The sequence below is a fragment of the Streptomyces djakartensis genome (assembly GCF_014651075.1).
Classification (GTDB): domain Bacteria; phylum Actinomycetota; class Actinomycetes; order Streptomycetales; family Streptomycetaceae; genus Streptomyces; species Streptomyces djakartensis.
In genome coordinates, this window is sequence record NZ_BMWE01000033.1 from 1 (window position 1) to 55,105 (window position 55,105).

General features: G+C 71.3%; 44 protein-coding genes and 2 pseudogenes. 16 read left to right on the top strand and 30 right to left on the bottom strand.

Annotation, left to right across the window (positions count from 1 at the left end; all coding sequences use genetic code 11):
• The 4 genes from IE212_RS32695 to rimP all read right to left on the bottom strand — a co-directional run.
• A partial coding sequence (locus tag IE212_RS32695) for a translation initiation factor IF-2 N-terminal domain-containing protein (protein WP_190201615.1) occupies positions 1-362 on the bottom strand: 362 nt, incomplete at its 3' end.
• A gap of 144 nt (positions 363-506) precedes the next feature.
• On the bottom strand, positions 507-803 hold the full coding sequence (locus IE212_RS32700) for a YlxR family protein (RefSeq protein WP_190201616.1): 297 nt from the start codon (positions 801-803) through the stop codon (positions 507-509).
• Positions 804-905: 102 nt separating this feature from the next.
• Positions 906-1,916, bottom strand: a complete 1,011-nt coding sequence (gene nusA, locus IE212_RS32705) for a transcription termination factor NusA (protein ID WP_190201617.1) — start codon at positions 1,914-1,916, stop codon at positions 906-908.
• 2 nt (positions 1,917-1,918) lie between these two features.
• Positions 1,919-2,428, bottom strand: coding sequence for a ribosome maturation factor RimP (rimP, locus tag IE212_RS32710; protein ID WP_190201618.1), 510 nt, complete (start codon positions 2,426-2,428; stop codon positions 1,919-1,921).
• A gap of 211 nt (positions 2,429-2,639) precedes the next feature.
• Here rimP and IE212_RS32715 point away from each other — a divergent pair, with 211 nt between their 5' ends.
• Genes IE212_RS32715 through IE212_RS32725 form a run of 3 tightly spaced genes read left to right on the top strand, consistent with a single transcriptional unit; the run spans position 2,640 to position 4,621 of the window.
• Positions 2,640-3,209, top strand: a complete 570-nt coding sequence (locus IE212_RS32715; protein ID WP_190201619.1) for a hypothetical protein — start codon at positions 2,640-2,642, stop codon at positions 3,207-3,209.
• Entirely contained in the window at positions 3,206-3,670 is a 465-nt protein-coding gene (locus IE212_RS32720; protein WP_190201620.1) for a ferritin-like domain-containing protein, read from the top strand. The genes IE212_RS32715 and IE212_RS32720 overlap by 4 nt, the downstream gene beginning before the upstream one ends.
• A gap of 51 nt (positions 3,671-3,721) precedes the next feature.
• Positions 3,722-4,621, top strand: coding sequence for an aminoglycoside phosphotransferase family protein (locus IE212_RS32725; protein ID WP_190201621.1), 900 nt, complete (start codon positions 3,722-3,724; stop codon positions 4,619-4,621).
• A 379-nt stretch (positions 4,622-5,000) separates the two neighbouring features.
• Here the strand turns inward: IE212_RS32725 and IE212_RS32730 are convergent, their stop codons facing one another.
• From IE212_RS32730 to IE212_RS32760, 7 genes are all read right to left on the bottom strand, one after another.
• Complete coding sequence (locus tag IE212_RS32730) at positions 5,001-6,701, bottom strand: proline--tRNA ligase (RefSeq protein WP_190201622.1); 1,701 nt, start codon at positions 6,699-6,701, stop codon at positions 5,001-5,003.
• A 73-nt stretch (positions 6,702-6,774) separates the two neighbouring features.
• The gene (locus tag IE212_RS32735; protein ID WP_190201623.1) at positions 6,775-7,305 is read right to left on the bottom strand and encodes a GNAT family N-acetyltransferase; all 531 of its coding nucleotides are present in this window, start codon (positions 7,303-7,305) and stop codon (positions 6,775-6,777) included.
• 91 nt (positions 7,306-7,396) lie between these two features.
• Positions 7,397-8,245, bottom strand: a complete 849-nt coding sequence (locus IE212_RS32740; protein WP_190201624.1) for a GNAT family N-acetyltransferase — start codon at positions 8,243-8,245, stop codon at positions 7,397-7,399.
• A gap of 176 nt (positions 8,246-8,421) precedes the next feature.
• Positions 8,422-9,579: a flavodoxin-dependent (E)-4-hydroxy-3-methylbut-2-enyl-diphosphate synthase gene (gene ispG, locus IE212_RS32745; RefSeq protein WP_190201625.1), complete on the bottom strand. Its 1,158-nt coding sequence runs from the start codon at positions 9,577-9,579 to the stop codon at positions 8,422-8,424.
• A 169-nt stretch (positions 9,580-9,748) separates the two neighbouring features.
• Positions 9,749-11,053 (bottom strand): M50 family metallopeptidase, encoded by a 1,305-nt coding sequence (locus IE212_RS32750; protein ID WP_506005139.1) that lies wholly within the window; start codon positions 11,051-11,053, stop codon positions 9,749-9,751.
• Positions 11,050-12,306 carry a 1-deoxy-D-xylulose-5-phosphate reductoisomerase gene (gene dxr, locus IE212_RS32755; protein WP_190201626.1) on the bottom strand — a complete coding sequence of 419 codons (1,257 nt, stop codon included), beginning with the start codon at positions 12,304-12,306 and terminating at the stop codon, positions 11,050-11,052. The genes IE212_RS32750 and dxr overlap by 4 nt, the downstream gene beginning before the upstream one ends.
• Positions 12,307-12,397: 91 nt before the next feature.
• A complete protein-coding gene (locus IE212_RS32760) occupies positions 12,398-14,335 on the bottom strand; it encodes an acyl-CoA dehydrogenase family protein (RefSeq protein ID WP_190201627.1) in 1,938 nt (645 codons plus the stop codon).
• A gap of 260 nt (positions 14,336-14,595) precedes the next feature.
• Here IE212_RS32760 and IE212_RS32765 point away from each other — a divergent pair, with 260 nt between their 5' ends.
• On the top strand, positions 14,596-15,609 hold the full coding sequence (locus IE212_RS32765) for a LacI family DNA-binding transcriptional regulator (protein WP_190201628.1): 1,014 nt from the start codon (positions 14,596-14,598) through the stop codon (positions 15,607-15,609).
• A 76-nt stretch (positions 15,610-15,685) separates the two neighbouring features.
• A complete protein-coding gene (locus tag IE212_RS32770) occupies positions 15,686-17,728 on the top strand; it encodes a glycoside hydrolase family 31 protein (protein WP_190201629.1) in 2,043 nt (680 codons plus the stop codon).
• Positions 17,729-17,793: 65 nt separating this feature from the next.
• Here IE212_RS32770 and IE212_RS32775 read toward each other — a convergent pair whose 3' ends face one another.
• The 6 genes from IE212_RS32775 to IE212_RS32800 all read right to left on the bottom strand — a co-directional run bounded on the left by IE212_RS32775 (position 17,794) and on the right by IE212_RS32800 (position 26,579).
• Positions 17,794-18,507 carry a glycoside hydrolase family 12 protein gene (locus IE212_RS32775; protein ID WP_190201630.1) on the bottom strand — a complete coding sequence of 238 codons (714 nt, stop codon included), beginning with the start codon at positions 18,505-18,507 and terminating at the stop codon, positions 17,794-17,796.
• Between the two features lie 123 nt (positions 18,508-18,630).
• Positions 18,631-20,598: a beta-galactosidase gene (locus IE212_RS32780; RefSeq protein WP_190201631.1), complete on the bottom strand. Its 1,968-nt coding sequence runs from the start codon at positions 20,596-20,598 to the stop codon at positions 18,631-18,633.
• Positions 20,598-22,787 (bottom strand): sialidase family protein, encoded by a 2,190-nt coding sequence (locus tag IE212_RS32785; RefSeq protein ID WP_190201632.1) that lies wholly within the window; start codon positions 22,785-22,787, stop codon positions 20,598-20,600. The genes IE212_RS32780 and IE212_RS32785 overlap by 1 nt, the downstream gene beginning before the upstream one ends.
• Before the next feature lie 112 nt (positions 22,788-22,899).
• Entirely contained in the window at positions 22,900-23,835 is a 936-nt protein-coding gene (locus IE212_RS32790) for a carbohydrate ABC transporter permease (RefSeq protein ID WP_190201633.1), read from the bottom strand.
• Positions 23,832-24,866, bottom strand: coding sequence for an ABC transporter permease (locus tag IE212_RS32795; protein ID WP_190201634.1), 1,035 nt, complete (start codon positions 24,864-24,866; stop codon positions 23,832-23,834). The genes IE212_RS32790 and IE212_RS32795 overlap by 4 nt, the downstream gene beginning before the upstream one ends.
• 27 nt (positions 24,867-24,893) lie before the next feature.
• Positions 24,894-26,579 carry an extracellular solute-binding protein gene (locus IE212_RS32800; RefSeq protein WP_190201635.1) on the bottom strand — a complete coding sequence of 562 codons (1,686 nt, stop codon included), beginning with the start codon at positions 26,577-26,579 and terminating at the stop codon, positions 24,894-24,896.
• 339 nt (positions 26,580-26,918) lie between these two features.
• Here IE212_RS32800 and IE212_RS32805 point away from each other — a divergent pair, with 339 nt between their 5' ends.
• A complete protein-coding gene (locus tag IE212_RS32805) occupies positions 26,919-29,756 on the top strand; it encodes a glycoside hydrolase family 3 C-terminal domain-containing protein (RefSeq protein ID WP_190201636.1) in 2,838 nt (945 codons plus the stop codon).
• Between the two features lie 98 nt (positions 29,757-29,854).
• Here IE212_RS32805 and IE212_RS32810 read toward each other — a convergent pair whose 3' ends face one another.
• The 3 genes from IE212_RS32810 to IE212_RS32820 all read right to left on the bottom strand — a co-directional run bounded on the left by IE212_RS32810 (position 29,855) and on the right by IE212_RS32820 (position 35,370).
• The gene (locus IE212_RS32810; protein WP_190201637.1) at positions 29,855-31,300 is read right to left on the bottom strand and encodes an aldehyde dehydrogenase family protein; all 1,446 of its coding nucleotides are present in this window, start codon (positions 31,298-31,300) and stop codon (positions 29,855-29,857) included.
• 122 nt (positions 31,301-31,422) lie between these two features.
• Positions 31,423-33,096: a PucR family transcriptional regulator gene (locus IE212_RS32815; protein WP_190201638.1), complete on the bottom strand. Its 1,674-nt coding sequence runs from the start codon at positions 33,094-33,096 to the stop codon at positions 31,423-31,425.
• 144 nt (positions 33,097-33,240) lie between these two features.
• Complete coding sequence (locus IE212_RS32820) at positions 33,241-35,370, bottom strand: ATP-binding protein (protein ID WP_190201639.1); 2,130 nt, start codon at positions 35,368-35,370, stop codon at positions 33,241-33,243.
• A 254-nt stretch (positions 35,371-35,624) separates the two neighbouring features.
• Between IE212_RS32820 and gabT the strand changes: the two genes are divergently transcribed.
• The 3 genes and pseudogenes from gabT (at position 35,625) to IE212_RS32830 (ending at position 38,079) form a co-directional block, all read left to right on the top strand.
• The gene (gene gabT / locus IE212_RS32825; protein WP_190201640.1) at positions 35,625-36,959 is read left to right on the top strand and encodes a 4-aminobutyrate--2-oxoglutarate transaminase; all 1,335 of its coding nucleotides are present in this window, start codon (positions 35,625-35,627) and stop codon (positions 36,957-36,959) included.
• A gap of 110 nt (positions 36,960-37,069) precedes the next feature.
• Positions 37,070-37,292 (top strand): annotated as a pseudogene (locus tag IE212_RS35705) (phosphatase PAP2 family protein); the annotation flags it as partial.
• Between the two features lie 91 nt (positions 37,293-37,383).
• Positions 37,384-38,079, top strand: coding sequence for a phosphatase PAP2 family protein (locus IE212_RS32830; RefSeq protein WP_190201641.1), 696 nt, complete (start codon positions 37,384-37,386; stop codon positions 38,077-38,079).
• A 65-nt stretch (positions 38,080-38,144) separates the two neighbouring features.
• Here IE212_RS32830 and IE212_RS32835 read toward each other — a convergent pair whose 3' ends face one another.
• The 7 genes from IE212_RS32835 to IE212_RS32865 form a co-directional block, all read right to left on the bottom strand.
• Positions 38,145-38,597: a bifunctional DNA primase/polymerase gene (locus tag IE212_RS32835; RefSeq protein WP_190201642.1), complete on the bottom strand. Its 453-nt coding sequence runs from the start codon at positions 38,595-38,597 to the stop codon at positions 38,145-38,147.
• Positions 38,598-38,719: 122 nt separating this feature from the next.
• On the bottom strand, positions 38,720-40,138 hold the full coding sequence (locus IE212_RS32840; RefSeq protein WP_190201643.1) for an NAD(P)/FAD-dependent oxidoreductase: 1,419 nt from the start codon (positions 40,136-40,138) through the stop codon (positions 38,720-38,722).
• 19 nt (positions 40,139-40,157) lie between these two features.
• Positions 40,158-40,958, bottom strand: a complete 801-nt coding sequence (locus IE212_RS32845; protein ID WP_190201644.1) for an ABC transporter permease — start codon at positions 40,956-40,958, stop codon at positions 40,158-40,160.
• Positions 40,959-41,888: an ABC transporter permease gene (locus IE212_RS32850; RefSeq protein WP_190201645.1), complete on the bottom strand. Its 930-nt coding sequence runs from the start codon at positions 41,886-41,888 to the stop codon at positions 40,959-40,961.
• Complete coding sequence (locus IE212_RS32855; RefSeq protein ID WP_190201646.1) at positions 41,888-43,033, bottom strand: ABC transporter ATP-binding protein; 1,146 nt, start codon at positions 43,031-43,033, stop codon at positions 41,888-41,890. Before IE212_RS32855 ends, IE212_RS32850 begins: the two co-directional genes overlap by 1 nt.
• Before the next feature lie 5 nt (positions 43,034-43,038).
• Positions 43,039-44,286: a polyamine ABC transporter substrate-binding protein gene (locus tag IE212_RS32860; RefSeq protein WP_190201647.1), complete on the bottom strand. Its 1,248-nt coding sequence runs from the start codon at positions 44,284-44,286 to the stop codon at positions 43,039-43,041.
• A 55-nt stretch (positions 44,287-44,341) separates the two neighbouring features.
• Entirely contained in the window at positions 44,342-45,877 is a 1,536-nt protein-coding gene (locus IE212_RS32865) for a gamma-aminobutyraldehyde dehydrogenase (RefSeq protein WP_190201648.1), read from the bottom strand.
• A 200-nt stretch (positions 45,878-46,077) separates the two neighbouring features.
• Here IE212_RS32865 and ybiA point away from each other — a divergent pair, with 200 nt between their 5' ends.
• Positions 46,078-46,647: a riboflavin biosynthesis intermediates N-glycosidase gene (gene ybiA, locus IE212_RS32870; RefSeq protein ID WP_190201649.1), complete on the top strand. Its 570-nt coding sequence runs from the start codon at positions 46,078-46,080 to the stop codon at positions 46,645-46,647.
• A 45-nt stretch (positions 46,648-46,692) separates the two neighbouring features.
• Here the strand turns inward: ybiA and IE212_RS32875 are convergent, their stop codons facing one another.
• Positions 46,693-47,157 (bottom strand): DUF4190 domain-containing protein, encoded by a 465-nt coding sequence (locus IE212_RS32875; protein ID WP_190201650.1) that lies wholly within the window; start codon positions 47,155-47,157, stop codon positions 46,693-46,695.
• 68 nt (positions 47,158-47,225) lie between these two features.
• Entirely contained in the window at positions 47,226-47,831 is a 606-nt protein-coding gene (locus IE212_RS32880; RefSeq protein WP_190201651.1) for a DUF4190 domain-containing protein, read from the bottom strand.
• A 241-nt stretch (positions 47,832-48,072) separates the two neighbouring features.
• Between IE212_RS32880 and IE212_RS32885 the strand changes: the two genes are divergently transcribed.
• Together IE212_RS32885 and IE212_RS32890 are read left to right on the top strand one after the other, a co-directional pair.
• Positions 48,073-49,134, top strand: a complete 1,062-nt coding sequence (locus tag IE212_RS32885) for an adenosine deaminase (protein ID WP_190201652.1) — start codon at positions 48,073-48,075, stop codon at positions 49,132-49,134.
• Positions 49,135-49,139: 5 nt separating this feature from the next.
• The gene (locus tag IE212_RS32890; RefSeq protein WP_373301469.1) at positions 49,140-49,856 is read left to right on the top strand and encodes a glycerophosphodiester phosphodiesterase; all 717 of its coding nucleotides are present in this window, start codon (positions 49,140-49,142) and stop codon (positions 49,854-49,856) included.
• 60 nt (positions 49,857-49,916) lie between these two features.
• Here IE212_RS32890 and IE212_RS32895 read toward each other — a convergent pair whose 3' ends face one another.
• Positions 49,917-51,356, bottom strand: a complete 1,440-nt coding sequence (locus IE212_RS32895; RefSeq protein ID WP_190201653.1) for a gamma-aminobutyraldehyde dehydrogenase — start codon at positions 51,354-51,356, stop codon at positions 49,917-49,919.
• Positions 51,357-51,520: 164 nt separating this feature from the next.
• Here IE212_RS32895 and IE212_RS32900 point away from each other — a divergent pair, with 164 nt between their 5' ends.
• From IE212_RS32900 to IE212_RS32915, 4 genes and pseudogenes are all read left to right on the top strand, one after another.
• Entirely contained in the window at positions 51,521-52,036 is a 516-nt protein-coding gene (locus IE212_RS32900; RefSeq protein ID WP_190201654.1) for an Lrp/AsnC family transcriptional regulator, read from the top strand.
• Positions 52,037-52,055: 19 nt separating this feature from the next.
• Positions 52,056-53,417: an aspartate aminotransferase family protein gene (locus tag IE212_RS32905; protein WP_268250810.1), complete on the top strand. Its 1,362-nt coding sequence runs from the start codon at positions 52,056-52,058 to the stop codon at positions 53,415-53,417.
• A gap of 225 nt (positions 53,418-53,642) precedes the next feature.
• The gene (locus IE212_RS32910) at positions 53,643-54,392 is read left to right on the top strand and encodes an ABC transporter ATP-binding protein (protein WP_190201655.1); all 750 of its coding nucleotides are present in this window, start codon (positions 53,643-53,645) and stop codon (positions 54,390-54,392) included.
• Positions 54,374-55,105, top strand: a pseudogene (locus IE212_RS32915) (hypothetical protein); the annotation flags it as partial. The gene IE212_RS32910 and the pseudogene IE212_RS32915, both read left to right, overlap by 19 nt.

The following is a 55,105-nucleotide window of genomic DNA, read 5'->3' on the forward strand; positions in this document are numbered from 1 at the left end:
GGCTTGGGGCCCGGCGTCGGACGCGGACCCGGGGTCGGCGCCGGAGCCGAGGGAGCCGACGGCTCCTGGGCCGCCGGGGGCTTGGGGGCGGCCGGCGGCTTCGGGGCAGCCGGACGCGCCGCCTGCGCCGGAGAGGGCGCGGCGGGACGGGGGGCGGCCTTCTTGGGGGCTGCGGGCTTCGCGGCGGACTTGCCGTTGCCACCGCCCTGCTGGAAGGCGTCGGTCAGCTTGCGTACTACGGGCGCTTCGATGGTCGAAGACGCCGAACGGACGAATTCACCGAGCTCCTGGAGCTTGGCCATGACGACCTTGCTCTCGACACCGAACTCCTTGGCGAGTTCGTAGACCCGGACCTTAGCCACTTCGCTCCTTTGAGGTCCGGGTGAAGCCGGACCGTCGCTAGTTCATGGGCGTACTCATCGCGTACTCATCGAGTGCTCATCGCAATCTCGACCTGCTTTCGACTCGCGAGGTACCTAGCCGCACGGGGTTCCGTACGGCACGTCTTACGGTGTTGCCTGCTCGGCAACTGTTGTCTGCTCGACGTATCGGCGCAACGCCTTTGTGTCGAGCGTTCCTGGGGCGCGCAGTGCCCTGGTGAACGCCCGGCGGCGAACCGCCTGGTCGAGACAGACCACGGCGGGGTGTACGTACGCACCCCGGCCGGGCAGCGTACCGCGAGGATCAGGGACGCACGCGTCCTCGATCGCCACGATCCGCAACAGATCGGCCTTGGCCGCTCGCTCCCGACACCCCACGCAGGTGCGCTCAGGGCATGCGCGGGCGTGCGTCCGGCCAGACACAGCTAAGTCTACCTCCCCGTACGCTCCTCACCCCTTTGGGGCAGGATTCGAACAGTTGCCGCGCACGAACCTGTCGTGATCTGAACGGCCTGCGGCTGGGATCTATTCCCCGGGCTGGTTGCCGGCCTGGTCTCCGGCCGGTTCCGTGTCCGGGCGGATGTCGATCCGCCAGCCGGTCAGCCGGGCGGCGAGCCGGGCGTTCTGCCCTTCCTTGCCGATGGCCAGGGACAGCTGGTAGTCGGGCACCGTGACGCGGGCCGACCGGGTCGCCAGGTCCACGACCTCCACCTTGGAGACGCGGGCCGGGGACAGCGCGTTCGCCACCATCTCGGCCGGCTCGTCCGACCAGTCGACGATGTCGATCTTCTCGCCGTTCAGCTCGCCCATCACGTTGCGCACCCGGCCGCCCATGGGGCCGATGCAGGCTCCCTTGGCGTTCAGACCGGACCGGGTGGAGCGGACGGCGATCTTCGTACGGTGACCGGCCTCACGGGCGATCGCGGCGATCTCCACGGACCCGTCGGCGATCTCCGGCACCTCCAGGGCGAAGAGCTTCTTCACCAGGTTGGGGTGCGTACGGGAGAGCGTCACGGAGGGCCCGCGGACGCCCTTGGCCACCCGGACGACGTACGACCGCAGCCGCGTGCCGTGCGGGTAGGTCTCGCCCGGCACCTGCTCCTGCACCGGCAGGATGGCCTCGAGCTTGCCGATGTCCACGAGCACGTTCTTGGGGTCGCGGCCCTGCTGGACCACCCCGGTGACGATGTCGCCCTCGCGGCCGGCGTACTCGCCGAGCGTCGCGTCGTCCTCGGCGTCGCGCAGGCGCTGCAGGATGACCTGCTTGGCCGTGGTGGCGGCGATACGGCCGAAGCCGGACGGGGTGTCGTCGAACTCGCGGGGCTCCTGCCCCTCCTCGAGGTCGTCGGGTTCCTCCTTCGCCCACACGGTCACATGGCCGGTCTCCCGGTTGAGCTCCACGCGCGCGTGACGGCGGCTTCCCTCGGTGCGGTGGTAGGCGATGAGGAGGGCCGACTCGATCGCCTCGACCAGCAGGTCGAAGGAGATCTCCTTCTCCCGAACCAAGCCCCGCAGGGCACTCATGTCGATGTCCACGGCTACGCCTCCTCTTCCTTCTTGTTGTCCTTGTTGTCCTTGCGGCCGAACTCGACCTGGACGCGCGCCCGGACGATGTCGCCGAAGGCGAGTCTGCGCGCCGTGGGCTTGCGGCCCTTCACCCCGGGCACCTCGGTGTCGACGCCCTCGTCGTCGACCTTCAGGATCCTGGCGACCAGCTCGCCGCCCTCGGCCAGCTGGAACTTCACCAGCCGGTCCGTGGCGCGGACGTAGTGCCGGTGTTCCGTGAGGAGGCGCTCGGCGCCGGGGGTGCCGACCTCGAGGGTGTACTCCCCCTCGCCCATCGCGTCGGTCTCGTCGAGCTTCGCCGAGAGCGCGCGGCTCACATCGGCGATCTGGTCCAGGTCCGCGCCCGTGTCCGAGTCGACGACGACGCTCAGCACACGCTTGCGCCCGACGGAGTCCACCGCGATCTCTTCGAGATCCAGGCCCTGGGAGTTGACGAGCGGCTCCAGCAGCTCTCGCAGCCTCTCGCTCTGGGTGGTGCTCATCCGGGTGACTCCTCGGCCGCGTGTGCTGTTGTGGGATGGGTCGCGTGTCTGGTCAAAGGGTATCCGGTCGCGGGGGGTGTTGCCGTCCACCCGGTGACGAACGGTGCCGCTGAGTGGTCCTGGGCCGGGGCCCGGGTACCGTGATCACGGGCGTGCAGCCCTGACCGAGAGTCGCTTCTTTCTCCGTACGAGCCCCCCGAGGACGTCTGACGTGCCGTTCCCCTCATCGCCGCGCGCCCGTTCGGGGCCGCGCAGAAGGAGCCTGCTCGCCGTCGGCTCGACGGCCCTCGTCCTGGCGGGCTGCTCCGCCGGCGCCGAGGACCCCGGTGACCGGCGCGACGGCCGGTCGGACGCCGAACGCCGGGCACGCGCGCGTGCGGCGCGGGACAGCGAGGGGCTGGTGGAGCGGTACGACGCGGTGATCGCCGCACATCCGGCGCTGACGGAGCGGCTGCGGCCGTTGCGGGAGGAAACCGCACGGCACGTCCGCGCCTTAGGAGCGGGCGGCCGGAAGGCGTCCGCCTCTCCGGCACCTTCTCCGTCACGGCCCTCCTCGGCTGCCCCGTCCGCCTCTCCCGCCTCCGCCGCTTCCCCCTCGGCCGTCGCCGTGCCGGGGAACGACAAGGACGCGCTCGCCGCGCTGGCGGCGGCCGAGCGGGAGCTGGCCGACCGGCGGGCGAAGGCGCTGCTCGACGTGCCGGGCGAGCTGGCGCGGCTGCTGGCGTCGGTGTCGGCGGCCGGGGCGGCGCATGTGTATCTGCTGACGGAAGGTGGCGCGTGAGCGACGCGAAGGACCAGGAGCTGCGGGCCCTCCAGGCGGCGCTGGCGGCCGAGCACGCGGCGGTGTACGGGTACGGCGTCGTCGGCGGGCGGATCGGCGAGGGGCGGCGCGCCGAGGCACGGAGGGCCTACGACGCGCACCGGGCACGCCGGGACGCGCTGGTGCGTGAGGTGAAGGACCTGGGGGGCAGGCCCGTGGCCGCGGCCGCCGGGTACGCGCTGCCGTTCCCGGTGCCGGACGCGGCGGCGGCCGTGCGGCTCGCCGCCGAGCTGGAGGACCGGTTGGCCGGGGTGTACTCGGACCTGGTGCGCGCGGCGGACGGCGTGCGGCGGGCGCTGGCCGCCGAGGCGCTGCGGGAGGCGGCGGTGCGGGCGGTGCGCTGGCGCGGCGAGAGCGTAGCCTTCCCTGGGCTCGCCGAGCGGGCGGACGCGGCTCCGCCCTCGGCGGCGCCCACGGCGTGACGCGCAGGGGCGGGCACGCACCGCGGACAGCACGAAGGGAACGACTCGCGCATGGTTTTCGAACCGCCGAAGCGTCTGGTCAGGGCGCTCGGTGAGACGGCACAGGACGGTGACGCCTGGCTGGAGAAGCTGCCCGAGGCGGCACAGCAGGCCGTGGCACTACGCGAGTTGACCGTGGAACGGGTGCAGGTGCCTGGTGGGCGCAGCAGCCTGGTGGCGCTGGTCCGCAGGGCCGACGGGACGCCCGCCGTGCTCAAACTGGCGCCGGCCCGGGCCCGCCCGGAGGCGGAGCGGGCCGCGCTCGCGCACTGGGCCGGGCGGGGTGCCGTTCAGCTGCTCGAGCCCTTCGTCACCGAGGGTGTGCTGCTGTTGGAGCGGCTGCATCCGGATGTGTCGGTGCGGTCGCTGCCGGAGGCGAAGGCGCTGCTGGAGGCTGCCGGGACGCTGCGGCGGCTGTGGGTGGAGCCGCCCGCCGGCTTCCCCTTCGAGACCGTGGCCGAGCGGACCGGGCGGCAGGCCGAGGCCATGCGGGCGAGCGCGCGGACCGACCCCGACGTGGCGCCGCTGGTCGACCTGGCGCTCGGGGCGCGTGCGGAGCTGCTGGCCGCGCCGCCCGACCACCGGCTGCTGCACGGCACGTTCCGGCAGAGCAAGGTGCTCTCCGGGGAGCGGATGCCGTGGCTGGCCGTGGGCCCCGATCCGGTGGTCGGCGAGTGCGCTTTCGATCTGGCCCGGCTGGTGCGCGACCGGGTGGAGGACCTGATCGCCCAGCCGTCCGGTGCGGGCACCACCCGGCGCCGGGTGAAGCGGCTCGCGGAGTCGCTCGACGTCGACCAGGAACGGCTGCGGGGGTGGACGCTGTTCCGGGCCGTCGAGTCGGGTGTGCGGGCACTGCGGGTCGGGCGGCCGCGGGACGCGGAGAACCTGCTGGAGTTCGCCGGCTGGCTGTGAGCGTGCGCCCGGTCGGCGACCGGGCGCACGCTCAGGGCAGGCCCGGGTTCCGGGCGGGCCATCGCGGTCGGCGGCACGGGGTGTGCGCGCCTGAAGCGGGGGGCCGGGCCCGTCGCACCCAAGACGCCCGCGACAGCACGGGGCGAGCCGGACCGCACCGCGCGGCAACCGCGGCGCGGGGACGGACGGGCCCCCCGGCCCCCGCGGCACTACGCCGTGAGCCGGGCGAACCACTGCGGCACCCGTCCCGCGGTGCAGGAGAGGGCCGGAGAGGCCCTTACGGCCTCACGGCGCAAGCACGGACAGAACCCACCCACGGCAACCCGCCCCGCGACCTCACCGGACGCGGCGGACGAGCCCCTGCGGCAGCCCCGCGGGGTCAGGCCGTGAGTCGGGCGATGGCCTCCTCGACCGTGAGTTCCTCGCGTTCGCCGGTGCGGCGGTCCTTCAGTTCCACCACGCCCTCGGCGGCGCGCCGGCCGGCCACCAGGATCTGCGGGACGCCGATCAGCTCGGAGTCGGTGAACTTGACTCCCGGCGAGACGCCGGCACGGTCGTCGACCAGGACGCGGACACCGGCCTCGGCCAGCTTCCCGGAGATGTCGAGGGCCAGTTCCGTCTGGAGGGCCTTTCCGGCGGCGACCACGTGGACGTCGGCCGGCGCGACCTCCTTGGGCCAGCACAGGCCCTTGTCGTCGGCGCTCTGCTCGGCGAGAGCGGCGACCGCTCGGGAGACGCCGATGCCGTAGGAGCCCATGGTGACGCGGACCGGCTTGCCGTTCTGGCCGAGGACGTCGAGCTTGAGGGCGTCGGCGTACTTGCGGCCCAGCTGGAAGATGTGGCCGATCTCGATGGCGCGGTCGAGGACGAGTCCGGTACCGCACTTGGGGCAGGGGTCGCCCTCCTGGACGACCACGACGTCGACGTACTCGCCGACCTCGAAGTCGCGGCCCGCGACGACGTTCTTCGTGTGGGTGCCGGTCTTGTTGGCGCCGGTGATCCAGGCCGTGCCCGGGGCGACGCGCGGGTCGGCGATGTACGTGACCTTGTCCAGGCCCTGCGGTCCCACGTAGCCGCGGACCAGGTCGGGGCGGGCCGCGAAGTCCGCCTCGGTGACCAGCTCGACGACGGCCGGGGCGAAGTGCGCCTCGACCTTGTCCATGTCGACCTCGCGGTCCCCGGGGACGCCGACGGCGACGATCTCGCCGTCGACCTTCACGAGGAGGTTCTTCAGCGTGGCCGAGGCCGGGACGCCGAGGTGGGCGGCGAGGGTCTCGATGGTCGGGGTGTCGGGGGTGGGGATGTCCTCTGCGGCGGGCACGTCCGAGCCGTCGACGGGCTTCAGCTCGTACGTGATCGCCTCGGTGTTGGCCGCGAAGTCGCAGTTCGGGCAGTCGGCGAAGGTGTCCTCGCCGGCCTCGGCCGGGGCGAGGAACTCCTCGGACTTGGAGCCGCCCATCGCGCCGGCCGTGGCGGCGCAGATGCGGTAGTCGAGGCCGAGGCGCGCGAAGATCCTCTGGTAGGCCTCGCGGTGCAGGGCGTAGGACTTGGCGAGGCCCTCGTCCTCGGTGTCGAAGGAGTAGGAGTCCTTCATCAGGAACTCGCGGCCGCGCAGGATGCCCGCGCGGGGCCGGGCCTCGTCACGGTACTTGTTCTGGATCTGGTAGAGGATCACCGGCAGGTCCTTGTAGGAGGACGCCTGGTCCTTCACCAGCAGCGTGAAGATCTCCTCGTGGGTCGGGCCGAGGAGGTAGTCGCCGCCCTTGCGGTCCTGGAGGCGGAACAGCTCGGGGCCGTACTCGTCCCAGCGTCCGGTGGCGTCGTAGGGCTCACGGGGCAGGATGGCGGGGAGCAGCACCTCCTGGGCGCCGATGGCGTCCATCTCCTCGCGGACGACGCGCTCCACGTTGGCCAGGACCCGCTTGCCGAGGGGAAGCCAGCTCCAGATGCCGGCGGCGGTACGGCGCACGTACCCGGCGCGCACGAGGAGCTTGTGGCTGAGGACCTCGGCGTCCGCCGGGTCGTCGCGCAAGGTCTTCGCCATCAACTGGGACATGCGCTGGACCGGTACGTTCGCCATGGCTCTTCTGCTCCTGCTGCCGAGTAGGTGATGGCAGGAGGTTATCCGGGGGGTGCGCGGGGGTGGAAATCGGTTAACGGCGGAGGAGCGGGAGCGGGGCTCCCATCACCGCGTACGGCTTCGGGGCGCTCGGGAAGAGGACCTGGCGGGCGAGGTCCTGGTAGCCGAGGGAGCGGTAGAGGGCGCGTGCGGGGCTCTCGGTGTCGATGGCGGAGAGGATCGAGCGGGGTTCGGTGGCGCCGTCGGTGATCGTGGTGATCAGGGAGCGGCCGATGCCGCGGTTCTGGAAGTCGGGGTGGACGTGCAGTTCCGTGATCACGAAGGAGTCGTCGAGCCAGTGGTCGTTGCGGCCCGCTCTGAGGTACGGCTCCACGACGGTGGACCACCAGTGGGTACGGTCGTTGGGCATGCCGTAGACGAAGCCGACCAGTGCGCCGTCGGCTGTCGCGCCGAGGGCGCGGGCGCCGCGGTAGGTCATGTGGCGCAGGACGATCTGGCGGCGCACGGCGACTTCGTCGGGGCCGAGGCCGAAGGCCACGGCCTGGACGGCCAGGGCCTCGTCCACGTGGGCGGAGAGGTCGAGTGGGCCGATCACGAGGTCCATGGCGGGGAGCCTACAGGGGAGTTCGCGCTCATCGCCGGGCGATGGTCCGCACGGGGCTGCCGGCTCGGTTCCCCCCGCACCCCGGGGCGTGTCAGAACAGGACGCTCATGAAAGCGCCCACCTCCTGGAAGCCCACCCTCTGGTACGCCCTGCGGGCCGCCGTGTTGAAGTCGTTGACGTAGAGGCTGGCGACCGGGGCGACGTCGGCCAGGGCATAGCGGAGGACCGCCGCCATGCCGGGTGCGGCCAGGCCGGTGCCCCGGTACTCGGGGGCCACCCAAACGCCCTGGATCTGGCAGGCGCGGTCCGTCGCGGCTCCGATCTCGGCCTTGAAGACGACCTTGCCGTCCGCGTCGAAACGGGCGAAGGCACGGCCCGAGCCGACGAGTTCGGCGACCCGGGCCTGGTAGAGGAGGCCGCCGTCGCCGGAGAGCGGGGAGACGCCGACCTCCTCGGTGAACATCGCCACGCAGGCCGGCATGATCTTCTCCATCTCGTCCTTGCGGACGCGACGGACGTAGGGATCCGGGGCTGTGCCGTCCGGCAGGCGGTCGGTGACCATGAGGGGCTGGTGGCGGCGGACCTCGCGGGCCGGGCCCCACTGGGGTTCCAGCAGCCGCCACAGGTCGGACGTGGGTCCGGCGGGGCCGACTATGGAGGAACACCGGCGGCCGGCCCGGCGGGCGCGGTCGGCGAAGGCGCGGACGGCGCGCGGGCCGGCGCAGATCGGGACCAGGTTCGCGCCCGCATAGCACAGGGACGTCAGGATGCCGTCCTCGTACCAGCCCCACATCTCTCCGCCGAGCCGCCACGGGTCGAGGCCGGCGATCTGTACCCGTGACGCCACGAAGGCGTTCGCGACCGGCTCACGGTCGAGTACGGCGAGCGCGGCGTCCAGGTCGCTCGGTTCGAGGACCCGGGAGGTCGTCTGCGTCAACACGTGCGGGGCCTCACACACTGGGGTCGGCTGATCCCCGCACTATAGCTGCGCTGCTTGGGCGGGGCGCCTTGGAGCTCGGGAGTGACGGTTCGCCGGCGGGTGCGGGTGGGTCGTGGCTTGTCGCGCAGTTCCCCGCGCCCCCAAGAAGGGCGCGGGGCCAACCGGCGTCAAGAAAGTCAGCCCGCGACCGCCACCGAAGGCTCGCCCGAGGCGACGCCGTCCTTCTCCATCTGTTCGGCCAGCTTCATGGCCTCTTCGATGAGGGTTTCCACGATCTTGGACTCGGGGACGGTCTTGATGACCTCGCCCTTGACGAAGATCTGGCCCTTGCCGTTTCCGGAGGCGACGCCGAGGTCGGCCTCGCGGGCCTCGCCGGGACCGTTGACGACACAGCCCATGACGGCGACGCGGAGCGGGACGTCCATGCCGGTGAGGCCGGCCGTGACCTCTTCGGCCAGCTTGTAGACGTCGACCTGGGCGCGGCCGCAGGAGGGGCAGGAGACGATCTCGAGGCCGCGCTGGCGCAGGTTCAGCGACTCCAGGATCTGGATGCCGACCTTGACCTCCTCGGCCGGGGGCGCGCTCAGCGACACCCGGATCGTGTCGCCGATGCCCTGGCTGAGCAGTGCGCCGAAGGCGACCGCCGACTTGATGGTGCCCTGGAAGGCCGGGCCCGCCTCCGTGACGCCGAGGTGCAGCGGGTAGTCGCACTGCGCGGCGAGCTGCTTGTACGCCTCGATCATGATGACCGGGTCGTTGTGCTTGACGGAGATCTTGATGTCCCGGAAGTCGTGCTCCTCGAAGAGGGACGCCTCCCACAGGGCCGACTCGACCAGGGCCTCGGGGGTCGCCTTGCCGTACTTCTGGAGGAGGCGCCTGTCGAGGGAGCCGGCGTTGACGCCGATGCGGATCGGGGTGCCGTGGTCGCGGGCCGCCTTGGCGATCTCCTTGACCTTGTCGTCGAACTGCTTGATGTTGCCGGGGTTGACGCGGACCGCCGCGCAGCCGGCCTCGATCGCGGCGAAGACGTACTTGGGCTGGAAGTGGATGTCGGCGATGACCGGGATCTGCGACTTGCGGGCGATGGTGGCGAGGGCGTCGGCGTCGTCCTGGGTGGGGCAGGCGACGCGGACGATCTGGCAGCCGGAGGCGGTGAGTTCGGCGATCTGCTGCAGGGTCGCGCCGATGTCGGACGTGCGTGTGGTCGTCATCGACTGCACCGAGACGGGGGCGTCTCCGCCGACCGCCACGGGTCCGACCTGGATCTGCCGGCTCTTCCGGCGCTCGGCGAGCTTGGTCGGAACGGACGGCATGCCGAGAGAAATCGCAGTCATCTGCTGTGCAACCCCAAGTCGTGGATCAAGGTCCGGTCCCGTGAGCAGCGGGCTCCGAGCTTCGAGATTACGGCACGGGCTGTGGCCCGGGCACATCCCGCCCCGCATTGCCACTCAATGGGAGGCGGCCCGGCACGAACCGTACCGGGCCGCCGTGAACCGCGTATGACTAGGAGATTCGTACCGGGTTCACCACGTCCGCGATCAGGACCAGGATCGTGAAGCAGATGAAGATCCCGGCGACGACGTAGGCGACCGGCATGAGCTTCGCCACGTCGAAGGGGCCGGGGTCCGGCCGGCGCAGCACCTTGGCGATGTTGCGGCGCAGCGACTCCCACAGGGCGCCCGCGATGTGGCCGCCGTCGAGCGGCAGCAGCGGGAGCATGTTGAACAGGAACAGGGAGAGGTTGAAGCCGGCGACCAGCATGAGGGCCATGGCCAGCTGCTGGGTGGGCGGGATGTCGAGGGTGAAGATCTCGCCGCCGACGCGGGCCGCGCCGACCACGCCCATCGGGGAGTCGGCCTCGCGCTCGGCGCCGTCGAAGGCCGCGTTCCACAGGGCCGGGATCTTGCCGGGCAGGGCGGCCAGGGAGTCGACGGCGTCGACGACCCGGTCGCCCATCCAGGTCACGGAGTCGCCGAAGTCCTGCTTGACCACGCCGGTGGCGGCGCTGAAGCCGAGGAAACCGGCCTGGACGTACTGCCCCTCGACGATCTGCCCGCCGGAGTCCTTCTTGGCGACCTGGTTGGTGGCGATCTTCGCCCGCAGGGTGATGTCCTGGCCCTTGCGCTCGACGACGATCGGCACCTCCTTGCCGGGGGTGGCGCGGATCAGGTCGGACAGCTTGTTCCAGTCGTCGGTCTTCACTCCGTCGAAGGAGACGATCTTGTCGCCCGCCTTGAGACCGGCCGCGGCGGCGGGGCTCGCCGGGTCGCCCTTCTGGCACTTGTCGCGGTTCTCGCTCTGGGCGATGACGCACTGGGAGACCGAGCTGACCGTGTTGGTCTGCTGGGTGATGCCGAAGCCCATCAGGACGGTGAGGAACAGCGCCACCGCCAGGACCAGGTTCATGAAGGGGCCCGCGAACATCACGATCACGCGCTTCCAGGGGGCGCGCGTGTAGAACAGGCGTTTCTCGTCGCCCGGCTTGAGTTCCTCGAAGGCGGCGCTGCGGGCGTCCTCGATCATGCCGCGCCACGGGGAGGTGGAGCGGGCCTCCAGGCGGCCGTCGGGGCCGGGCGGGAACATGCCGATCATGCGGATGTAGCCGCCGAACGGGATGGCCTTGACGCCGTACTCGGTCTCGCCCCTGTGCCGCGACCAGAGCGTCGGGCCGAAGCCGACCATGTACTGCGGCACGCGGATGCCGAACAGCTTGGCGAACGACAGATGCCCCAGCTCGTGCCACGCGATCGAGAAGAGCAGGCCGATCACGAAGAGACCTATGCCGAGGATGAACATCAGGGTCGTCATGCACGGGCCTCCGCCGTCTGTGCCGCCAGTTGCCGGGCCCGGGCCCGCGCCCAGGTCTCCGCTTCGAGGACGTCCGACACGGTGAGTGAGGTTCCCGTACGCGGGGTGCCGTGTTCCTCGACGACCCGGGTGACGGTGTCCATGATCCCGTTGAAGGGCAGTGCGCCCTGGCGGAACGCCTCCACGCACTCCTCGTTGGCCGCATTGAACACCGCCGGCGCGGTGCCCGCGAGCTCGCCGACGTGCCGGGCGAGGTTCACCGAGGGGAAGGCCTCGTTGTCGAGCGGGAAGAACTCCCAGGTCGAGGCCTTGCTCCAGTCGAAGGTGGGCGCCGCGTCGGGGACGCGTTCGGGCCAGCCGAGACCGATGGCGATGGGCCCGCGCATGTCGGGCGGGGTCGCCTGGGCCAGTGTCGATCCATCCGTGAACTCAACCATCGAGTGGACATACGACTGGGGATGCACGACGACCTCAATGCGGTCGAAGGGAATGTCGTAGAGGAGGTGTGCCTCGATGACCTCCAGGCCCTTGTTGACGAGGGTCGCGCTGTTGATCGTGATGACCGGGCCCATGGCCCAGGTGGGGTGGGCGAGGGCGTCCTCGACGGTCACGCTCGCCAGCTCGGCCTTCGTACGGCCGCGGAAGGGGCCGCCGGAGGCGGTGACGACCAGCTTGCGGACGTCGGCGCGGGTGCCGGCCGCGAGGGCCTGGAAGAGGGCGGCATGCTCGGAGTCGACCGGGATGATCTGCCCGGGCTTGGCGAGGGCCTTGACCAGCGGGCCGCCGACGATGAGCGACTCCTTGTTGGCGAGCGCGAGGGTGCGGCCCGCTTCCAGGGCCGCGAGGGTCGGGGCGAGGCCGATGGAGCCGGTGATGCCGTTCAGCACGGTGTGGCAGTCGGACGCCGCGAGCCGGGTGGCCGCGTCCGGGCCGGCGAGGATCTCGGGGAGCGGCTCGCCCGTGCCGTACCGCGCGGTGAGCGCCTCGCGCAGGGCCGGGACGACGTCCTCGCGTGCGACGGCGACGGTGCGCACCCGCAGCAGGTGCGCCTGCTCGGCGAGGAGGGCGACCCGGCCGCCGTTCGCGGACAGGCCGGTGACCCGGAACCGGTCGGGGTTGCGCAGCACGAGGTCGATGGCCTGCGTGCCGATGGACCCGGTGGAGCCGAGGAGCACCACGTCCTTGGGGCCGTCGCCCGCTACGGGATCGTGGACGAGGTGCGGGTCGGCGAGGGGGGCTGGACTGTCGCTCATTCCTCCATTGTTGCCGTAAGCGTCGCGCGGGAGGACAGCGCGTCCCCTTCGTGGGGGGCGCGCGCCACAACGGCCCGCGCCCCGTGAAGGTTCACCGGATCGGCCGGTGCACGTTCTCCCTCCCGGACGGCCCCGGGGTCGCGTCCGCGATCCACGGCCCGTCGGTCGACGGGTCGATGATGCCCTGCTCCAGCCACTCGTAGGTGCCGGAGAGGACGCCCTTGACGACCTTGCGGTCGAGGTCGTCGGTGTTGGTCCACAGGCGGTTGAAGAGTTCCTCGATCCGGATCCGGGACTGGCGGCAGAAGACGTCGGCGAGCTGGTAGGCCTCGCGGCCGTGGTCGCCCTGGCTGCGCAGGAGTTCGGCGCGGACGCAGGCCGCGCTCATGGCGAACAGTTCGGCGCCGATGTCGACGATCCGGCCCAGGAAGCCCTGCTTGGATTCCATCCGGCCCTGCCAGCGGGACATGGCGTAGAAGGTGGAGCGGGCCAGTTTCCGGGCGGTGCGTTCGACGTAGCGCAGGTGCCCGGAGAGGTCCACGGCGTGCTTGAACTCGCCGTAGGAGGTGGGGAGCTGACCCGGCCCCGCGACCAGTTTGGGAAGCCACTTGGCGTAGAAGGCGCCCGCGTTCGCGCCCGCCTTCGCCTTGTCGCCGAGGGACTTCTCGGGGTCGATGAGGTCACCGGCGACCGTCAGGTGGGCGTCGACGGCCTCGCGTGCGATCAGCAGGTGCATGATCTCGGTGGAGCCCTCGAAGATGCGGTTGATGCGCAGGTCGCGCAGGAGCTGTTCGGCTGGGACGCCGCGCTCGCCGCGGGCCCGCAGGGACTCGGCCGTCTCGAAGCCCCGGCCGCCGCGGATCTGGACCAGCTCGTCGGCCATCGTCCAGGCCATCTCGGAGGCGTACAGCTTGGCGAGGGCGCCTTCGATGCGGATGTCGTTGCGGTCCTCGTCGGCCATCTGGGACGCCAGGTCCGTCACGGCCTCCAGGGCGAAGGTGGTGGCCGCGATGAAGGAGATCTTGGAGCCGACCGCCTCGTGGTGCGCGACGGGCTTGCCCCACTGCTCGCGTGCCGCCGACCACTCCCGGGCGATCTTCAGGCACCACTTGCCGGCCGCCACGCAGGAGGCGGGCAGCGACAGCCGGCCGGTGTTCAGCGTGGTCAGGGCGATCTTCAGGCCCTGGCCCTCCTCGCCCACGCGGTTGGCGGCGGGGACGCGGACCTGGTGGAAGCGGGTGACGCCGTTCTCGATGCCCCGCAGGCCCATGAAGGCGTTGCGGTTCTCGACGGTGACGCCGGGCGAGTTGGTCTCCACCACGAAGGCGGTGATCCCGCCGCGGTGGCCCTCGCTCTTCGGCACCCGGGCCATCACGACCAGCAGGTCGGCGACGACGCCGTTGGTGGTCCACAGCTTCACGCCGTCGAGGACGTAGTCGTCCCCGTCGGGCACGGCCGTGGTGGCCAGGCGGGCCGGGTCGGAGCCGACGTCGGGCTCGGTGAGCAGGAAGGCGCTGATGTCCGTGCGGGCGCAGCGGGGCAGGAAGCGCTCCCGCTGCTCGTCGGTGCCGAACAGCTTCAGCGGCTGGGGCACGCCGATCGACTGGTGCGCGGAGAGCAGCACGCCGATCGCGGGGCTGGCGGAGCCGACCAGGGCGAGGGCCTTGTTGTAGTACACCTGTGTCAGGCCCAGACCGCCGTACTTGGTGGCGATCTTCATGCCGAAGGCACCGAGTTCCTTCAGCCCGTCGATCACCTCGTCGGGGATCCGGGCCTCGCGCTCGATGAGGGCGCCGTCGACCTTCGTCTCGACGAAGTCGCGGAGCTTGGCGAGGAACTCCTCGCCGCGCTGGGCCGCCTCGTCGGCCGGAAGGGGGTGGGGGTGGATGAGGTCGAGCCGGAAGCGGCCGAGGAACAGCTCCTTGGCGAAGCTGGGCTTGCGCCAGTGCTGTTCCCGGGCGGCCTCCGCCACCTCGCGGGCCTCCCGCTCGGTGACGGCGGGACGGGAAGAGGGAGTGGAAGCGGACATGAGGGGCACCTCGCCGCAACTAGGGATGTTGAGGACTGTACGTTACCGACCAGTGCTACTGGATCGTTGGTACCCGAATCCGGACGCTCTCACCAGTCTTCGCGCGTCCGTTCAGCCCAAGAGTCGGCCGCCTTCGGGTATCGAAGCGCTTCGACAACCTATGGACACCCACTCCCGCTGGAGCTACTGTCAAACCACCCTCACCCGCCCACGTCAGCAAGGCGCGTAGTCGAAGCGCTTCACAAAGCTTGGAGAGCTGGATGGTCACCCTCGCCGAGGTCGCCCAGCACGCCGGAGTCTCGGCGAGCACGGTGAGCTATGTCCTCAGCGGCAAGCGGTCCATCTCCGCGAACACCCGCCAGCGGGTCGAGCGGAGCATCCGCGAGCTCGGGTACCACCCGAACGCCGGGGCCCGCGCCCTGGCCAGCAGCAAGTCGAACATCATCGCGCTGATGATCCCGCTGCGCACGGACATGTACGTACCCGTGATGATGGAGATCGCCATCGCCGTGGCGACCTCCGCCCGCACGCACGGGTACGACGTGCTGCTGCTCACCGGTGAGGAGGGGCCCGACGCGGTGCGCCGCGTCGCGGGCAGCGGGCTCGCCGACGGGATGATCCTGATGGACGTCGAACTCGACGACGAGCGGCTGCCGCTGCTGCGGGCGACCGACCAGCCGTCCGTGCTGATCGGGCTGCCCGCCGACACCGCCGGCCTGACCTGCGTCGATCTGGACTTCCACGCGACGGGCGCACTGTGCGTGGAGCACCTGGCGAAGCAGGGGCACCAGGACGTCGCCCTCATCGGTGAGGCCCCGGCGGTCTACGAGCGGCACACCGGCTTCGCCGAGCGCACCCTCGACGGCCTGCGGTCCCGGTCCCGGGAGCTGGGGGTGCGGCTGCTGCACCGGCCGTGCGAGGGCGGGTACGACGCGATGGCGGTGACGCTCGCCCGGATCCTCGACGAACGCCCGGGCACCTCGGGGATCATCGTGCAGAACGAGTCGGCGGTCGAGCCGCTGCTCGCGCTGCTGCGGCAGCAGGGCCGGGCCGTGCCGGAGGACGTGTCGGTGGTCGCGATCTGCCCCGACCAGGTCGCGACGCAGGCCTCGGTGCGGCTGACGTCGGTGGCCATCCCCGCGCAGGAGATGGGCCGGCACGCCGTGGAACACCTGGTCGCCAAGCTGGAGGGGCGCGGCAGCGACGAGGTCGTGCTGATCGCGCCCGAGCTGACGGTCCGGGCGAGCACGGGACCGGCGCCGAGCCGGTCGTAAGGCCGGCGTTCGCCGGACACCGCCTCCTCCCGGGGCACCCCCATGTCCGCACTCCTTCCCGAGCACAGGAGCACGCGTGAACCAGCCTGCTGAAACCCAGCCCCAGGTGAGCCTGGCGCAGTCCTCCCCCACCGTCGGCACCTTCCGTGAGCGGGACGGCGCGCTGGAGTGGAGCGGCCGACAGGAGACGGTACGGATCGAGCCGTGGGGTCCGGACGCGGTCCGGGTGCGCGCCCGGCTCGGTGGCCCGGTGCTCGACGGGCTCCCGGGCGCGCTCCTGGAGGAGGCTCCCGCCACACCGTCCACCGTGAAGATCGAGGACGGGCGCGGCCGGCTGACCGTCGGCGCGCTCACCGTCGAGGTGAACGCCGAGGGCCTGGTCCGCTTCCTGCGGACGGACGACTCGGCCGAACTGCTCGCCGAGGACCGCGCCCACTTCTGGTGGCCCGGCTCCCGCCTCTACACGGCCGTCGGCAACGGACACCACCGCCTGGAGCAGCGCTTCGCCGCGTACGACGACGAGAAGCTGTTCGGCCTGGGCCAGCACCAGCACGGGCGCCTCGACCAGAAGGGCCTGGTCCTGGACCTGGTCCAGCGCAACGCCGAGGTCGGCATCCCGGTGCTGACCTCCAGCCGCGGCTACACCCTGCTGTGGAACAACCCGGCGATCGGCCGCGTGGAGCTGGCGCACAACGGCACCCGGTGGGTCGCCGACTCGGCCCGGCAGATCGACTACTGGATCACGGCGGGCGACCCGGCCGCCGCCCAGCGCCGCTACAGCGCGGTGACCGGCCGCACCCCGATGCTGCCGGAGTGGGCGGCGGGTTTCTGGCAGTGCAAGCTGCGTTACCGCACCCAGGACGAGCTCATGGAGGTGGCCCGGGAGTACAAGCGGCGGGGCCTGCCCATCTCGGCGATCGTGTGCGACTTCTTCCACTGGACGCACCTCGGGGAGTGGAAGTTCGACCCGGCGGAGTGGCCTGACCCGGCGGCGATGGTGCGGGAGCTGGGCGAGCTCGGCATCAAGCTGGTGGTCAGCGTCTGGCCTTCGGTCTCGCCCCTGTCCGAGAACCACCCGGTCATGGAGCAGCGCGGCTGGTTCATCGGCACCCAGTACGGGCCGCTGGCGCACGCCGACTGGCCTGACAAGCAGGTCGCGTCCACGGTCCAGGTGGCCTTCTACGACGCCACCAACCCGGAGGCACGTGAGTTCGTGTGGTCGAGGGTGAAGGAGAACTACCTCGACCCGTACGGCATCACGGCGTTCTGGCTGGACGCCTGCGAGCCGGAGCTGAAGCCGGGCTTCCAGGAGAACCTGCGGTACTGGGCGGGCCCGGGCCTGGAGGTCGGCAACATCTACCCGGCCGAGAACGCCCGCACCTTCTACGAGGGCCTGGTCGCCGCCGGCGAGGAGGAGGTGGTCAGCCTCAACCGCTCGGCGTGGGCGGGCAGCCAGCGCTACGGCGCCGCCCTGTGGTCCGGTGACATCGGCACGGACTTCCCGACCCTGCGCCGGCAGATCGCGGCCGGGCTCAACACCGCCCTGTCGGGCATCCCGTGGTGGAACACCGACATCGGCGGCTTCCACGGCGGCGACCCGGACGACCCCGCGTACCGGGAGGTGATGGTCCGCTGGTTCCAGTTCGGCGCGCTGTCCCCGCTGATGCGGCTGCACGGCTTCCGGGATCCCGGGATGCCGCTGGGGCCGCAGATGACCGGCGGCCCGAACGAGGTGTGGTCCTACGGCGAGGAGGCCGGGGCCGTCCTGGAGAAGTACCTGCGGCTGCGCGAGCGGCTCAAGCCGTACGTCCTGGACGTCATGCGCGCGGCCCACGAGGAGGGCCTGCCGGTGATGCGGCCGCTGTTCCTGGAGTTCCCGGACGACCAGGCGGCCTGGTCGGTCGACGACTCCTACCTGTTCGGCCCGGACCTGCTGGTCGCCCCGGTGCTGACGGCCGGCGCCACCGCGCGTACGGCGTATCTGCCGGCGGGGGCCTCCTGGACGGACGCCTGGACGGGTGAGACGTACGAGGGCGGCCGGGCCGTGACGGTCGACGCCCCGCTGGACCGGATCCCGCTGTTCCTGCGGGACGGGGCGCGGCTGCCGGTAGCGGAGTAGCCGCGCGGTGGGGCGGCCGGACCGAGCGGGCTCCGGCCGCCCCCGCGAACTCGGCTGCTTCCAGGTCAGCTGCTGCTGACCGTCAGGTTGTTGGTGGTGAAATTAAGGCCGCCGGACGACGAGGTGATCTCGTAGCCGAACTGCACGTCACCGATGGTCTCGTTGCCCATCCAGCGCTTGGTGTCCTTGATCCACTTCAGGATCGGCAGGATGCTGACACTGCCGGAGCTGGAGTCGGAGGTCCGCAGGAACGAGAAGACCTCGTTGTGGCCGTTGCTGCCCTTGTAGACGTTCCAGGTGTGGCCGCCGAGGGTGACGCTGCCCTGGGGGGTGCCGAGCGGTCCGACGGCGCCGTTGTGGTTGACCCAGAGCATGATCTCGTAGTCGTGGTCGGTGTCCCAGATGTCGTACGACGTGTTGTACGCGCCGGACGACGGGACCGTGACGTTGTAGTTGCTGGTCAGCGAGGAGAGGGAGGTGATCGTCTTGTTGATCACCTTCTTGGAGTCGGGGTAGGACTTGATGCCGCCGGTGTCGGGGTGGTCGGCCCAGACGCCCCAGTTGGTGCCGGAGTTGGCCCAGACGCACTGGCTGCCGGCCCCGGAGCCCCAGATGTTGTTGTAGAGCGTGTAGCCGTTCAGGCTGGTGTTGCCCCACTGGTCGCAGGAGTTCCAGACGGCGGCGGAGGCAGGGGCCGAGGCGAGACCGACGGTGGCGCCGAGTGCCAGCGCGGGGGCGAGCAGGGCCTTCATGACCCTGCTCAGGGGGCGTGATGCCATGGTGGTCCTTCCATGGGTGGGGGGATGGGGGGCTGTCACGTCCTCAGGGTGAGGACGCGCTCTTCTCCGGCGACCAGGTGGAGGGATCGTGAGCCGGAGGAAGCAGACGTGGTGCCGAACGGGTCATGGCCGCAGCACCGCCGTCCCGTGGCGGCCGAGGGTGACCCGGTCCGTGACGGTGTCCCCCGTGAGCAGGTCGTGGTGGGTGCCGGGCACCTCGACGGTCACCGGCTCGCGGCCGTGGTTGAGCACGAACAGCAACTCGCCGCGGCGTACCGCCTCGACCTGCTCGGGGAGGCCGTCGAGCACCGGCCGGACGCCCGCGCCGCCGGCGATCCGGGCCAGCAGGTCGCGCAGCGCCGCGGGCTCCGGGAGCGTGGAGACGTACCAGGCCCGGCCCTTGCGCAGGATCGCGGGCAGTCCGTCGAGCTCACCGCCCTGGTACGCGACGGTCTCCTCGGCGGTGCCGTCGGGCTCCAGCTCCTCGGACCACAGGGTGCCGTGCAGGCCCTCGCAGGCGACGCTCTCCCCCGCGTCCAGCGGCCACCACTCGTGCAGGGTGCGGATGCCGAACAGCTCGCGCAGCCGGGCGTCCATGCCGCCGGGCCGCACCCGGTCGTGCTCGTCGGCGACGCCGGTCTGGAATCCGCAGACGAGGGTGCCGCCCTGCCGCACGCAGGCGATGAGGTTGTCGACGGCCGCGTCGGTGAGCGCGTACAACTGCGGCACGACGACCAGGCGGTACGACGTCAGGTCGTGCTCGGGGTGGGCGAAGTCGGTGGTGAGGTGCGCCTGCCACAGGGCCCGGTGCCAGGCACGCAGCACGTCCGGGTAGTCCACCCGGCTGGAGAGGCGGCCGTCCTGGGCGCCGGCCCACCAGGAGTGCCAGTCGTGCAGGACGGCGATGTCCGCGGTGAGGTGCCGGCCGGTCACCTCCGGCGCGATCCGGGCCAGCTCCGCGCCGAGCCGCTTGACCTCCTGGAAGGTGCGGCCCTGTTCCCCCGCGTGGCTGACCATGCCGGAGTGGAACTTCTCCGCGCCCTGCCGGGACTGCCGCCACTGGAAGTAGCAGACGGCGTCGGCGCCCCGGGCCACGGCCTGGAGGGACCAGAGCCGGTTGAGGCCGCGCGGCTTGGGGTGGTTCACGCCCCGCCAGTTGACCGGCCCGGCCGCCTGTTCCATGAGCATCCACGGCCCGCGGGCCTGGGAGCGGGTCATGTCCTGGACGAGGGCGCCGTTCTGCGCGCCGAGCGGGTCACGCGGGTCCGGGTAGAGGTCGACGGAGACGACGTCCTCCTCCTCCGCCCAGCGCCAGGCGTCCTGCCCGGACCACAGCGGCATGAAGTTGCTGGTGACCGGAAGGTGCGGGGTGTGCCGCCGGACGATGTCCCGTTCGGCGGTGTAGCACTCCAGGAGCATGTCGGAGGTGAAGCGCCGGAAGTCCAGCATCTGAGCGGGGTTGCGCATGTAGTGGGGCAGGCGGGGCGGCAGGATGCCGTCCCAGGTGTCGTAGCCCTGGCTCCAGAAGGCGGTGCCCCAGGCCTCGTTGAGCGCGTCGAGCGTGCCGTACCTCTCGCGCAGCCAGCGGCGGAAGGCGGCCGCGGCCTGGTCGCCGTGGTCGACGGTGCAGTACTCGTTGTTGATGTGCCACATCGTCAGGGCCGGGTGGCCGCCGTAGCGGGCGGCCAGGTCCTCGGTGATGGCGGCGGCGTAGCGCCGGTAGGTGGCGCTGGAGTGGGAGAAGTGCTGGCGGCCGCCCCACCACTCGGTGCGGCCGTCCTCGGTGACGGGCAGGGTGTCGGGGTGCAGCCGGCCCATCCAGGGCGGGGGCGAGGAGGTGGGCGTGGCGAGGACGACGCCGATGCCGCCCGCGTGCATCAGGTCCATCAGCGTGTCCAGCCAGCCGAACTCGCGTGCCCCGGGCTCCGGTTCCAGCTTCGACCAGGAGAACACCCCGAGGGTGACCGAGTTGACGCCGGCGTCCTTCATCAGCCGGACGTCCTCGTGCCAGGTCTCCTGTGGCCACTGCTCCGGGTTGTAGTCGCCGCCGAAGAGGATGCGGCCCCGGGTCGCGTCACTCAGGGCGGGCATCAGGCGGGGTCCCCGTACTGCACTCCGCGGCCGTTGGTGCCGATGTAGACCCGGCCGTACACGCGCGGGTCGCCGGTGACGCAGGCGCCGATCCAGCCCCACTGGTGCTGGTCGTCGTTGATCCGCGTCCAGGTCTTCGCCTCGTCGTCGGAGCGGTACACGGCGGTGATGCCGTCGGTCGAGCCGACCATGTAGACCGCCGGGTAGGAGGCGCCCTCGGCGGCCTTGCCGAAGCCGAGCGTGTAGGAGGCCCAGCAGCTCACGGCCTTGGTGAAGCTCGCTCCGCCGTCGGTCGACCGGTACAGCCCGTTCCACTTCAGGCTGAGCCACAGGTCGCCAAAGCGCCCGGGCGCCGCGGCCAGCTGGAACTCGCTGTCGCCCGAAGCGAGGCCGGAGGCCCGCGCGGTGAAGGTGCGGCCTGCGTCGGTGCTGGCGTGCAGGGTGCCGGTCGTGGTGTCGAAGGCGTAGAAGCGGGCCGGGTCCACGGGGTCCGCCAGCGGGGCGGCCCCCTTCGGGAAGGAGGCGACCTCGGACCAGGTGGCGCCGTTGTCCGCGGAGCGGTAGGCCGGGTTGGCCGTTCCGAAGGACCACAGCAGCACGCTGCCGTCGGCGTTGGTGGCGATCGGCCCCGGCGCGGACCTGGCCACGTCCGGCTGGGCCGTGAAGGGAGCCCAGGTCCTGCCGCCGTCGTCCGACCAGGCGCCGTTGCCGTTGTCGCCCCAGCCGGCCCGGACGACGTACGACGGCTTGCCCGCGGCCAGTGAGAGTCCCGTCGCCGTGCTGAACACCGGGTTCGACGCCATGCCGCGCGACGGGGAGGCGGTGAGCCGCTCGTGGTACATGACGCCGATGTCCCCGGACCCGCTGATCAGGTGCGCCTCCCCGGTGGGAGGTGAGACGAGCTGGCGTACGGACGCCTCCTCCAGGCCGCGGATCTCCGGCGCCCAGTGCCTGAGGTCGCGCGTGCCGTAGAGGGTCGCGCCGGTGCCGTAGACGACGTGCCGCGAGTCGTAGGGGTCGAGGGCGACGGCCTGGATCCACCAGCCGAACTTGGGCTTGTCTGCACCCCACTTGAGGTAGGGCGTCTCCGAGACGTCGAAGACGGCCTTGTCCTTCAGGGACGTCCAGGTGCGGCCGCCGTCGGTGGAGCGGTACACGGTGTCGACCATCGCCCAGCGGTTGTTGGTGGAGACGACGAGGGTGCCGGGGCGGCGGGCGTCGACGGCGACACCGCCGTAGCCGAAGGAGTCGGTCCCGCCGTCGCTCGTCGCCCCGCCGGGCTTCACCGGGGTGACCTCGGTCCACTTCCCGTTGACGGTGCGCAGCTTGTGCACGCTGCCGTCCGACTGGCCGTTGGGGCCGGGGGCGTCGGCGTACGTCACGTACAGCTCGCGGGTGTGCCGGTCGTACGCGGCGCGGATCGGCACCTTGGCCGCGGGGCCGGTGGGCTGCCCGGGGACGGCTTCCCACGTGGTGCCGTCGGCGGTTCTGTAGAGGTTCGCGGAGGTGCCGTCGGAGTCGCCCCAGCCGGCGTACACGGTACGGCCGGCCGCGACCAGGAGGGTGATGCCCTGGCCGGTGGCGCCCGGGGTGGCCGGGAAGCTCACGGCCTTCCAGGTGACGCCCCGGTCGGCCGACTTGAGCAGCCCGTCGTGCCGGGTGCCGAGCCACAGCGTGTCACTGTCCCCGGGGTCGACGAGCAGCCGCTCACCGCAGCCGCGCCCGTCCTCGTTGGCACCGAGCTTCACGCCGAGGTCGGTTCTCTGCCAGGTCGCTCCCCGGTTCTCGGACCGCAGCACGGCCCCGTTGCCGGCCCAGGACTGCGTGTACGTACCGAGGGCGAGGTACAGCCGGTTCGGATGCGCCGGGTCGACGGCCATGGCCTCCACGCCGAGCAGGTTCCAGTCGTCCCAGCCGATGTGGTCGGTGAGCGGGACCCACCGTTGGGTCCGGTCGTCCCAGCGGTAGGCGCCGCCGATGTCGGTGCGGGCGTAGGCGAGGCCGCGGACGGCGGGGTGGAAGAGGACGCCGGTGATGAACCCGGTGCCGCCCTGGACGGCGTTGCGCCAGCGGTAGCCGCTCCCCGCCGGGCCGGCAGCGGCCCGCGCACGTCCCTGGACCGCCGGAAGGGCAGCGACGGCAGCGGTCCCGGCCAGCACCGAACGTCTGCTGAGGTGAAACGCGCGCATGACATACCTCGCTTGTCGCGAATGGGGGAAGTTGAGGGCACCTGGGGGCGCGGGGAACTGCGCGAGCAACCACAACGAAGCCGCGGCCGACCGACGACGGACAGCCCTACGGTCAGCCCTTGACGGCCCCCGTGAGCATGCCCTTCTTGAAGTGCTTCTGGACGAACGGCGACAGCACGGCGACCGGCAGCAGCGCCATCACCATGACCGCCATCTGGACCGCCAGTCCCGACAGCTGCCCGGTCTTGATGTCCTGGCCCAGCCCCACCGGCGCTTCCTGCTTCTGCACGAGCTGGATCATGACGTTCTGCAACGGCATCATGTCCTGGTCGTTCAGGTAGAGCGAGGCGTTGAACCAGGCGCTCCAGTACCCGACGGCGTAGAACAGCGTGATCACCGCGAGGACCGCCCGTGACAGCGGCATGACGATCTGCCAGAGGATCCGGAGGTCCCCGGCACCGTCGATGCGCGCGCTGTCGATGAGTTCCTGCGAGATCTCCATGAAGAAGCCCCGCAGCACCAGGATGTTGAAGACGCTGATCGCGCTCGGCAGGATCAGCGCGAGATAGCTGTCCGTCAGGCCGAGGGACTGCACGAGCAGGTAGGTGGGGATGAGGCCGGCGCTGAAGAACATGGTCGCCAGCAGCGTCATCAGGATCCACCGGTGGCCGAGGGACCCGCTGCGGGAGAGGCCGTAGGCACACAGGACGGACACCGCCATGGAGAACAGCGTGCCGACCAGGGTGACGAGGATGCTGATGATCGCGGCGCGGGTGACCTGGCCGCCGCTGAGCAGTTCCCGGTACGCGATGAAGGTGATGCCCTTCGGCACCAGCACCAGGCCGCCCACCTCGTCGATGGTCTTCCGCGAGGAGAGGCTGGTGACGACCACGATCCACAACGGGATGAGGATCGCCAGGCAGGCGAGGGTCAGGGCGATGGCCTTGCCCGCGAGGCCGGCCCGGGAGGGCTCCTCCTCCCACGCGGGGCGGGGCGGGGCAGCCCACGGGCGCGGCTCGTCCGCCGGTTTCCCGATGACGACGGTCACTTCTTGTACACCCCCTGCTCGCCCATGAGATGGGCCACCTTGTTCGCGGCGAGAACCAGGCCGATGCTGACCACGCCCTTGATGAGACCGGCGGCGGCCGCGTAGCCGAAGTCCTGGTTGCGCACGCCGTTCCACCACACGAAGGTGTCGAGGACCTCTCCCGCGCCCGGTCCGACGGCGTCGCGTTGCAGCAGGATCTGCTCGAACCCGACCGTCAGGGCGTCGCCGACGCGCAGCACGAGCAGGAGCGCGATCACCGGGCGCAGGGCGGGCAGCGTCACGTGCCACATGCGGCGCCGGCGTCCGGCGCCGTCCATCGCGGCGGCCTCGTACAGGTCCGGGCTGACCGAGGCAAGGGCGGCGAGGAAGACGATGATCCCCCACCCGGCGTCCTTCCACACGCTCTGCGCGGTGAGCAGGAAGGGGAAGGTGTCCGGGTTGGTCATGATGTCGATGCCGTCGTACCCGTTCTGCCGCAGCAGTTGGGAGAGCATCCCGGCCCCGCCGAACATCTGCTGGAAGACGGCGATGACCAGCACCCACGAGAAGAAGTGCGGCAGGTAGAGCACCGCCTGCGCGACGGCCCGCACGCGGGGCCGGACCACGCTGTTGATGAGCAGCGCGAGCAGGATCGGGATCGGGAAGAACAGCAGGAGCTGGACGAAGAACAGCACCAGCGTGTTCTCGACGGCGTTCCAGAAGGCCGAGTCCTCGAAGATCCGCTGGAAGTTCTCCAGGCCCACGAAGGGGCTGTTCAGGATGGAGACGATGCCGTTGTCGCTGATGTAGGGGTCGTAGTCCTGGAAGGCGACGACGTTGCCGAGGATGGGCAGGTAGTTGAAGACCAGCACCAGCAGGACGGCCGGCAGTGTCATGAGGACCAGGACGCGATCGCGTCGGAATCTGTGCCGGAGGCTCAGCTTTCCCGCAGGCGGCTTCTCCCGGAATCCGGTGGCGTCCCCGGACGCCGTCGGGGTCTTCTCGGGCGTTTCGGCCTCGGTGCTGCTCCGAGGCACCGTGCTGTGCGACACGGCTGTTCTCCTTGCCTCAGAGCCTGGTCAGCTCGCCGCCGAGCCGTTCTCGTCGAGAAGCTTCTGGTACCAGTCGCGCAGCTTGTCGCCGCCCTTGCTCTTCCAGTCGGCGACGGCCTGCTGCATGTCGCTGATCTTCTTGCGGCCGCGGACGATGTCGTCCTCGAGCTGCTCGAAGTCGTTGGAGAGATTGGTGTACCGGGCGGGCTCGGTGATCTGCATGCCCCAGAAGGAGGACCGCCTGGCGAAGGCGCCCATGCGCTGCTGCCACTCGACCTGCCCCTTGGCGACCTCGGGGAAGTCGGGGTGCGCGAGGGTCGCGGCGGGGCTCGCGACCATGGGGTAGGCGTTCATCACCTCGATGTTGCCCTGGTCGGTCTTGACGGGGACGCCGTCCTTGACGGTGTAGTGGGTGCCTTCGACGCCGTAGTTGGTCATCATGAACTCCTTGGTGCCGTACGGCGCCGCGGTGACGTTGGCGACGGCCAGCACGTCGCGGATGACCGACTCGGAGGCCTTCTTGTTGACGAAGGCGAAGATGCCGGCGGGCTGTTCGGCCCACAGGGTGGGGCTGCCGCCGTCGTGGCCCCAGATGTCCATGCCCCAGATCTTGAAGTCCGGGTTCTGAGTGGCCTGTTCAGCGGTGCGGCCCCACCACTGGGAGATGTTGTTGGGGTAGATCAGGAACTCGCCCGCCGCGAACTTGGGGCCCGGTTCGGGGGCGTTCTTGCCCATCTTGGAGTCGGGGTGGACGACCCCGGCGGCGAAGAGCTTGCGGGACCACTCCAGCGCCTCGAGGAACTCCTCGGTCTCGACGCGGTTGACGAGCTTTCCGTCGACGAGGTTCCAGCCGAGCGGCTTCTCCGATCCCGAGAGCACACCGAAGGCCTGGAAGGCGGTCCACTTCATGTCCAGGCAGGCCCACCGCTTGGCCCTGGCGTTGGTGATCTCCTTCGCCAGGGACATGAACTCGTCGCAGGACTTGGGGACTTCGTAGCCCTCCTTCTCGAAGATGTCCTGCCGGTACAGAGGCACCATGGAGGGGGCGGACGGCTGCGGCATCGGCAGGCCGCGCAGCTTGCCGCCGAAGATGGAGCGCTGCCAGGCGTCGGTCGGGATCGCCGCGAGGTTCGGGTACTCCTTGACCCTGTCCCCGGACAGGTAGGGACCGAGATCGGCGAACTTGCTGATGATGGCGCTGGGTATCTTGCCGCCCATGTTCCACCCGGGGACCACCACCACGTCGGGGACGTCGCTGGAGGCGAGGACCGCGCCGAGCTTCTGGTCGTAGGTGTTGCCGTCCTGGTTCTGCCAGACGACGTCGACGCCGATCAGGTCGTTCATCGCCCGGTAGTAGGCGTTGTTCTGCTTCGGCGGCGAGCCCCAGAACGGCGACATGATGGTGACCTTGCCGCCCTTGCCGAGCTTCTTGGCGACCGAGGTCTTGAGGGTGGCGAGGTCCAGCTTGCCGGTGAAGCCGATGGCCGAACCGTTCTTGGACGGGATGTCCGGCTTCACGATGGTGCGGGCCACGAACGCCGGCAGGATCTTCTTGGCGTCCTTGCCCGAGGTGGTGCCGTCGCGCGACCCGCCGTCCGACCCGCCGCAGGCGGAGAGCAGCGGCACTCCGCCGGCCACCGCCGCGGTGGCGACCGCCGTGGAGGCGAGGAACGATCTCCGGCTCGGTCCGGAGGAAGCGGCGTTCGGCGTCATTGCGTCAACCCTTCATGGCGCACCAGGACACCCGGCGCAGAGCCGTCGGCCGCGGTGTCTCGAGTGGAACTGGCTGAGCGGAAGCGAACCTTCGACCCGTACCGGGACTTCCGTAGTCGAAGCGCTTCGATGTTGCTGTGAGGTTAAGTGAACGCCACAGGGTGCACAAGGGTCGTCCCCAAACTTCTCCCCCGGCGCGAGGAGGGACCTTTCCGTATGCACCGCCTGAAGTAAGGGCGTCGGTGTCTTGACACCCGGCCGGGTGCCGAATCAGCATCGAAGCGCTTCGAAAGCACCTCGCCGATCCATGGCAGCCGATCCACCGCAAGGGATCCCCACGTGACCGCACACACGCCACCCACCGAACCGTTCCGCGATCCGCAGCTGCCGTTCGCGAGGCGCGTCGACGACGTGCTGGGGCGGCTCACCCTCGACGAGAAGATCTCCTTCCTGCACCAGTTCGTGCCCGCCGTCGAACGGCTCGCGATCGCCGCGTTCCGTACCGGCCAGGAGGCGCTGCACGGCGTCGCCTGGATGGGCCCCGCGACGGTGTTCCCGCAGGCCGTCGGCCTCGGAGCGACGTGGAACCCCGACCTCGTGCGGCGGGTCGGCGAGGCGGTGTCCAAGGAGATCCGGGCGATGCGCTCCCGGGACGACCGCGTCGGCCTCAACGTCTGGGCGCCGACGGTCAACCTGTTGCGCCACCCCCTGTGGGGCCGCAACGAGGAGGGCTACTCCGAGGACCCGAAGCTCACCTCGGCGATCGCCACCGCCTACACCCGCGGCCTGCGCGGCGACCACCCGGTCTACTGGCGCACCGCGCCCGTGCTGAAGCACTGGCTCGCCCACAACAACGAGACGGACCGGTCGACGACGTCGAGCTCGGTGCGTCCGCGGGTGCTGCACGAGTACGACCTGAGGGCCTTCCGCGAGACGGTCGAGGCGGGAGCGGTGGCCGGGGTGATGCCCGCGTACAACCTGGTCAACGGCCGCCCCAACCACGTCTCGCCGCACCTGCGCGAGCACTTGCGGGCCTGGACCGAGGAGGAGCTGCTCGTCTGCTCGGACGCAGGCGCGCCGAGCAACCTGGTCGACTGCGAGCACTACTTCGGCACCCATGAGGAGGCCACCGCGGCCGCGCTCAGGGCGGGCGTCGACAGCTTCACCGACCACGGCACGGACTCCACGCGGATCACCGGGCGCCTGCGCGGCGCCCTGGACCGGGGCCTGCTGAAGGAGGAGGACCTGGACACGGCCGTCCGGCGTCAGCTGTCGGTCCGCTTCCGGCTCGGCGAGTTCGACCCGGAGTACGACCCGCACGGCGCCACCGGCGAGTTCGACACCCCCGCGCACCGGGCCCTGGCACAGGAGGCCGCCGAGCAGGCGGTGGTGCTGCTGAAGAACGACGGGGTGCTGCCGCTCGCCCCGGACACCCGGGTCGCGGTGGTGGGGCTGCTCGCCGACGAGTGCAAGCTCGACTGGTACAGCGGCACCCTCATCCACCGCTCGACGCCGTTGGAGGGCCTGTACGAGCGGTTCGGCACGGAGCGGGTGGAGTTCGCGGAGGGCGTGGACCGGGTCCGCCTGAAGACCTCCGGGGGCGACTTCCTCCATGTGCCGGCGGCCGGGGACGCCGGCGGGCGGGTGCGCGGCGCCGAGGGCGCGCTCGACCCGGCGCTGCTCGCGGGCCGCACCGACCTGCCACCGGTCACCACCGACGTGGCCGGCACCGAGCTGGCGCTGGTCGACTGGGGTGAGGGCGTGCTGACCCTGCGCGCACCCGACGGCCGCTATCTGTCGGTCGCCGACGACGGCCGCGTCCGCGCTTCCGTCGACCAGCCGGGCGGCTGGGTCGTCCAGGAGACCTTCCGCCTGGAACCGCACGGGGACGGGCACCTCCTGAAGCACCTGGGAACGGGTCGCCATGTGTGTGTCTCCGCCGACGGCGTGAAGGTTGCCGACGAGGATCCCGAGGTGTTCGAACTGGTCGTCGCCGAGCGTGGCGAGCAGGCGGTGGCGCGGGCCGCCGCCGCGGCCGACGTGGTCGTGGTGGTCGCGGGCAACGACCCGCACATCAACGGCCGCGAGACCGAGGACCGTACGACGCTGCGGCTGCCGGAGCACCAGGAGCGGCTGCTGCGGGCGGCCCGGGCGGCCAATCCGGCCACCGTGCTGACGCTGGTCTGCGCCTACCCGTACGCGTTCGACCCGGCCGGCCTCCCGGCCGTGCTGTGGACCGCGCACGGCGGCCAGGCCGCCGGCACCGCCCTGGCCCGGGTGCTGGCCGGCGACGTCTCCCCCGCCGGGCGGCTCCCGCAGACCTGGTACGCCGACGACGCCGACCTGCCCGGCCTTCTCGACTACGACGTGATCGGCAGCCGCCAGACCTACCTCTACTTCGAGGGCACGCCCCTGTTCCCCTTCGGGCACGGCCTGTCGTACGCGTCGTTCTCGTACGGCGACCTGACGGCCCGGGCGGAGGAGGACACGCTGCACGTCTCCTTCTCCGTCACCAACACCGGCGATGTCACCGCCGACGAGGTCGCCCAGCTCTACACCCGGGCCGTCGACCCGTCCGTGCCCCGTCCGCGCCGCGAGCTGCTGGCCCACCGCCGCGTCACCCTCGCCCCGGGCGCGACGGCCGGCCTGAGCTTCGAGGTTCCGCTGCGCGCCTTCGCGTTCTGGGACGTGGCCCAGGACCGGTGGCGGGTGGAGCCGGGCGGGTATGAGCTGCTGGCCGGTGCCTCCTGCGAGGACGTCCGGCTGCGCACGACCGTCACGCTCGACGGTGAGCCCGCCGTGGCGCGCCCGGTCGTCGCGGGCGGCCTTACCTCGGCCCGCTTCGACGAGCAGAGCGGCATCGAGATCGTCGACCGCACGAAGGAGTGGGGCGACGCGGTGACGCCGGCGGACGGGAACCGGGGCGAACTGCTCTACCGCCGCTGCGACTTCGGGCACGGCGTCACCGGCGTGACGGTGGAGGTGGCCGGCGAGGGCTCGGTCGAGCTGTCCCTCGACGGCGGACCGGCTCTCGCGGTGCTGTCGCCCGCCGCGCCCACGTCCGGACCGTACGACTACACCTCGATCAGCGCGCCCGTCGTCGCCTCGGGCGTGCACGACGTGCGTCTCAGGCTGCGCGGCCCCCTGCGGCTCGCGCACGTCGGCTTCTCCGGTTGAGGGTCCGGAGCAGGCCGGCGCACAGAAGAGGCCCGGCACCGGAAGGCATCGGTGCCGGGCCTCTTCGTCAGACCCTACATGAAAATGGTTCCCATGTACTAGAGGGCGAGGCCCGTGAGGACCAGCACGCGCTCGTAGGTGTAGTCCTCCATCGCGAACCGCACGCCCTCGCGGCCCACACCGGACTGCTTGACGCCGCCGTAGGGCATCTGGTCGGCGCGGTAGGACGGCACGTCGCCGACGACCACGCCGCCGACCTCGAGCGCCCGGTGGGCCCGGAAGGCGGTCTGCAGGTCGTGGGTGAACACGCCCGCCTGGAGGCCGTACTTGGAGTCGTTGACGGCGGCGAAGGCCTCGGCCTCGCCGTCCGCCTTCTGCACGGTGAGGACCGGCCCGAAGACCTCCTCGCAGGAGAGGGTGACGTCGGCCGGCACATCAGTCAGGACGGTCGGCGCGTACGAGGCGCCGTCGCGCTTGCCGCCGGTGAGCAGCCGGGCACCGGCGTCGACCGCCTCCTGGACCCAGGTCTCGACGCGCTGGGCGGCCTCCTCGCTGACCAGCGGGCCGACGTCGGTGGCGTCGTCGCCCGGGTCTCCGGTGACCTGGGCCTCGACGGCGGCGACGATGCGCGGCAGCAGACGGTCGTACACGGAGGTGTCGGCGATGACCCGCTGGACGGAGATGCAGGACTGGCCGCCCTGGTAGTTGGAGAAGGTGGCGATGCGGTTCGCCGCCCGGTCCAGGTCCTCGTCGCTCGACCAGTCGGCGAGGACGACGGCCGCGCCGTTGCCGCCCAGCTCCAGGGTGCAGTGCTTGCGCGGCACCGAGTCCATGATCGCGTAGCCGACCTTCTCGGAGCCGGTGAAGGAGATGACGGGCAGTCGCTCGTCCCGCACGAGGGCGGGCATCCTGTCGTTGGCGACCGGCAGGATGCTCCAGGAACCCGCGGGCAGCTCGGTCTCGGCCAGCAGGTCGCCGATGATCAGGCCGGACAGCGGGGTCGCCGGGGCCGGCTTCAGGATGATCGGGGCACCGGCGGCGATGGCCGGGGCGACCTTGTGGGCGCAGAGGTTCAGCGGGAAGTTGAACGGCGCGATACCGAGGACGACGCCCTTCGGGAAGCGGCGGGTGAGGGCGAGCCGTCCCTGGCCGCCGAGGTCGGTGTCGAGGCGCTGGGCCTCGCCGCCGTTGAACCGCCGGGCCTCCTCGGCCGCGAACCGGAAGACGGAGACGGCCCGGCCGACCTCGCCGCGCGCCCACTTCATGGGCTTGCCGTTCTCGGCGGAGATCAGCCGCGCGATCTCCTCGGTGCGCTCGGCGAGGCGCTTGCTCACGTGGTCCAGGGCGGCGGCCCGGACGTGCGCCGGCGTCGCGGCGAACTCGTCCCGCACGGCGTACGCGGCGGCCACGGCCTCCTCGACCTGCGCGTCCGTCGGCACGCTCACCCGGCCGACGAGCCGCCCGTCCCAGGGGGAGGTGACGTCGAAGGTGTCCTCGCCGGTGGCCTGGCGGCCGGCGAGCCAGAAGGCGTGGGTGGAGGTCATGTTCGTTCCGGCCCTTCGGCGTTGGGGGTGATCGTGTGCTACGCGGTCAACGGTAGGCGCGGTATGGCCGAAGGTCGTTTGTCCAGGGCGTAGCAACAAGGGGCGGGGACACTACATTTTGTCTACTCGGGACTGGTCGCCTTGAGGGCCAGCCAGAGTTCCATCCGCGCGTCGGCGTCGTCCAGGGACCGGCCGAGGATCTCCTCGACGCGCCGCATGCGGTAGCGGAGCGTGTGGCGGTGCACGCCGAGATCGGCCGCGGCCGCGTCCCACTGGCCGTGCCGGGACAGCCAGGCCCGCAGGGAGGCGACGAGGTCGCCGCGGCCCGTGGCGTCGTGCTCGTACAGCGGCCGCAGCATTCCGTCGGCGAACGCCCGTACCGCGTCGTCCGCCAGCAGCGGCAGCACCGATCCGGCCGCCATCTGCTCGTGCTCCACGAGGACGCGCCCGCGCCGCCGCGCCACCGACAGCGCCTGCTCGGCCTGCTTGTATGCGGCTGACGCGGCGATGGGCCCGGCCGGTGCCGACAGGCCCACGACCAGTTCGTTCTCCTCACCACCCGGCACCTTCTCGCGCGCGCCCGCCCGGGCCGTCTCCAGGGCGGCCGCGTACTCCCCGCAGGCCGCCGCGGCGGCACCGCCGTCGGAGGCCAGCACCACCAGCCGCTCCCCCTCCGGCACCACGAGGACGGCCTCACCGGCCCGGGCCGCGGCGGACTCCATGACATCGGCGAGCGCCGCGAGCGGGTCCCCGCCGATGTCGGCCGCGGCCAGCGCGGCGGCCGTCGGCCGGTCGACGGCCGGGGCGCCCGGCCGGGCTTCGGCACGGGCCAGCGCGGCCGACGCCGACACCGGCACCCGCTCCGCGACCAGCATCCTGTACGGCGCGTCCAGCAGCCCGCCGTACAGGTCACCGGCGACCGCGCGCGCGTGGTCCGGCTCTCCGGCCAGCAGCATGCGCAGCACCGCCGCGCCGACCCGCTGCTCGGCCGCCTGGAGGGACCGGGAGCGTTCCGTGGTCAGGGTCAGCAGCGCGATGGCCGAGTGGACCGCGTAGCGCTCGGCGGTCCCGGGGGCGGCGGCGGTGCCCACGGCGAGGGCCGCCCGGGGGCGCCGGCCGGTGCCGACGGTGTGCAGCTCCACCCGGTCCTCGTTCTCCGGCCCGCCGACCACGGACGAGGCGGGCGCGGGCCGGTCCCGCAGCCGCTGTACGTCGCCGGTGAGCCGCGCGGCCCGCCGCCCCGCCCACTCCGGTGCCGCGGCGACGACCGCGCCGGAGGCGTCGTACAGCGCGGCCCATCCGTCGACCTGCGCGGCCAGCGCGGCCAGCAGCCCTTCCGGCCCGCCGGTCTGCGCCTGCCTGGTCAGCTCGCGCTGCGCGGCGAACCCCGCCGTGACGGCCCGGTACTGGTCGGCGGCGATCGCGGCGGACACGGCCTTGCTTATGGCCAGGAAGGGGGTGCGGCGCGGCACCTCCAGCAGCGGCAGGCCCTCCTCCTCGGCCGCGTCGACGAGCGCCTTGGGGATCTCCTCGTAGTTGAGGCCGACGGCGAAGCCGAGACCGACCACACCCGCCCCGACCAGCCGGCGGACGTAGCGGCGCATGGCCTCCGGGTCCTCGGCGTCCAGTTTGAGGGCGGTGACCAGCAGGAGTTCCCCGCCCTCCATGTAGGGGACGGGATCGGCGAGCTCGCTGACGTGCGCCCAGCGGACCGGGACGTCGAGGCGGTCTTCGCCCGCCCGCACGGTCAGTTTCAGCGCGGAGTGGTGGACGAGCGAGGCGAGCGTCGGGGGCATGAGGCCTTCATGTCTGCGTCAGGGCTGGGTGATGCCGTGTGAAGCCGTGTGATCTTTGTGTTCATTTGGCCGCCACGTATGAACGACCTGTAACGATTCTGCCTCACCGTACGGTCCCCGCGAACCCGCACCGGCCGGAATCCGTCAGCCCCGCAGGTCCACCAGCAGCGGCGGCGCGTGCTCGCCCGTCACATCGGTCAGCGACAGCACGGCGTGCCCGGCCGGCACCCCGTGGGCCAGCTCGGAGGCGGACCACCGCTCCCGCTCGACCTGCCGCACGGTCACCGCCCGCGCGGTCGCGTCCTTGCCGGTGATCACGCGGCGCAGCATGTGCACGGCCTTGCCCGCGGGTGTCTCCGCGATGATCTGCCGGTCGGTGACGTCGCGAGCCTCGGTCCACTCCTTGCCCCACACCTCGGCGAAGTCCTGCCCGTCCCACGGGGTGAGCCCCGACAGGGCCATCCGGCAGCCGGTGGCGCCGAGCAGCGGACCGCGCAGCGGCCGGGCGACGTCGTCCAGTGTCCGCAGGGTCAGCACGACACCGGCGTTGCCGGACCGCAGCCGCTGGATGCCGCGGACGGCCTCGGGCGTCACCACCCCGGTCGCGTCGTCGAGCACCAGGCAGGCGAACAGGGACCGGTCCTCACGCACCGCGACACTCGCCGTGAACTGGGCCAACACCAGCCGCGCCAGCATCCGGGAGGCGTCGGCGTGCCCGCGCTCGGGCAGGTCGATCCGCACCCGCACGGGGTGGTCGAGGGCCTTGAGAGTGAAGGGCCGGGTGGTCCCGGAGGTGTCGAAGAAGGAGGCGAAGGCGGGCCGGTCCAGCAACGCCACCCGGTCCGCGAGCACCCCTGCGACATCGCCGGGCTGCCCCATCTGCCGCTCCCGGGCGTCGAGTTCCCGCAGCAGCGACTCCTGCCCGGCGTCGCGCAGCCCCTGCCGCAGGGCGGCGAACGGCTCCGGCGCCCCGTCGAGCAGCTGCCGCAGCTCCGGTACGGACGGAAAACGCCCGTGCACGGCCCGGAACGGTCCGAGCAGCTGGGCCAGGACGGTCGTCGAACGCCTGCTGTCGCTTCCCGGGTGCGGATCGGCGAGATCCCCGACGAGCGCCTCGGCGAGCACGGCCGCGGCCTCGTCCGGGTCGGTGGTCCCGCCGTACAGATCGAGGTCGTACTCGGACTCCTGGTTCCCGATCCGCACGACGACGTCGTACGCGTCGGCCGGCCCGAGCCCCGCCCCGGCGCCCCCGACGACGACCACGGCGGCCCGTCCGGCCAGGGCGTGCAGACAGAGGGACTCGGCGACGGGCCGGACGACGGTGCCGGTCTTGCCGGAGCCGGCGGGGCCGACGGCGACGAGCGAGGTGCCGAGCAGGTCGGGGCCGAGGGCGAGCCCCGCGCCGCGGTAGGCGTACGGGTTGCGGGCGTCGTCCACGGTGGTCCCGAGCCGCACCTGGCCGGTGAGCAGGTCGCGCCGGGCGAGCCGGGCCGGCAGGTCGCGCTCTCCCGAGGGGTGGAGGCAGGCGGCGGCTCCGTCCTTGAGCACGGCACCGCTGAAGGTGGCGAGGCTGTGCCGTCCGGTGCGCACACCCTGCCAGGCGCGCAGGATCCGGGCGTGGTCGACGTCCCGCATCAGTCCGGCGCGCGCCTCGACGGCGAGCCGCTCGGCGGCGTCGACGGCTCCGGCGGCGCGGAGCTCGTTCCACTGGGCCGGGTCGTCCTGCGCGTCCGGCTGCGCCGCCTGGGACTCCGCCCGCCGGAAGCGGGGGGTGACGAAGCGGTGCCACACCTCGCCCCAGCGGCCGAGCCGGGCCACCCCGACCATGATGGCCAGGGCGACGAGCACCTCGTATCCCCGGTACACCATGAAGGTGCCGGTCTCGCCGAGATCGCTGTCGCCACCGCGCCAGGCGTCCGGGACGATCAGGTCGAACGGCACCCACCACCAGTTGCCGAGGTACCCGTTCTGCAGCAGCGACCAGATCAGCCATCCCACCAGGAAGGCGATCAGTGCCCCGCTCAGCAGCTGCCGGGTGGGGATCTCCTCGGGCTCCTCCGCGGGCCGCGGCCGGTGCTCGAACCGCCACACGCCCGGCGCCGCGTCGGGGCGCGGCGCGCGCAGCCAGGCGAGGAAGGCCGACCCGTCCGGCGGCGGCGCCACCGGCACCCGGGGAGGCCCGGGGGGCATCGCGGGCACCTCCGGCGGCCCCGCCGGACGCGGCACGGGATGCGCGTGCGCGCCCCTGGCCTCCTGCGTCCCGTCGCTGTCCATCGCCCTTGCCCCCTGACCAGCCGCTCCGTCCACCATCAGCGAGCCAATCTAACGCCCTCCCCTGGGGAGTTCACCGCTTACACGGCCGGGTCTGTGGGCAGCAGCCCCACGAGGCCGCCATGTCCACCCCGGACAAGGCGCCTCGCCGACAACGCCCACATGGAGCATGCCCACCCCCCTTTCCCCGCCCTAGCCTGCGAGAAAAGAAGCCAGGCGTTCGTTCGTCACCATCCGCACCACCCCAGGAGCCCCGCATGACCGCACTTCCGCAGGAGCGTCGCGTCGTCACCGCCATCCCCGGTCCGAAGTCGCAGGAGCTGCAGGCCCGCCGTACCGCCGCGGTCGCCCGGGGTGTGGGGTCCGTGCTGCCGGTGTTCACGGCTCGTGCGGGTGGCGGGATCATCGAGGACGTCGACGGCAACCGGCTCATCGACTTCGGGTCGGGCATCGCCGTGACCTCCGTCGGGGCCTCCGCCGAGGCCGTCGTCCGGCGGGCGACGGCGCAGCTGGCCGACTTCACCCACACCTGCTTCATGGTCACCCCGTACGAGGGTTACGTCGAGGTCGCCGAGGCGCTCGCCGAGCTGACCCCGGGTGACCACGCCAAGAAGAGCGCGCTGTTCAACTCGGGCGCCGAGGCCGTCGAGAACGCCGTGAAGATCGCGCGGGCGTACACGAAGCGGCAGGCCGTCGTGGTGTTCGACCACGGCTACCACGGGCGCACCAACCTGACGATGGCGCTGACCGCGAAGAACATGCCGTACAAGCACGGCTTCGGTCCGTTCGCGCCCGAGGTGTACCGCGTGCCGGTGGCGTACGGCTACCGCTGGCCGACCGGCGCGGAGAACGCGGGTCCGGAGGCCGCCGCGCAGGCCATCGACCAGATCAGCAAGCAGGTCGGCGCGGAGAACGTCGCCGCGGTCATCATCGAGCCGGTGCTCGGCGAGGGCGGTTTCATCGAACCGGCCAAGGGCTTCCTGCCGGCGATCCGCGAGTTCGCCTCCGAGCACGGCATCGTCTTCGTCGCCGACGAGATCCAGTCCGGCTTCTGCCGTACGGGCCAGTGGTTCGCCTGTGAGGACGAGGGCATCGTCCCCGACCTGATCACGACCGCCAAGGGCATCGCCGGCGGTCTGCCGCTCGCCGCCGTCACCGGGCGGGCCGAGATCATGGACGCCGCGCACGCCGGCGGCCTGGGCGGCACCTACGGCGGCAACCCGGTCGCCTGCGCGGGTGCCCTGGGCGCGATCGAGACCATGAAGGAGCTCGACCTCAACGCCAGGGCCAAGAACATCGAGGCCGTCATGAAGGCGCGTCTGACCGCCATGCAGGACAAGTTCGACATCATCGGCGACGTCCGCGGGCGCGGCGCGATGATCGCCATCGAGCTGGTCAAGGACCGCGGCACCAAGGAGCCGAACCCGGAGGCGACCGCCGCGCTCGCCAAGGCCTGCCACGCCGAGGGCCTGCTGGTCCTGACCTGTGGCACCTACGGCAACGTGCTCCGCTTCCTGCCCCCGCTGGTGATCGGCGAGGACCTGCTGAACGAGGGCCTCGACATCATCGAGCAGGGATTCGCGCGCGTCTGAGGCCGCCGCCGCGTGCGAGCGCAGAGCGTGTGAAGAAGGTGTGCGAGGTGGATGACAGGGGGTCCCGCGGCCTGTCCTCGGCCCCTCCCCCTGCCGTAGGTTCTACCCAGATGAGAGATACACCCCGCCCACAGGGGACTGTGGGTGACATCAGGCCGGGGCCTCCCCAGCTTCGACCTGGTCGTGCCCTCGCGCACACCGGAGCCTTCAGGCTCTGGATCTCCTCACCGATCGGACGGTCGCCCGCCCCAAACCCCCCGGGGCGCGCGACGTTCCGGTCCCTTCGGCCGCCTCGGAACCACCCCCCCTGTTCCGGGGCGGCCGGCCTCCCTCTTCCCTCTTCGGATTCCCTCTCTTCGGACCACCGCACCGGGCAGGCCGTCGCGCCACAGGTCACCTTTGCGCCCGTGCCAAGCTGTGTCCCATGCCGAACCCCGGGAACCAGGATCTCGCCGGCTCCACCGAGCAGGACGCGAGAGCAGCACCCGCGTCCCCCACGCACCCGCGCCCTGTGGCCCTCCTGGTCGGCCTCCCGGCCCTCCTCTTCGCCCTGATCACCTGGCAGGTGGTCGTGGACGGCCCGCTCGTGGCGGCCGACGAGCGCCTCAGCCGCGTCCTGATCGAGCCCGACCGCTTCTCGGAACTCCTCGCCGATCTCGGCAACGTCCAGGTCGCGGTCCCGGTCCTCGCCGCCGCCCTCGGACAGGTCGCGCTGCGGACCCGGCACACGGCCCGCTGGTGGCTGCCCGTCGCCGCCGCGACCGTCCTCATCGCCCTGGTCCCCGCCCTGATCATCCCGCTCAAGGACCTCACGGACCGTCCGGGAACCCCGGCCGTGCCGCCCGGCAACGGCTACTACCCCTCGGGCCACACCGCCACGGCCGCCGTCGCCTACGGCTGCGCGACCCTGCTCCTGCTCTCCCTCCTCCGTACGGCCCTGGCCCGCCGCGCCCTGGTCACCGGCTGCGCCGTCCTCGTACTGGGCACGAGCTTCGGGCTGGTCCGGCGCGGCTACCACTGGCCGCTGGACGTAGTGGCCAGCTGGTGTCTGTGCGCGGTGCTGCTGTCCTCCCTGTGGCTGCTCCTCAGGCGGACGACGGCCCCGGCACCACCGGGGTAGCGGCACGGTCGAGCCCAGGCGGTTCGCCGATGACCCCACACCTGGCGTAGCGACCCTGGCCACACTCAGGGCCTGTCCGGGGCCGGCCCCACCGCCGCCTCGTGCATCGCCAGTTCCAGCAGGGCCGGGTCCGTCAGCGTGCCCGAGCCGTCCGGGGGCACCAGCCAGCGGACGCCGCCGGGTGAGGTACGGCCGGGATACGGCACGACGATCCAGGTGCCGGCGCCCGCCGCGCGGATGCCCGTGCCCAGCCAGCGGGCCGCGGTGCCCGGCGGCACGAAGAAACCCATGCGCGCGTCGCCGAAGTCGACGAGCACGGGGCCCGGCCGGCCGAGGAAGCGGGTGAGCACGTCGAGCGTGGCGTAGCCCAGTCCGCCGGGCAGGATGAGCACGTCCCAGCCGCTCCCGGCCGGCAGCAGCGTGACCCCCAGCGGGTTGCGCTCCCACTCCCGGCGGCAGGCCTCGGGATCGGGCGCGGCGGATGCGAGCCACTCGATCGCCGTGTTCTCCCCTGTCATGGCGAAGCCCCCTTCTTCTCTCTCGTGGACGCCGGTGCGTCACGAGGGAGAAGAGGATCTCCCGCGGCCATTACGCGGGTCCGGGGATCCCGTTGGGGTGAACGGGCTCGCAACCTGCCGATTCAGCTGTCGAAGCCCAGTCCCAGCCGGTCCATGGTGCGCAGCCACAGATTGCGGCGTCCGGCCTGGGCGTCCGCCCGGGCCAGGGACCACTTGGTCAGCGCGATGCCGGTCCAGGCGAAGGGTTCGGGCGGGAAGGGCAGGGGCTTCCTGCGGACCATCTGCAGTTCCGTCCGCTCCGTGCGCTCACCGGACAGCAGGTCCAGCATCACGTCGGCACCGAAGCGGGTGGCGCCGACCCCGAGCCCGGTGTACCCGGCCGCGTAGGTCACCCTGCCCTGGTGGGCGGTGCCGAAGAACGCCGAGAAGCGGGAGCAGGTGTCGATGGCGCCGCCCCAGGCGTGGGAGAAGCGGACGCCCTCCAGCTGCGGGAAGCAGGTGAAGAAGTGCCCGGCGAGCTTGGCGTAGGTCTCGGGCCGGTCGTCGTACTCGGCGCGGACGCGGCCGCCGTAGGGGTAGATCGCGTCATAGCCGCCCCACAGGACGCGGTTGTCGGCGGACAGGCGGAAGTAGTGGAACTGGTTGGCGCTGTCGCCGAGGCCCTGGCGGTTCTTCCAGCCGACGGACGCCAGCTGGTCGGCGGTGAGCGGCTCGGTCATCAGGGCGTAGTCGTAGACCGGGACGGTGTACGGGCGGACCCGTCTGACCAGGCTGGGGAAGATGTTCGTGCCGAGGGCGACCCGGCGGGCGCGGATCCGGCCGTAGGGGGTGCGTACGGCCATGCCCGCGCCGTACGGCTTCAGGGACAGGGCGGGGGTGTGCTCGTAGACCCGCACGCCCAGTTCCCGCGCCGCCCGCTTCAGGCCCCAGGCGAGCTTGGCGGGATGCAGCATGGCGACGCCCCTGCGGTCCCACAGGCCGGCCTGGAAGGTGGGTGAGTTCACCTGTTCCCGTACCTGCTCGGCGTCCAGGTACTCGACGTCCTCGGCCAGGCCCCGGCGGGTCATCTCCTCGTGCCAGTCACGCAGTTCCCAGGCCTGGTAGGGCTCGGTGGCGACGTCGATCTCGCCGGTGCGTTCGAAGTCGCAGTCGATGGAGTGCCGGGCGACCGCGGCCTCGATCTCGTCGAGGTTGCGCGCGCCCAGCTCCTGGAGCTTGTGGATCTCGTCCGGCCAGCGGGTGAGGCCGTTGGGCAGGCCGTGGGTGAGGGAGGCGGCGCAGAAGCCGCCGTTGCGGCCGGAGGCGGCCCAGCCCACCTCGCGGCCCTCCACCAGTACCACGTCCCGTCCCGGGTCGCGTTCCTTGGCGATCAGCGCCGTCCACAGTCCGCTGTAGCCGCCTCCGACGACCAGCAGGTCGCAGGTCTCGGAGGTGGTGAGGGCGGGTTCGGGACGGGGCCGGCAGGGGTCGTCCAGCCAGTACGGGACCGGCTGGGCCTCGGAGAGCGAACGGATCCACTGGTTCATGGCGCTCGGGGCCATGATTTCAACTCCCCACGGGTTATGCCTGCCGTCTGCCGCGGCGGTTTCCGGCCGCCATGGAGACCAGGACGAGCAGTACGGCGACGACGAACATGGTCGTGCCGATGACATTGATCTGAACGGGCGTTCCGCGCTGCGCCGAGCCCCAGACGAACATGGGGAAGGTGACGGTCGAGCCGGCGTTGAAATTGGTGATGATGAAGTCGTCGAAGGACAGGGCGAAGGCGAGCAGCGCGCCCGCCGCGATGCCGGGGGCCGCGATCGGCAGGGTGACCCGGACGAAGGTCTGGAACGGGCCCGCGTACAGGTCCCGTGCCGCCTCCTCCAGTCTGGGGTCCATCGACATCACACGCGCCTTGACGGCCGTGACCACGAAACTCAGGCAGAACATGATGTGCGCGATGAGGATCGTCCAGAAGCCGAGCTGAGCGCCCATGTTGAGGAACAGGGTGAGCAGCGAGGCGGCCATGACGACCTCGGGCATCGCCATCGGCAGGAAGATCAGCGAGTTCACGGCGCCGCGGGCGCGGAAGCGGTAGCGGACCAGCGCGAAGGCGATCAGCGTGCCGAGGACGGTCGCGCCGAGGGTCGCGAGGACGGCGATCTGAAGGCTGACGGACAGCGAGCCGCACAGGTCGGAGACGCCGCACGGGTCCTTCCAGGCGTCCAGGGAGAACCGCTGCCACTCGTAGTTGAAGCGTCCCTTCGGTCTGTTGAAGGAGAACACCGTGACGATGACGTTCGGCAGGAGCAGATAGCCGAGGGTCAGCAGTCCCGCGATGACGACGAGATTTCTCTTGAGCCAGTTGACAAAGGGCATTCAGACCAGATCCTCCGTCCCGGACCTGCGGATGTAGAGGGTGACCATGAGGAGGATGGCCGCCATGAGGATGAAGGAGAGTGCCGCTGCCGTCGGATAGTCGAGCACTCGGAGGAACTGGGTCTGGATGGTGTTTCCGACCATGCGGGTGTCCGTGGAGCCGAGCAGGTCGGCGTTGACGTAGTCGCCGGCCGCGGGGATGAAGGTCAGCAGCGTGCCGGAGACGACACCCGGCATCGACAGCGGGAAGGTGACCTTGCGGAAGGTCGTCCAGGGGCGGGCGTACAGGTCCCCCGCCGCTTCGTGGAGCCGGCCGTCGATGCGCTCGAGTGAGGTGTAGAGCGGCAGGATCATGAACGGCAGGAAGTTGTACGTCAGGCCGCAGATGACCGCCAGCGGGGTGGCCAGCACGCGGTCACCGGCGGTCAGGCCCAGCCAGCTGGTCACGTCCAGGACGTGCAGCGTGTCGAGGGCGCCGACGACCGGGCCGCCGTCCGCGAGGATCGTCTTCCAGGCCAGGGTGCGGATCAGGAAGCTGGTGAAGAACGGCGCGATCACCAGGATCATGATCAGGTTGCGCCAGCGGCCCGCGCGGAAGGCGATGAGGTACGCCAGCGGGTAGCCGAGCAGCAGGCACAGGAGGGTGGCGGTGCCCGCGTAGAGCACCGACCGGACGAACTGCGGCCAGTAGGCGGACAGGGCGTCCCAGTAGGTGGCGAAGTGCCAGGTGACCTTGTAGCCCTCCTCCAAGGAGCCCGTCTGCACGGACGTGGAGGCCTGGTAGATCATCGGCAGCGCGAAGAAGACGAGCAGCCAGAGGATGCCCGGGAGCAGCAGCCAGTACGGCGTCCAGCGGCCCCTGCGTTTCGGGGGCTTCGGCTCGGGCGCTTCTGGCGCGAGCGGCGGTGGCGACTCGGTGAGGGTTGTCATCAGGCCGCCTCTTCCACTCCGGCATCGGCGTCCTGGGCGGCGTCGAGCCCGAAGGTGTGGGCCGGGTTCCAGTGCAGGACGACCTCGGCGCCGGGCACCAGGCGGGGGTCGCGGTCGATGTTCTGGGCGTAGACCTCGAAGTCGGAGCAGACCGGGCTGTCGACGACGTACTGCGTGGAGACGCCGATGAAGCTGGAGTCGGCGATCTTCCCGGTGATGCGGTTGCGGCCCACCGGTATCTCGCCGGCGTCGTCCGCGTGGGTGAGGGAGATCTTCTCCGGGCGGACGCCGACCAGCACCCTGCCGCCGGTGCCGGCGGGCGCCGAACACCGCGATGCGGGCAGGACGAGCTTGCCGCCACCCGCCTTCAGCACGACCTCGTCGCCGTTCTTCGAGTCGACCTCCGCCTCGATGAAGTTGGAGGTGCCGAGGAAGTTGGCGACGAAGGTGGTGCGCGGGTTCTCGTACAGGTCAGCCGGTGAGCCGAGCTGCTCGACGCGGCCCGCGTTCATCACGGCGACCGTGTCGGCCATGGTCATGGCCTCCTCCTGGTCGTGCGTGACGTGGACGAAGGTGATGCCGACCTCGGTCTGGATGCGCTTGAGCTCCAGCTGCATCTGGCGGCGCAGCTTCAGGTCGAGGGCGCCGAGCGGCTCGTCGAGGAGGAGCACCTTGGGGTGGTTGATCAGCGCCCGGGCCACGGCGACGCGCTGCTGCTGGCCGCCGGAGAGCTGGTGCGGCTTCTTGCGGGCCTGCTCGCCGAGCTGGACGAGGTCGAGCATCTCCTCGACCTGCTTCTTCACCGACTTCAGGCCTCGACGGCGCAGGCCGAAGGCGACGTTCTCGAAGATGTTCAGGTGCGGGAAGAGCGCGTAGGACTGGAAGACCGTGTTCACCGGCCGCTTGTACGGCGGGAGCGCGGTCACGTCCTGGTCGCCGAGGTGGACGGTGCCCCGCGTGGGCTCCTCCAGCCCGGCGATCATGCGCAGGGTGGTGGTCTTGCCACAGCCGGAGGCGCCGAGCAGGGCGAAGAAGGAGCCCTGCGGCACGGTCAGGTCGAGCGGGTGGACGGCGGTGAAGGCGCCGTAGGTCTTGGCTATGCCCGTGAGGCGGACGTCGCCGGACGGGTCTGTCTTGTTCGTCATGGTGGTCACGCCCCGGTCAGCTTCGCGAACTTCTCTTCGAACTCGGTCTCTTCCTTCGAGCTCAGCGAGCGGAAGGCGTGCGACTTGGCGGCCATGGCCTTGTCGGGAATGATCAGCGGGTTGTCGGCCGCGTCCTCGTCGATCTTCGCGAGCTCGGCCTTCACCCCGTCGACGGGGCACACGTAGTTGATGTACGCGGCGAGTTCGGCGGCGGGCTTCGGCTCGTAGTAGAAGTCGATGAGCCGCTCGGCGTTCGTCTTGTGCCGGGCCTTGTTGGGGATCAGCAGGTTGTCGGTCGATGTCATGTAGCCGCTGTCCGGTATGAGGAAGTCGATGTCGGGGCTGTCCGCCTTCAGCTGGACGACGTCCCCGGCCCAGGCGACACAGGCCGCGAAGTCGCCGCTGGTCAGGTCGGAGGTGTAGTCGTTGCCGGTGAAGCGGCGGATCTGGCCCTTGTCGACGGCCTTCTGCAGGCGCGCGATGGCGGCGTCGTAGTCGTCGGCGGTGAAGTGCGCCGGGTCCTTGCCCATGTCGAGCAGCGTCATGCCGACGCTGTCGCGCATCTCCGACAGGAAGCCGACGCGCCCCTTGAGCCTGGGGTTGTCCAGCAGGTCGGACACGGACTTCACCTCGACGCCGTCGAGGGCCTTCTTGTTGTACGCGATGACGGTGGAGATGCCCTGCCAGACGTACGAGTAGGCGCGGCCCGGGTCCCAGTCGGGGCTGCGGAACTGGGCCGAGAGATTGGCGTAGGCGTGCGGCAGGTTGCTCGGGTCGAGCTTCTGCGCCCAGCCCAGGCGGATGAGCCGGCCGGCCAGCCAGTCGGTGAGGACGATCAGGTCGCGGCCGGTGTCCTGGCCCGCGGCGAGCTGCGGCTTGATCTTGCCGAAGAACTCGTTGTTGTCGTTGATGTCCTCGGTGTACCTGACCTTGACGCCGGTGCGTTTCGTGAACTGCTCCAGCGTCGGGTGGTGCTTGCCGCTGTCGTCGACGTCCATGTACTCGGTCCAGTTGGAGAAGTTCACCGTCTTCTCCTCGGCCGAGTGGTCCTCTGCCGGGACGCCGCCCTGCGACCGGCCGGCCGCCGGGATGCCGCAGGCGCTCAGCGTCCCGAGTCCGCCGGCGGCGAGCGCCCCGCCCGCGGAGGCGCGCAGCAGGGACCGCCGGGTGAGGGCGGCCCTGCCGTTGTTGAAACTGCGCCGCATGGCGGCCACCTGGGCCGCGGAGAGGCGGTCGGGCTCGTACTGCTCCATGCGCGTGGTGCCCTTCTCGAGGGTGGGCGGCCGCTGGTCGGGCGGCCTGATCCGGCTATCGGTCCCCGAAGACGGTGCGGTGCCAGTCCTTCGCGGCCACCGCGGTGTTGTCGAACATGACGTGCTTGATCTGGGTGTACTCCTCGAACGAGTACGCGGACATGTCCTTGCCGAAGCCGGAGGACTTGTAGCCGCCGTGCGGCATCTCGCTGATGATCGGGATGTGGTCGTTGACCCACACACAGCCCGCCTTGATCTCCCGGGTGGCCCGGTTCGCCCGGTACACGTCCCGGCTCCAGGCGGAGGCGGCGAGGCCGTACGGGGTGTCGTTGGCCAGCGCGAGACCCTCGTCGTCGGTGTTGAAGGGCAGCACGACCAGGACCGGCCCGAAGATCTCCGACTGGACGACCTCGCTGTCCTGGGCGGCGTCGGCGATGAGCGTGGGCCGGTAGTAGGCGCCCTTGGCGAGCTCGCCTCCCGGTGCCTCGCCGCCGGTGACCACGCGCGCGTAGGAACGCGCCCGGTCGACGAAACCGGCGACCCGGTCGCGCTGGACGCGCGAGATCAGCGGCCCGAGGTCGGTGCCCGCCGCGAAGGGGTCGCCGAGCCGGACGCTCTCCATGAGTGCGGCGGTCCGTGCGAGGAATTCCTCGTAGAGCGGCCGCTGCACGTACGCGCGGGTGGCGGCCGTGCAGTCCTGCCCGGTGTTGATGAGCGCGCCGGCGACCGCGCCGTGGGCGGCGGCCTCGAGGTCGGCGTCGTCGAAGACCACGAAGGGCGCCTTGCCGCCGAGCTCCAGGTGGAGCCGCTTGACGGTGGCGGTGGCGATCTCCGCGACGCGTTTGCCGACGGCGGTGGAGCCGGTGAAGGAGGTCATGGCCACGTCGGGGTGGCCGACGAGGTGCTCACCGGCCTCCCTGCCGGTGCCGGTGACGATGTTGATGACACCGTCCGGGATCCCGGCGTCCGTGGCCGCCTGGGCGAAGAGCAGCGAGGTCAGCGGGGTGAGCTCGGCGGGTTTCAGGACGATCGTGTTGCCCGCCGCGATCGCCGGGAGGATCTTCCAGGCGGCCATCTGGAGGGGGTAGTTCCAGGGGGCGATGGACCCGACGACGCCGATGGGCTCGCGCCGGAGGTACGAGGTGTGGTCCCCGGAGTACTCACCGGCGGACTGCCCTTGCAAGTGCCGTGCGGCACCGGCGAAGAAGGCGGTGTTGTCGATGGTGCCCGGTACGTCGAACTCACGGGACAGCTTCAGCGGCTTGCCGCACTGGAGCGACTCGGCGCGGGCGAAGTCCTCGGCCCGGTCGGCGAGCACCGCGGCGAACCGGTGCAGGGCGTCGGAACGCTCGCCGGGGGTGGTCGCCGCCCAGCCCGGGAAGGCCGCGCGGGCGGCCGCCACGGCCCGGTCCACGTCGGCCGTGCCCGCCAGCTCGTAGGTGAGGACCTCCTCGCCGGACGCCGGGTCGACGACCGCGTGCGTACGGCCGGAGGTGCCCCTGGTCGGACGGCCCGCGATGAACTGCGCGCCCTCCGCGAAGCGCTCCTGGGCCGGGAATCGGTCCGGGGTGGCGTTGCCCGGGTTGTGCATGTCGCTCTCCTCCGTGTCCCCGTGACGGGGCCGGCGTGGCTCAGGCTCGATTTGAGTGCCGATCCTGACAGAGGTATGCCACTCCAACAAGGGATTCCGTTGTTGATTTTTGGTTACGCGACGGAATCTGTCGACCAGGTGTCGAGTCAGCCGCGAAAAGGCAGGACGCTGTGTCAGTGGTGCCTGCCAGACTCGCGTGCATGGAGAAGACCACGGGGGCGATCGGGTCCCGCTCTGCCCTGATCAGGGCGGACCGGGCCGGCGCGAAGATCAGGTATCTGCACTTCTGGGGGCACCGGCCGCGACCGGACGGCCGGATCGGGGCGAGCTGTCTGAGCCAGTGGTGGCCGGCGCCGTTCTCGGTGGACGGCGTGGAGTACGCGACGGCCGAGCACTGGATGATGGCCGGCAAGGCCAGACTGTTCGAGGACCCGGTGGCGGAGCGTGCCGTGCTGGCCGCGGCGCATCCCGCCGAGGCCAAGCGGGCCGGGCGGCTGGTGCGCGGTTTCGACGAGGAGATCTGGGAGCGCGAGCGGTTCCGGATCGTCGTGGAGGGCAGCGTCCACAAGTTCGCCGCGCATCCGGAGCTGCGGGGGTTCCTGCTGAGCACCGGTGACCGGGTGCTGGTCGAGGCCAGTCCCGTGGACCGGGTGTGGGGCATCGGGCTGGCCGCGGACGACGAGGCGGCGTCGGATCCGGCGCGGTGGCGGGGGCCCAACCTGCTGGGGTTCGCGCTGATGGAGGCGCGGGAGCGGCTGCGCCGGGCATGAGAGAGGGGCCGGTCGCCGGACCAGCCCCTCGCCACGGGTCCTCGTTCAGGAAGCCGCGCCCATCCCGCCCATGATGCTGGCGAAGAGCAGGAAACCCAGCAGCGGCAGGATCACCGTGGCGATGATCCCGCAGACCAGGCCGGCGGTCGCCGCGCCCTTGTTGGTGGCCTCGCCGCGGGTGGCCCTGCCGCGGCCGATCGCGCCGAAGATGATCGCGAGGATGCCCAGGATCACGCCGAAGAACCACAGCAGGAAGGTCACGCTGCACACCACGCCGATGATGCCCAGCACCAGTCCCGTGGTTCCCATGCCGTTGTTCGGCTGCGCGGGCATCGCGTACCCGGGGCCCTGCGGGTAGCCCGCGGGCGGCGCGGCCGGGTAGCCCGTGCCGCCCTGCGGGTAGCCGTAGCCCGGGCCGGACTGCTGCGGGTAGCCGTAGCCGGGGGCCGGCTGCTGCGGGGGCTGGGACGGCGGCCCGAAACCACCGGGCGTGGGGTTGGTGTTGGACATGGACGGTCTCCCCTCGTTGTCAGACCAGGGCATCGTAGTGGCCAAGTCCGTTGCGAGGGGCGGCTGTTTCAGTGGTGGGACGGTGCGGTGACGGCGGGGCCCCGGGCCCCGTAGTACGGATCGTCGTCGGACCGGTCGCTGTTGATCGCGGCCGTGATGCCGACGGCGATCAGGACGATCACCGCGATGCCGAGGATGATCCCGATGATGCCCATGATCAGACCGGCCTGGGCCTGACCGTGGTTGGTGGCCACGCCCGCGTCGGCGCGCTTGCGGCCCTTGATGCCGAAGACGACGGCGAGGATGCCGGTGACCAGGGAGACCACGCCGTACAGGCAGAACAGGGTGCAGGAGACGATGCCGAGCACCATGGCGGCGATGCCCATGCCGTTCTGCGGGGCCGGCGGCATGCCGGGCCACCCGTAGCCGCCTTGCGGGTAACCGGGGTAGCCGTAGCCGCCGGTCGTTGCGGGACCGGTGGGGGCGACGGGCGGGGGCGGGACGGCGCCGGTGTCCGCGGGCGGGGTGAAGCCCGCGCCCGGCATCGAGGTGACCGTGGCCTGATCATGGACGGACGGCGGCTGCTGCGTCTGGCCCTTCTCGAGCGAGGGCTTGCTCTCCGGAGGCGCCCACGGGTCATGGCCCCCGCCGTCTGGTTGTGTCGCGTCCGTCATGATGCATCCCCCCTGGGTCGATCGTGCCGCCATGCTACGGGGCCGCCCGTCGGGTACCCCAGCGCGGGTGGGTGCGTGGGCCGGCCGCATCCCGCGGCGGAAGCCGCCTCCGATACAGTCCCGCGCCCCTGGAAGGGGGCGCCGCGCCACGGCCTACGATGAGTCCGCGTCACCGATCAGCCGATCACCCGCGCCCCGCCCGCCCTCACGCCGGCCGGGGCGCCGTTCCGGGGAGGAACCCTTGACCGAGCACCTCGTCGACCCCCACGCCTCACGCGATCTGAAGGCCTTCATCGCCGGACTGCCCAAGGCCGAACTGCATGTGCACCACGTGGGATCCGCCTCCCCCCGGATCGTCTCCGAACTCGCCGCCCGCCACCCCGACTCCAGGGTCCCGACCGATCCCGCCGCCCTGGTCGACTACTTCACCTTCACCGACTTCGCCCACTTCATCGAGGTGTACCTGTCGGTCGTCGACCTGATCCGCACCCCGGAGGACGTCCGGCTGCTCACCTACGAGGTGGCCCGTGACCTGGCCCGGCAGCAGGTGCGGTACGCCGAGCTGACCATCACGCCGTTCTCGTCCACCCGCCGCGGTATCGACGAGCGTGCCTTCATGGACGCGATAGAGGACGCCCGCAAGTCGGCCGAGGCCGAGTTCGGGACCGTGCTGCGCTGGTGCTTCGACATCCCCGGCGAGGCGGGCCTGGAGTCGGCGGAGGAGACGGTCCGGCTCGCCACCGACGACCGGCTGCGTCCGGAGGGCCTGGTCTCCTTCGGCCTCGGCGGGCCCGAGGTCGGCGTGCCCCGGCCGCAGTTCAAGCCGTACTTCGACCGGGCGATCGCGGCCGGCCTGCACTCGGTGCCGCACGCCGGCGAGACCACCGGCCCCCAGACCGTGTGGGACGCCCTCACGCATCTGCGGGCCGAGCGCATCGGGCACGGCACCAGCTCCGCGCGGGACCCGAAGCTCCTCGCGCACCTCGCCGAGCACCGGATCCCGCTCGAGGTGTGCCCGACCTCCAACATCGCCACGCGCGCCGTGACCACGCTCGACGAACACCCGATCAAGGAGTTCGTGCAGGCGGGGGTCATCGTCACGATCAACTCCGACGACCCGCCCATGTTCGGCACCGACCTCGACAACGAGTACGCGGTGGCGGCCCGGCTGCTCGGCCTCGACGAGCGAGGGCTGGCCGACCTGGCGAAGAACGCCGTCGACGTGTCCTTCCTCGACCCGGCCGGCAAGGCCGGGATCAAGGGCGAGATCGACACGTACACCGCGGCGTGGCTCGACCGGTGAAGCGCGTGCCGATCGCCGTGGCCCACCGGGGCGACCCCTACCGCGTCCGCGAGAACACCGTCGCCTCGCTGCGCTCCGCGCTCGACCGGGGTGCGGACGCGGTGGAGATCGACGTACGGCTCACCCGGGACGGCGTGCCGGTGCTGCTGCACGACGAGACGCTGAAGCGGCTGTGGGAGCACGAGCGGCCGGTGCGCGCGCTGTCCTGGGAGGAGGTGCGCGGGCTGACCGGCGGCGGGGTGCCGACACTGGCGGAGGCGCTGGCGACGACCGACGGGCACCGGGTGATGATCGACCTGCCCGGCTCACCCGACGTGCGGGCGGTACGCCGGGTCATGGGGGTCGTGCGGGAGGCCGGGGCGGCGGACCGCGTCTACTACTGCGCGGGCGCCGACGCCATGCTCGCCGTGCGCGCGGCGGACCCGGACGCCGAGATCGCCCTGACCTGGACGACCCTGGCCCCGCCCCGGCCCGTCCTGCTGGAGGCGGTCCGCCCGCGCTGGCTCAACTACCGCTTCGGCCTGGTGGACCGGCTTCTCGCCGAGCGCGTCCACGGCGACGGCTGTCTGCTGTCCGTCTGGACGCCCGACACCCGCCGCTCCATGCGGCGGCTCCTCGAAGCGGGGGTCGACTCGATCACGACCAACCGCATCGACGTGCTGTGCGCCGTACGCGCGGGCGCGGCGGCGCCGGGCCGGCCGGGGGCACCGGCCAGGCCGTAGCGGATGACGGCCCCGGGCGCTGCTGCCGCCCGGGGGCCGGTGACAACCGAAGGGGACGACCTACGCGTCCAGCGACGTCATCACGTGCTTGATCCGCGTGTAGTCGTCGAAGCCGTACGCCGACAGGTCCTTGCCGTAGCCGGACTTCTTGAAGCCGCCGTGCGGCATCTCGGCGACCAGCGGGATGTGGGTGTTGATCCACACACAGCCGAAGTCGAGCTTCTTGGACATCCGCATGGCGCGGCCGTGGTCCTTGGTCCACACGGACGAGGCGAGGGCGTACTCGACGCCGTTGGCCCACTCCACCGCCTGGTCCTCGTCGCGGAAGGACTGGACGGTGATGACCGGGCCGAAGACCTCCTTCTGGATGATCTCGTCGTCCTGCTTCAGGCCCGAGACGACGGTCGGCGCGTAGAAGTAGCCCTTGTCGCCGACCCGCTTGCCGCCGGCCTCCACGCGCGCGTGCGCCGGCAGCCGCTCGATGAACCCCTCGACCTGGGCGAGCTGGTTGGGGTTGTTCAGCGGCCCGTACAGCACGTCCTCGTCGTCCGGCTGCCCGGTCTTCGTGTCGGCGGCGGCCTTGGCCAGCGCGGAGACGAACTCGTCGTGGATGGACTCGTGGACCAGCACGCGCGTGGCGGCCGTGCAGTCCTGGCCGGCGTTGAAGTAGCCCGCGACGGAGATGTCCTCCACGGCCTTGGCGATGTCGGTGTCCTCGAAGACCACGACCGGGGCCTTGCCGCCCAGTTCCAGGTGGACGCGCTTGACGTCCTTGGACGCGGACTCGGCGACCTGCATGCCGGCGCGCACCGAACCGGTGATGGAGGCCATCGCCGGGACCGGGTGCTCGACCATCATGCGGCCGGTCTCACGGTCACCGCAGATGACGTTGAAGACGCCCTTGGGGACGATCGAGCCGATGATCTCGGCGATGAGGACAGTTGAGGCCGGGGTGGTGTCGGACGGCTTCAGGACGACGGTGTTGCCCGCCGCCAGCGCCGGGGCGAACTTCCACACGGCCATCATCATCGGGTAGTTCCACGGCGCGACCTGGGCGCAGACGCCGACCGGCTCGCGGCGCACGATGGAGGTCAGGCCCTCCATGTACTCACCGGCCGAGCGGCCCTCGAGCATCCGCGCCGCACCCGCGAAGAAGCGGATCTGGTCGACCATCGGCGGGATCTCCTCGGAGCGGGTCAGCCCGACGGGCTTGCCCGTGTTCTCCACCTCGGCCGCGATCAGTTCCTCGGCGCGCTCCTCGAAGGCGTCCGCGATCTTCAGCAGGGCCTTCTGGCGTTCGGCGGGCGTGGTGTCGCGCCAGCCGGGAAAGGCCTCGGCGGCCGCCGCCATCGCGGCGTCCACGTCCGCCTGCCCGGACAGCGGAGCGGTCGCGTACGCCTCGCCCGTCGCGGGATTGACCACCTCGGTGGTCCGTCCGTCGGCGGCGTCCCGGAACTCACCGCCGATGTAGTTGCGCAGACGACGCAGCTCGGTGCTCACTGCCGGCCCTCCAGTTGGGGTGTCCAGTACTTGAGACACCCACCCTAGTCGGCTGCCCCACGTTTTCAACACCCCCGCCACCTTCGATCGTGCGGAATCCGCAGTTGTGAGGGATGCAAACAACGGATTTCATCGATCAGACCTTGCGGAAGTGTCGATCCCTCGTGCACAGTGACCCCGTGGCCAGTCGAAGCGCAGACCAGAGGGACTCCCGCGAGTCCAGGAACGGCGGTCCCCACCTGGACGCCGTCTCCCTCGCCATCATCGAACAGCTCCAGGAGGACGGCCGCCGGCCCTACGCCGCCATCGGCAAGGCGGTCGGCCTCTCCGAGGCGGCCGTGCGCCAGCGCGTCCAGAAGCTGCTCGACCAGGGCGTGATGCAGATCGTCGCCGTCACGGACCCGCTCACCGTGGGCTTCCGCAGACAGGCGATGGTCGGCGTCAACGTCGAGGGTGACGTGGAGTCGGTCGCGGACGCGCTGTCGGCCATGTCCGAGTGCGAGTACGTGGTGATGACCGCTGGTTCCTTCGACCTGATGGTGGAGATCGTCTGCGAGGACGACGACCACCTCCTGGAGGTCATCAACAAACGCATCCGGGCCGTCCCCGGAGTGCGCTCCACCGAGAGCTTCGTCTACCTCAAGCTCAAGAAGCAGACCTACATGTGGGGAACCCGATAACCGTGAGGACCCGATAGCCGTGAGCAAGGACCTCTCCCAGTCCGCGTACGACCACCTGTGGATGCACTTCACGCGCATGTCGTCGTACGAGAAGGCCCCCGTCCCCACCATCGTCCGGGGCGAGGGCACCTACATCTACGACGACCGGGGCAAGCGCTACCTCGACGGTCTCGCCGGTCTGTTCGTCGTGCAGGCCGGGCACGGCCGGGTCGAACTCGCCGAGACCGCCTTCAAGCAGGCGCAGGAGCTGGCGTTCTTCCCCGTGTGGTCCTATGCCCACCCCAAGGCCGTCGAGCTGGCCGAGCGCCTCGCCGGCCATGCCCCGGGCGACCTGAACAAGGTCTTCTTCACCACCGGCGGCGGCGAGGCGGTGGAGACCGCCTGGAAGCTCGCCAAGCAGTACTTCAAGCTGGTCGGCAAGCCCACCAAGCACAAGGTGATCTCCCGCGCGGTCGCCTACCACGGCACCCCGCAGGGCGCCCTGTCCATCACCGGCCTGCCGGGCCTGAAGGCCCCGTTCGAGCCGCTGGTGCCGGGCGCGCACAAGGTCCCCAACACCAACATCTACCGCGCGCCGATCTTCGGCGACGACCCGGAGGCCTTCGGCCGCTGGGCCGCCGACCAGATAGAGCAGCAGATCCTCTTCGAGGGCCCGGACACGGTCGCCGCGGTGTTCCTCGAGCCGGTGCAGAACGCGGGCGGCTGCTTCCCGCCCCCGCCCGGCTACTTCCAGCGGGTCCGCGAGATCTGCGACCGGTACGACGTGCTGCTCGTCTCGGACGAGGTCATCTGCGCCTTCGGCCGGCTGGGCACGGTCTTCGCCTGCGACAAGTTCGGCTACGTCCCGGACATGATCACCTGCGCCAAGGGCATGACCTCGGGCTACTCCCCGATCGGCGCGTGCATCGTCTCCGACCGCCTCGCCGAGCCGTTCTACAAGGGCGACAACACCTTCCTGCACGGCTACACCTTCGGCGGCCACCCGGTCTCCGCGGCCGTGGGCCTCGCCAACCTCGACCTGTTCGAACGCGAGAACCTCAACCAGCACGTCCTGGACAACGAGGGCGCGTTCCGCTCCACCCTGGAGAAGCTGCACGACCTGCCGATCGTCGGCGACGTCCGCGGCAACGGCTTCTTCTACGGCATCGAGCTCGTCAAGGACAAGGCCACCAAGGAGTCCTTCGACGCGGACGAGACCGAGCGGATCCTGTACGGCTTCCTCTCCAGGAAGCTGTACGACAACGGCCTGTACTGCCGGGCCGACGACCGGGGCGACCCGGTCGTCCAGCTCGGCCCGCCGCTGATCTCGGACCAGTCGACGTTCGACGAGATCGAGCAGATCCTGCGGGCCACGCTCTCGGAGGCGTGGACGAAGCTCTGATCGTCGTTCTGGATGATCAATACCGGCCCCGGTGCCGCCCGTTCGAGTGAGAAACGGCGGCCCGGGGCCGCGTGCTGTCCGGCCCCGCGCGGTCGATCTGCCTAGCGTGCGCACACGCCACGCACCGCACGCGTGAGCCGGGACCGTGACCCCCGGTCGGCGCCCTCGTTCCGCCGTACGGGGGACACACCACAGCATTTGACGAACTGAACCGAGGTGTACGCCATGGACGCCCCGCCGGACAACGACGTGCTCTGGGCACGCGCCCTGCACTTCCAGCACGAGGACGGATCCCCCGCGCTCAGTGGTGTCTCGCTCGGCGTCCGGGAGAGCGAGATCCTCGCCGTCAGCGGCCCGCGCGGCAGCGGCAAGACGACCCTGCTGCGCTGTCTGTCCGGCCTGGTGCCCGTCCGGCGCGGCGAGGTCTGGTTCAACAGCGTGCCCGTGCACACCATGGGACCCCTCACCCGGGAGCGGCTGCGCCGCGACCGCTTCGGCTGGATCGACCCGGTCCCCACGCTGGTCCCGGAACTCAACGCCTGGGAGAACACCGCCCTGCCGCTGATGCTGCGCGGCACCAGCCGGCGCCGCGCCAAGACGGCGGCCCTGGAGTGGCTGGAGCGCCTGGACATCGGCTCAAGCGCCCGCAAGCGCCCGCACCAGCTGATGCAGGCGGAGCGGCAGCGGGTCTGCATCGCCCGCGCCCTCGCCCCCGCCCCGTCGGTGCTGTTCGCCGACGAACCCACCGCACCACTGCACCGTGCCGACCGCACCCATGCACTGCGCACCCTCACCACGGCGGCCCGCTCGCACGGCATCACGGTGGTCCTGGCCACCCACGACCCGGAGACCGCGGCGCTCGCCGACCGTACGGTCTTCCTGCTCGACGGGCGGCGCGTGCAGACGGTGCACCTGCCTCCGGTCACCGAGACCGCCGAGCCGGAAGGCCGGGCCGCGTGCTCGCTCTCCGTCTGACCCGCGGCGCCCACCCCGCCGTGCAACTGCGCCGCCTCCTGGTCGCGGTCGCCTCGGCGGGGACGGGCTTCCTGTTGCTCTGCGCCCTGGGCTACGCACTCGGCCACCCCGGCTCCCCGGGCGCCGCCCTGCCGCGCCTGGCCTGGTGTGCGGCGCCCCTGGCCGCCACGGTGTACTTCGCGGTCGCCGTGGCCCGCACCGACCCCGGCACCAAGCCCCGCGCCGGCCTCTCGGCGATCGGCCTGGGCCCGCTGCGCCTCATGGCCGTCTCGGCGACGACGACGGCCCTGTCCTGCACCCTGGGCTCGATGCTGGCCCTGCTGGTCTTCCTGCACCTGCGGGGCGATCTGACCGGGATGCCCTTCGACGGCGCCGGGGCCGACTTCCTCGCCCCGGACCAGCCGCTGCCGCTGCCCGGGGCTCTGACGCTGCTCGCGCTCGTGCCCGCGGGAGCGTCGGTCGCGGCGGCCCTGACGCTTCGGCCGGGGGAGCCGGAACCGGCGCCGCCCCGGGCGAGCCGGACGTACGGCCGTCTCGGCGGGTTCCGGCGCACGAGTGGGCTCGAGACGTTCGGGACGTACGGCCGTTTCGGGCGGCAGATCGTCCGGGCGGCGCCCGGGACGGCCGATCCGGCCGGGCCCGGCGGGCAGCACGGCACGCCTCCGCAGGCGCGGACCGGCGCGGCCGCTGCGGCGGCGGTCACCGGCTCGGCC

Coding starts and splice junctions, on each gene's coding strand:
- rimP (WP_190201618.1), bottom strand. CDS start 2,428: ATGAGCACCACCCAGAGCGAGAGGCTGCGAGAGCTGCTGGAGCCGCTC.
- IE212_RS32725 (WP_190201621.1), top strand. CDS start 3,722: ATGGTTTTCGAACCGCCGAAGCGTCTGGTCAGGGCGCTCGGTGAGACG.
- IE212_RS32730 (WP_190201622.1), bottom strand. CDS start 6,701: ATGGCGAACGTACCGGTCCAGCGCATGTCCCAGTTGATGGCGAAGACC.
- IE212_RS32735 (WP_190201623.1), bottom strand. CDS start 7,305: ATGGACCTCGTGATCGGCCCACTCGACCTCTCCGCCCACGTGGACGAG.
- ispG (WP_190201625.1), bottom strand. CDS start 9,579: ATGACTGCGATTTCTCTCGGCATGCCGTCCGTTCCGACCAAGCTCGCC.
- IE212_RS32750 (WP_506005139.1), bottom strand. CDS start 11,053: ATGACGACCCTGATGTTCATCCTCGGCATAGGTCTCTTCGTGATCGGC.
- dxr (WP_190201626.1), bottom strand. CDS start 12,306: ATGAGCGACAGTCCAGCCCCCCTCGCCGACCCGCACCTCGTCCACGAT.
- IE212_RS32760 (WP_190201627.1), bottom strand. CDS start 14,335: ATGTCCGCTTCCACTCCCTCTTCCCGTCCCGCCGTCACCGAGCGGGAG.
- IE212_RS32765 (WP_190201628.1), top strand. CDS start 14,596: ATGGTCACCCTCGCCGAGGTCGCCCAGCACGCCGGAGTCTCGGCGAGC.
- IE212_RS32775 (WP_190201630.1), bottom strand. CDS start 18,507: ATGGCATCACGCCCCCTGAGCAGGGTCATGAAGGCCCTGCTCGCCCCC.
- IE212_RS32780 (WP_190201631.1), bottom strand. CDS start 20,598: ATGCCCGCCCTGAGTGACGCGACCCGGGGCCGCATCCTCTTCGGCGGC.
- IE212_RS32785 (WP_190201632.1), bottom strand. CDS start 22,787: ATGCGCGCGTTTCACCTCAGCAGACGTTCGGTGCTGGCCGGGACCGCT.
- IE212_RS32800 (WP_190201635.1), bottom strand. CDS start 26,579: ATGACGCCGAACGCCGCTTCCTCCGGACCGAGCCGGAGATCGTTCCTC.
- IE212_RS32810 (WP_190201637.1), bottom strand. CDS start 31,300: ATGACCTCCACCCACGCCTTCTGGCTCGCCGGCCGCCAGGCCACCGGC.
- IE212_RS32815 (WP_190201638.1), bottom strand. CDS start 33,096: ATGCCCCCGACGCTCGCCTCGCTCGTCCACCACTCCGCGCTGAAACTG.
- IE212_RS32820 (WP_190201639.1), bottom strand. CDS start 35,370: ATGGACAGCGACGGGACGCAGGAGGCCAGGGGCGCGCACGCGCATCCC.
- gabT (WP_190201640.1), top strand. CDS start 35,625: ATGACCGCACTTCCGCAGGAGCGTCGCGTCGTCACCGCCATCCCCGGT.
- IE212_RS32830 (WP_190201641.1), top strand. CDS start 37,384: ATGCCGAACCCCGGGAACCAGGATCTCGCCGGCTCCACCGAGCAGGAC.
- IE212_RS32835 (WP_190201642.1), bottom strand. CDS start 38,597: ATGACAGGGGAGAACACGGCGATCGAGTGGCTCGCATCCGCCGCGCCC.
- IE212_RS32840 (WP_190201643.1), bottom strand. CDS start 40,138: ATGGCCCCGAGCGCCATGAACCAGTGGATCCGTTCGCTCTCCGAGGCC.
- IE212_RS32845 (WP_190201644.1), bottom strand. CDS start 40,958: ATGCCCTTTGTCAACTGGCTCAAGAGAAATCTCGTCGTCATCGCGGGA.
- IE212_RS32850 (WP_190201645.1), bottom strand. CDS start 41,888: ATGACAACCCTCACCGAGTCGCCACCGCCGCTCGCGCCAGAAGCGCCC.
- IE212_RS32855 (WP_190201646.1), bottom strand. CDS start 43,033: ATGACGAACAAGACAGACCCGTCCGGCGACGTCCGCCTCACGGGCATA.
- IE212_RS32860 (WP_190201647.1), bottom strand. CDS start 44,286: ATGGAGCAGTACGAGCCCGACCGCCTCTCCGCGGCCCAGGTGGCCGCC.
- IE212_RS32865 (WP_190201648.1), bottom strand. CDS start 45,877: ATGCACAACCCGGGCAACGCCACCCCGGACCGATTCCCGGCCCAGGAG.
- ybiA (WP_190201649.1), top strand. CDS start 46,078: ATGGAGAAGACCACGGGGGCGATCGGGTCCCGCTCTGCCCTGATCAGG.
- IE212_RS32875 (WP_190201650.1), bottom strand. CDS start 47,157: ATGTCCAACACCAACCCCACGCCCGGTGGTTTCGGGCCGCCGTCCCAG.
- IE212_RS32880 (WP_190201651.1), bottom strand. CDS start 47,831: ATGACGGACGCGACACAACCAGACGGCGGGGGCCATGACCCGTGGGCG.
- IE212_RS32910 (WP_190201655.1), top strand. CDS start 53,643: ATGGACGCCCCGCCGGACAACGACGTGCTCTGGGCACGCGCCCTGCAC.